Below are 56,241 nucleotides of genomic sequence, written 5' to 3'. Positions count from 1 at the left end.
GGCCAACTCCTGGATTCGCGGCACGGAATCGGTGCTCAACGAGTTCGTGGGGCTGCCGCTGGGCGGGCTGCTGATCGCGATCGGCCCGGTGTGGGCGGTGAGCGGCACCGGCGGGCTCTATCTGGCCGCCGCGGGGGCGCTGTTGGTGCTGCGGGGGCGGTTCCGGCCGGTGGCCGAGGAGGCCGTACGGGAGGATGGCGGCGCCGTACGCGACAAGGAGCGGCATCCGCTCACCGGCGGGCTGCGCCTCCTGTGGCGCAACCGGCCGCTGCGCACCCTGACGCTCATGAGCACGGTGATGGCGGGCTGTTGGAGCGCCTGGCTCGCCGTACTGGTCGTCTACACCGTCCAGGGTCCGGTCGGTCTGACCCCGACCGGCTACGGACTGCTGCTGACGACGCTGGGGGCCGGTGCCGTCGTCGGCGCCGCGCTGGCGCCGCGCCTGGTACGTGCCGTCGGCATCCGGTGGATCCTGGCCGCGGACGTGGTGGCCGGGGTGATCATGCTCGGCACGCCCGCCGCCAGTGCCCATGTCGCGGCGATCGCCTGCGCCACCTTCATCGGCGGGCTGGGCAGCGGGCTGTGGAACGTGGTGGTCATCTCGCTGCGCCAGCGCCTGGTCCCCGGCGAACGGCTCGGCCGTATCAGCGGCGCCATCCGCTTCGTGGGCTGGGGCGGTATGCCGCTGGGCGCAGCGCTGGCCGCCGTACTGGTCGAACTGGCCGGGCCGCGCCCGGTGTTCGCCCTGGCCGCGCTGCTCACCGCGCTGACCGCCGTCCCGCTGCTGCGGGTCCTGCGCTCCCCGGAGCTGAACGCGCCGGCGGCCGCGAAGCCGTGAAGTCCCGCTGCCCCGGCCCTACTTCGCGAAGCCGACTCCCTTGACCGCGCGGGTCAGCTGATCGGCGTCGAGCGGAGTCCCGGGCGGCGTCCTGCGCTCGCCGGTACGGAAGGCGTCCAGCAGGATGGAAAGGTGGCGGCGCCAGGTCCCCGGGGCCACGGCCTCGGAGGCGGGCACCGTCCTGCTCAGTGTCGCCATGATGAACATGAAGTCCTCGGCGGCGACATCGGCCCGCAGACGGCCCTGGGCCTTGGCGCGGCGCACCAGGACGCGGATCATTTCGCGGTTGCGGTCCCTTATGGCTTCCAGGGAGGGCGAGGCCGGTACGCCGATCACCATCAGGTCGTTGATTCCGCGGTCGGTGGCGACCAGGTCGCACAGCTGCTCCACGTACGTCACCAGCGCGCCCCAGGCGTCCTCGGCGGTCAGCGACTCCTCGACGAAGTGGCTGATCTCCGCGGCGGTCTGTGCCACCGCCGCCTCCGCCAGCGCCTCCCGGGTGGGGAAGTGCCGGTAGAGGGTGACATTGCCGACGCCGGCCCGGCGCGCGATCTCGTTGAGCGAGGCGCCCAGCCCCTGCTCGGCGAAGACGGCCCGGGCGGCCTCCACCAGTTTCTCCCGGTTGCGCCGGGCGTCGCGGCGCAGTGTGGGCTGCTGGTCCTGTGGCGCGTTCATGCCCCCACCGTACCCATCTCCGAAAAAAACGAGGAGGCTTCCTCGCTTCGTGCTACCGTCGAAAGGTAAGCGAGGAGCCCTCCTCGTTTTCTTGGTTCGGCCCGTTCTCCCGCTCTCGACAGAGGTGTGTGATGACGCAACTCCAGCCGGAAACCCTCACCTTCCCCATCCCCAGGTCCGCGGCCTGCCCCTTCACCCCGCCGCCCGAGTACGAGGGGCTGCGGGACCACACGCCGGTCACCCGCGCCCAGTTGTGGGACGGCAGCCACGTATGGCTGATCACCGGGTACGACGACGTGCGCGCGGTGCTGCGCGACCCGCGGGTCAGCTCCGACGGCATGCACCCGAACTTCCCCACCGTCACCCCGGCGGCCCGCGCGCTGCGCAAATCGGTCGTCGAGCAGCGGGGGACGTCCGGCCCGGGCCAGGGCTTCATCCGTACCGACGCCCCCGTGCACACCGCGCTGCGGCGCACGGTGACCCGGGAGTTCATGGTCAAGAAGATGGAGGCGCTGCGGCCCGCCATCCAGCACCTGGTGGACGAGCACATCGACCGCATCCTCGCCGGGCCCCGGCCCGTGGACCTGGTCAAGGCGCTGGCGCTGCCGGTCCCCTCCACGGTGATCTGCTGGCTGCTCGGCGTACCGGAGGAGGACCAGCGCTCCTTCAACGGCTGGACCCGCACCCTGATCTCGCTGGATGCGTCGGGCGAGGAGAAGAGCGCCGCGCTGAACGCACTGGACGGCTACCTCGACCGGCTCGTCACCGTGAAGGAGCGCACCCCCGGCGACGACATCATCAGCCACCTGGTCGAGCAGCAGCGCGCCGGACGGCTCGACCGCGACCAACTCCTGGCCACCACCCGCCTGTTGCTGATCGCCGGGCACGAGACCACCGCCAACATGATCTCGCTGGGCACCCTCGCCCTGCTGCAGCATCCCGAACAGGCCGCCGCCCTGCGGGAGAACCCCGACCTGGCCCCCGGCGCCGTCGAGGAACTGCTGCGCTATCTGTCCATCGCCGAGTACGTCACGGTCCGGGTGGCCGCCGAGGATCTGGAGATCGGCGGGCAGCTCATCCGCGCAGGCGAGGCCCTCGTCGCGCTGACCGCCTCGGCCAACCACGACCCCGACGTCTTCCCCGACCCCGCAGAGCTGCAGATCCGGCGCGACGCGGGCCACCACGTCACCTTCGGGTTCGGGCCGCACCAGTGTCTGGGCCAGCCGCTGGCCCGTATCGAGCTGCAGGTCGTCTACGCCACCCTGCTGCGGCGGATCCCCGGACTGCGGCCCGCGGTGCCGCTGGAGGAGATCCCCTTCAAGAACGGAGAGCCCCTGTACGGGCTGCTGTCCCTGCCCGTGACCTGGTCCTGACCCGCCCCTTCGGGAGGAGTTGATCGATATGCGTATCGCAGCCGACGACGAGATCTGTGTGGCCTCGGGCCAGTGCGTGATGCACGCGCCCGAGTTCTTCGACCAGCGCGAGGAGGACGGCATGGTCGTCCTGCTGCGCGAGAGCGCCTTGGAACAGGGGGAGCAGGAGTCCGTACGCCGGGCCGCCCGCGTCTGCCCGGCTCTGGCCATCACCCTCACCGAACAGTGACCCGGCCCGAACGCGTCGTGGTCGTGGGGGCGTCGGCCGCCGGGCTCACGGCGGCCGAGACCCTCCGCCAGGAGGGGTACGCGGGCGCGCTCACCCTCATCGGCGCCGAGGCCCTGCTCCCGTACGACAGGCCACCGCTGTCCAAACAGGTCCTGTCCGGCGGATGGTTACCGGACCGCCCCACCCTGCGCCCGGCCGAGCACTACGCGGGCCTGGACATCGACCTGCGCCTGGGCCGCGCGGCCACCGGGCTCGACCTCGCCCGCCGCGCTGTCGAACTCGGCCCGGACCGCGTCGGCTTCGACGCCCTGATCCTGGCCACCGGGCTGACCCCGCGCCGCCTGCCCTTCGGACACGACCTGGCCGGCGTCCACGTCCTGCACACCCTCGACGACGCCCTCGCACTGCGGGAGCGGCTGCGGGACGGGCCGCGCACCGTAGTGGTCGGCGCAGGGGTCCTGGGATCGGAAATAGCCGCCACCGCACGGGAGTCGGGCGCCGATGTCACGCTCGTCGGGCCGTCCGGCGGGCCGATGGAACACCGGCTCGGCGCGGCGGTCGGCGCTCGCCTGGCGGCGCTGCACCGCAGCCGCGGGGTGAAGCTGCGAACGGGCGTCGGCGTCACCTGCCTGACCGGGAGCGACGGGCGGGTCACCGCCGTCGGGCTGGAGGACGGTACGGCGCTGGACGCCGACGTGGTCGTGGTCGCCATCGGGTCCCGCCCGGCCACCGACTGGCTGGCCGGCTCCGGGCTCCCGCTCGGCGACGGCATCCACTGCGACGACCGCTGCCGCGCCGCGCCCGGCGTCTTCGCCGCAGGCGACGCGGCGAGCTGGCCCCACCCGCGCTACGGCACACGCCTGCGCCTGGAGCACCGTACGAACGCCGCCCAGCAGGCCGTCACCGCGGCCCGCAACCTGCTCGGCGCCGACGAGGCGTACGCACCCCTGCCGTACTACTGGACCGACCAGTTCGGCGCCCGGATCCAGGTCCACGGCTTGATCCCGCCCGGCGCCGAGGCTCAGGTGGCCGAGGGCGCGATCGAGGACGAGCGCTTCGCCGTCCTCTACCGCCACCGGGGCCGGGTGACCGGACTCCTCACGTGGAACAGCCCTGCCGCGCTGCGGCGCTACCGCGAGCTGCTCGTGGAGCGGGTGGTGAGCGTCTGATGCTGGGCCGGGGTGCGGTCTCTGCACTGCGGTGCGTCGACCGCAGTGCGTCGTGGCCGGTCGCGCAGTTCCCCGCGCCCCTCAGGGGCACGAAGTGCTGCCCCTGAGGGGCGCGGGCCTGCCCCGGAGGCCCCCAAGTCGCAGGACGACGCGCGAAGATCGTCCGCTAGGGTCTGGTCTGGACCACATGTCCGGGCCGGGCGCCCGGACCGCACGTTCACCACGACCGGGGGGTCTCCTATGTCCAGGATCATCACCGCCGCCGTGCCCGCGCACGGGCACACCGCGCCACTGCTCGCCATCACCGCCGACCTGGTCGCCCGCGGCCACGAGGTGGCCTTCCTCGGCGGCTCCCGGTTCGCCGGGGAAGCCGAGGCCGTCGGCGCGCGCTTCGTACCGCTGCCGGACGAGGCCGACTTCGACGACCGCAAGCTGGACGAGCACTTCCCCGAGCGCGCACTGGTCCCGGCCGGTCCGGCGCGGCTCGCCTTCGACGTCCGGCACATCTTCACCGACCCCGTGCCCGCGCAGTACGCCGCCCTGGACGCGCTGCTGGCCGAGTTCCCCGCCACCGCCGTCTTCAGCGACAGCTTCTTCCAGGGCGCGCTGGCGCTCGCGCTGGCCCGGCCGCGCGCCGAGCGCCCGGCCGTGATCGGCGTCGGCGTGACCCTGCCGCTGTTCCACAGCGTGGACACCGCGCCGTTCGGGCTCACGCTGCCGCCGCGCAGCGACGAGGAGGGCCGGGCCCGCAACCGGGCGCTGAACGCCGAGGCCGTACAGCGCGCCGAGCCGCTGCGGCGCCATGCCGCCGAGGTCTTCGCGCGCATCGGCATCACCCTGCCCCCGGGACACGGCGGCGACCTGGCGGTCACCCTGCCCGACCACTACCTCCAGCTGACCGTGCCCGGCTTCGAGTACCCGCGCAGCGACGCCCCCGCCTCGTTCCGCTACATCGGCGCGCTGCCGAACCCGGTCGGCGCGCGCGACGAACTGCCCGCCTGGTGGCCCGAGTTGAAGGACGGCCGCCCGGTCGTGGTGGTCACCCAGGGCACCGTCGCCAACGACGACCTCTCCGAGCTGGTGGTCCCCACCGTACGAGCGCTGGCCGACCGCGACGTCCTGGTGGTGGCCGCCACCGCCCGCCGCGACGGCCCGCAGGCCCTGACCGCGCTGATCGGCGAACTGCCCGCGAACGTCAGGGCCGCGGGGTACGTTCCCTTCGACCGGCTGCTGCCGCACGCGGACGTGCTGGTCAGCAACGGCGGCTACGGCGGGGTGCACACCGCGCTGCGCCACGGCGTACCGCTGGTCGTCGGCGGCGCCAGTGAGGACAAGCCCGAGGTCGCGGCGCGGGTGCAGTGGAGCGGCGCCGGCGTCGATCTGCGCACCGCGTGCCCCACCGAGGACGAGGTCGGCGCGGCGGTCGGCCGGGTGCTCGACGAGCCCGCGTACCGTGCCCGTGCCCGCGCCCTGAGCGACGAACTCGCCGCGTACCGGCCGTTCGACGCGATAGCCGAACTGGTGGCCGCTCTGGACTGACCGGGGGGCGGCCCTCGTCGTGGGGCCGCCCCACCCGCTGCGCCGTCAGGCGGTGGCGCTGCCGGCCCCCGCGGCGGGCGCCGGCGGGCCCGGCGGCCAGGGGACCTCCGCGAGGACGGGCAGCAGCCACTCCTCCTCGTAGTCCAGATGCGCCGTCAGCTCCTGCGACATCCGCTCCAGCTCGGCCCGGAAGCGCTCGGGTTCGGCGTCGCCGACGTCCGCCAGCAGCGCGATCAGCCCCTCCTTGATGCCCGCGACCTTGTGGTGCTCGGTGCGCAACCGCGCGAAGACGTCCGCCAGTTGGGGGTGGTAGCGCGCGATCCCCGGGAACAGGTGGTCGTCCTCGCTGGTGTGATGGAACGTCAGGGTGTCGCAGAAGGCCAGGCAGTGCTGCCGGATCTGCAGGCCCAGGCCCGGCGCCGGCGGCAGCCCCGGACCCTGGTGGGCCGCCCGCGCGGCGAAGTGGGCCTCCGTCTCCTCGCGTACGTGCCGCAGCTGACCGCGCAGCCAGATGTGGATCGACAGCAGCTTGTCCGCCAGGCTGCTGATCTCGGCCGGCGCCTCGGCCTCGTGCGCGGGCCGTTCCAGCACCACCACCGGCAGCACCCGTTCGGTCCGCGCCTGGTAGTCGCCGTAGCCCGGCACCGCCTGCACCATCTGCGCGAACAGCCGCTCGCGCCGCTCGCCCTCGGCGGGCACCGCGATCGCCTCGAACGTCTCGGTTCCGATCTCCACGTGCACGATGGGGCGGGCGAGCAGGTTGTGGTACCAGTCCGGATGGCGGGGTCCGCCCATGTTGGACCCGACGACCAGCAGCCGCTCGCCGTCGCGCACGTATCCGAGCGGAGTGGTGCTCTGCTTGCCGGACTTCGCGCCGGTGGTGGTCAACAGCAGAAGGTCGCCGCCCTCGAAGGGGCCACCGACTTTCCCGCCGTTGGCCCGGAATTCATCAATGACCGATTGATTGAAGGACCTGGCGGACCTGGCGGTACTGGCGGACCTGGCGGGATTGGCGGGATTGGCGGTACTGGCGGAATTAACGGATGGGGGCATGCGGAGTCGTCTCTCCAGGAACGTGTGGGCCCGCGACCGGGCCGCGGTGATGTGGTGATGGAGGACAGCACTCGACGCGGCGCCGCACGGGGCGCTCTGCGCAGGGCTGTTGCGTACGAGGCGTGGACGTACTCAAGGACGCGCGAAAGGCGTCAAGTACGTAGCGCGAAGTGTGAGTTCAAGGCCTGATCCCTTGAATGAGGTGCTGGCCCGACTGCCGGCCGGCCCACTGCTCTTTGGCCGACGTCACGCCGCACACCCTCATTAGAACCAGCCACCCGCCCCACTGTCAACGCACAAGATCATCCACCCCGAACCCGGCGCCCGGGCACGCCCCAAAGGCCCCGCCGCCCACCCGCCGCCCCACTCCCTCAGCGCCCGAACCGGCCCTGGGCGACGGCGTTGCGGAACGCTGCCCAGGCGCCCGGTCCGAGCCGGAGTATCGGTCCGTCGGGGTCTTTGGAGTCGCGTACGGCGACGGTGTCGGGGGTGTTGGTGGCCACCTCGACGCACTCGTCGTTGGGGCCGCTGTAGCTGGACTTGTGATAGATGAACGTCTGGGGCATTCAGAGTTCCTTGGCGATGGCGGCAATGAACGACTGGGAATCCGCCTCGTCCAGTGCTTGCTCGGCCAGATCTTCGTAGAGTCGCACGTACTGCTTCGCTGCTTCGCCTCCCTCGGTCCAGCGCGAAGCGAAGGGGATTTCCACGTAGACCACGTCCAGTGCGCCGGGCTCGGCGAAGGAGATCACGTTGCAGGCGGCGGCAAGGCCGGAGGTTACACCCGCGCTGAAAGGATAGACCTGGATCTTGACGTTCGGTTCGCGGCCGATGCGGCGGAGATGGTCCAACTGCCCACGCATGATGTCCTCATCGCCGAGGTTGTGACGCAGGGCGGCTTCATGGATCACTGCGGACAGGCGCAGTGGGGAGGGGCCGCGTAGGAGCCGCTGTCGTTCCAGCCGCCCTGATACGAATTTCTCGTCCTCGTCATGACGTTCACCACGGTTGGCAGTCTTGCGGATGGCGCGGACGTAATCCGCGGTCTGCAGAAGCCCCGGTACGTACATGATCTGCCACGTCTTGACGGCGGTGGCGGCCTGTTCCAGGGGGACGTATTCCTTCATGGTGCCGTGGAACGGGTAGCTGTGCCACCAGCCTTTGGCCTTACGCCGTTCGCGATCCAGCCGGGCCAGTTCCAGAAGAGGGCCCACCACTTCCGGCGCCGTCGCTTCGTAGAGATCGCACAGTGCGCGGATGTCAGGGTCGCGGATGGGGACCGAGCCGCTCTCCATCTTGGCCACCTTGCCGGTGGAGGCGCTGAGAGCTTTCGCCGCATGGCCCTGCGTCAGGCCAACTGCCGTGCGTAGCCGGTGGAGTTCCCCTCCGAGCCTTCGTCCCAACACGGTCGAGGCCGTGCTGCCCGGTGCTGACTGGTTCCGTTCCATGCCGCCCATCCTCCTCGGGAGGCGCTCAGTCTGCGGTTGGTCACGGTGCGTACGCAACTCGCTAGAGTGAAAGTTTCCTGAGTCGAATTGAATCGAGTGCGGTTCGGTGTCTACTGTCCGTGATGAACTACTCGCGCAGCGGCGCCAGTTGGTGCAGTGGTGTGCGCTGTCCTGACCCGGAGGTGGCCGATGATGATCGCCCCACATGACCCGGCGGAAGTCGTCCTTCACGAGGACGTGCTCGACTACACCCCGCACTTGAAGAGCGTCGGTCTGGCCCGGCGTCGGGCCGCGCGGCTCGTCGGGGAGTGGGGGTGCGAGCAACTGATCAGTGAGGCACGGCTGTTGCTGTCGGAGTTGATGACGAACGCGATTCTGCACGGGGGTGTGCGTGGCCGCCTCGTGCGCGTACGGATCACGCTCACCGAGTCGGTGCTGCGGATCGCCGTGACCGACGCGCGCGGCGAGCGGTTGCCGTGTCCGCGTGAGGCGGGGCCGGAGGACGCGTACGGCCGCGGGCTGTTTCTGGTGCGGGAGTTCTCGGTGCGGTGGGGCGTGTGTGAGCGGAGCGTCGGCAAGACGGTGTGGTGTGAGGTGGAGCGCCGGTCGGGGTCAGGGGGGTGATGGCCAGTCGAGGACGGTGAGTTCGGGCCACTGCTGTTTCCAGCGGGCGGTTTTCGTCTCGTAGACGTGCCGGGGGCGAGGACCGGGTTGGGACGTATGACGAGGTTGAAGATGTCGGAGAGGCCGTGCGGCGCATAGACGCGCCACTGGCCGTCGGGTTTGAGGCGGATGCCCAGGCAGCAGGTTGTTGCGGCGAAGCGGTCGATGGCCGACTCCGTGGAGGTGTGCGGGGTGCAGGGGGCTCCGAATTTCTGCTCGTACCAGAGGTGGACCCGGGCTTCGTTGCGGATTTCGACCTGGGCGGGGAGGCCGCGGAAGATTTCGCTTCCTGTGGTGATGACCGCGTCCTCGGCTTTCCAGGACAGATCGGTGTCGTCGAAGGAGAAGACGTCGTAGTCCTTGATGCCGTGGGTCGGCGGGCGGTGTGTGACGACGTTCCGGATCGTCTGGAAGAGGCACCCGGACGTGACGTACCAGCCGGGGAGTTGCATCGTCGCTGTCCGGCTCAGGACCTCCAGGAGTACGTCGTTGCGGGAGAGCGCTGTGCGCAGGGCGGCGAGTTGGTCGTCGAGGGGAGGTGGCCGGTCACCTTTCATGGGTGTCAGGCGCCTCTGGCAGGGGCTGGGGGCCCGTTCGCTCGGGGGTGGGGCGGGCTAGGGTGATGACGTGATCATGAAGAGAGTGTGGGGGGCTGCGGCGGTTGCCGTCGCGGTGCTGTGTGTTGCCGGGTGTGATGGTTCCTCTTCGGCGGAGGGGAAGGCCGGCCCGAAGGGGGAGGGGGCGGGGCGGGCTTCAGCTCCGGCCTCGGCTTCCGCTTCGGCCTCGGCTTCCGCCTCGGGATCGGCTGAGGCATCGGCTTCCGCTTCGCCGGAGGTGGGGCCGCCCAGTGGTGGGCCGACCGTGGAGACGCCGCCTCCGCCGCCGGGGCCCGTCGGGGCGGCGCAGGAGTTCGCGCGGGCGATGGCCGAGCGGAACGCGGCGAAGGCGTGCATGCTGGCGGCGCCGGAGATGCGGGTGAACCCCTGGCGTGTGCCGTGCGCCGAGATTTTCGCTGATTTCGCCAAGGACGAGAATTACGTCTTCGTGGATCGGGCGTGTGTGAATGACGCGAAGAATTATGAGGCGGTGCGGGAGGGGAAGAGCGAGGCGAAGGTGTATATCCGATGCAAGGGGAGCAAGGCGGGGCGGACCTGGCTTCAGGTGAAGGACTTCGCCGGGGCCTGGGCTGTGATCAATATCAACACTCCGTGAGCGGGGTGCGGGAGCAGGGCGGCCCGGCCCGGGGGAGAATGGTGGCGTGGGAATTCAACTGCGCGGAACGTACGTCGAGTTGAGGGCGGCCGGGCAGGCCGACGTGCCAAGGCTCGACGGGATCGTCAGGGAGCCCGAGGTGGCCGCTTGGTGGGCGCCGCCGGAGGACTACGAGGACATGCTGGCCATTGAGTTCGAGGGGGAGGTGATCGGGGCGATCCAGTTCGACGAGGAGGAGGACCCCGATTACCGGCACGCGAGCATCGATGTGTTCGTGTCGGCCGCGTACCACGGGCGGGGGCTGGGGACCGACGCCGTACGGACCCTGGCGCGCTGGCTGATCCAGGAGCGCGGCCACCACCGGCTGACCATCGACCCCGCCGCGGCCAACGCGGCGGCGATCCGCTCGTACGAGAAGGTGGGGTTCAAGCCGGTGGGCGTCATGCGCGCGTACGGGCGCGACCACCGGACCGGCCGGTGGGCGGACGGGCTGATGATGGATCTGCTGGCGGATGAGCTGATCTAGCCGTTGCGGACGGACTGGCCGCGGCGCAGTGGCTTGATCTGGGGTGCGATGGCCGGGGCGTACGTACCGTACGTGTGTCCTGAACTCGGTGGGGGCGGCGGCCCGCACCCGCCCGTCACCCTGGGAGCCGGTCCATGCGCATCGACGTACACGCCCACCTGTGGACCCCGAAGTACCTGGACCTGCTGGAGTCCTTCGGGCGGGGGGACACCTCCGCGCACCGGGGCATGGGCGCGGGGGCCGCGGAGGGGGAGCTGCGGGCGCGGCTGGATCTGATGGACTCGGCGGGCATCGGCCGGCAGGTGCTGTCGGCCACGCCGCAGGTGCCGCACTTCGCCGATGAGAAGCACGCGGTGCACGCCGCGCGCCACATCAACGACCTGTACGCCGAGCTGGCGCGGGCGCGGCAGCCCCCCGACCGGTTCGCCGCCTTCGTGGCGCTGCCGCTGCCGCACATCGACGCCTCGCTGGCGGAACTGGCGCGCGGGATGGACGAGTTGGGCATGGTGGGGGCGGCCGTCACCACCGATGTGCTGGGCGGTTCGCTCGCGGACGAGGCGTTCGCTCCGGTCTTCGCGGAGCTGGAGCGGCGGGGGAGCGTTCTGTACCTCCACCCGTCCGGCTGCGCGGCGGGCACGCCGATGATCGCCGAGCACCGGATGCGGTGGATGGTCGGTGCGCCGGTCGAGGACACCATCGCGGCCGTGCAGCTCATCCTGGCCGGGATTCCCGGCCGCTACCCCCGCCTGAGGATCATCAACTCGCACCTGGGCGGCGCGCTGCCGATGCTGCTGGGACGCCTGGACCGCCAGTACGGGCACGAGGCACCCGGCACCCCTGAGCGGCCCGCCCTGGCGGCGCGCCGCATGTGGTACGACACCGTCGCGCACGGCCACCTGCCCGCGCTGCGCGCCGCCGCCGACTCCTTCGGCGCCGACCGGCTGCTGCTCGGCACGGACTTCCCGTACCAGAGCGGCGAGGCCTTCCGCGAGGCCGTGTCCTACGTGCAGGACGCGCTGCCGGGCGAGGACGCCCGGTCCGTACTGGACCTCAACGCGCCTGCGCTGCTGGGGATGTGAGAGGGCCGGGCGGCCGGGGGCGGGGCGGCTCACTCGCCGGCTGGGCGCGTTCCTCGGCGGACGGCTCGCTGGGTGAGGCCGGGAGCAGCTGCGCGAGGCTCGGTGGAGCCGGGTGTGGCCGGGCGCGGCCGGGTGGGGATGTGCGAGGCCGGACGGGGCGTAGAAGTGGCCGATGGGGTGTGCGTGTTCGTGGCGTCCGGGGTGGGTGGGTGCGTCATGGTGATCCCGGCCACCGAAGCGTCGGCGTCGTACAGCCGACCGGATTGTTCACTACCGTGCTGCTGGTGAGCGCGGTCAGGATGTGGCACCGACACCGACAGCGGAGCGGACTCCATGGCAAAGCCGAGTTGTAGTAGCGCGGACGAGAGACGGCGGGACGGCGAAGGGGGGCCGGGTGCCGAGCCCGGTAGCGCTCCCGCCACCGGCCCCGATCCCGATCCCGATCCCGGCCCCGGCCCCGATCCCGCCCCCGGGATCGGCCGGCGGCGGATTCTCACCTTTCTGGTCGCCGCCCCGACGCTGGCCCTCGCCGCCAGGGTCGGGGCCGATGAACTCGGCCCCGCCACCGAGGCGGTGGCGGCCCCGGCAGCGGACGGGGCCGAGCTGCTGTCGCTGCCCGACCTCGGTGACGTACTGATCGTCGCGGGCCTGCCGACCGCGCACATGCTGGTGCTTCAGGTCGCCGAGGACGGCACGGTGCGCTTCCGGCTGCCCAGGGCGGAGGTCGGCCAGGGCCTGACCACCGCGGTCGCCATGCTGATCGCCGAGGAGCTGGACACGCCCCTGGCCAACGTGCGCGTCGAGCTGGAGGGCGCCCGGCCCGAGCTGCTGTTCAACCAGTTCACCGGCAGCTCGAACGCGGTGCGCTCGCTGTACGACCCCGTACGCGCGGTCGCCGCCGCGGCCCGCACCCGGCTGATCGCGGCCGCTGTACGGGAGTGGAAGGTGGGCGCCGAGGGGGTGTCCACCCGCGACGGAGCGGTGATCGGGCCGGACGGCCGCAGCGCCTCGTACGGGTCCCTGGCGGCGGCAGCGGCCGCGCCCGGTACGCGCGGCCTGAAGGCAGCGGGAGAAGCAGGGGTCAGGTCCCCCCAGCACGCCAAGCCGGACGCCAAGGACGTGCAGGACGCCACCCGCCGGGCCGACGCCCTCGCCAAGCCCGAGGCCGAGCACCGTCTCGTGGGCAGGCCCACCGGCCGGATCGACGCCCGCGCGATGGTCACCGGCCAGCAGCAGTACACCCTCGACCTGGACGTGCCGGGGGCGAAACCGGCCATGATCCGGCGGCCGCCCACCGTCAACGGCACCGTGCGCAAGGTCAAGAACGAGGCCGCGGTACGCGCCCTGCCCGGCGTCCTGGACCTGGCGGTCGTCCCCAGCGGCGTCGCCGTCGTCGCCGAGACCTTCGGGCAGGCGCTCGCCGGGAAGAACGCCCTTCAGGTGGAGTGGGGCAAGGGGACCATCGACGACCTGTCCGACGACGGCATCCGCAAGCGGCTGCGGGCGGCGACCGGCTCCTTCCTCCCGGCCCTGCTGCGTCCGCACCTGGACGCCGAGTTCGACTTCGCGCCCGTCAGCCACGCCCCGCTGGAGACCAACAGCGCGGTCGCCGACGTACGGGCCGACCGCGCCACGATCTGGACCGCCGCGCAGTCGCCGATCATCGCGCGCGACGAGGTCGCCAAGGCGATCGGACTGCCCGCGCACAAGGTCGACTTCCATGTCGTCCAGGCGGGCGGCTCCTTCGGGCGGCGGCTGTTCTTCGACGCGGCCGTCGAGGCGGCCCTCGTCTCCAAGGCGGTCGGGCGGCCGGTGCGGCTGATGTGGTCCCGTATCGACGACATGCGCCACGGCCGGATGCGCCCGCCCAGCCACCACAAGCTGCGCGCGGTGTTCGCCGCGGGCGCGGTGTTCAGCTACGAGCACCGGATGGCCTGTGTCGAGACCGACTTCGGGCACGGGATCGGCGACGCGATCAGCGCCGGGATCACCCAGCTGCCCGGCGGCAACATGGCGTTCGGGCAGGTGATGTTCGGGCTGACGGTGCGCTCCCCGTACTCCTTCGGCCTCGCCCACCAGTCCCTGCACGAGGTCCCGCTGCGGATGCACACCGGCTCCTGGCGCTCGGTCTACTCGGCCGCGGCCCGGGGCGCGGAGGAGATGTTCGCCGACGAACTGGCCGCGCGGCTGCGGATGGACCCGGTGCACTTCCGGCGGGTCTTCCTCAAGGACGAGGGGCAGCGGGCGGTGCTCGACCACGTCGCCAAGGCGGGGCAGTGGGGGCGCGAGATGCCCAAGGGATACGCGCAGGGCGTCGGGTTCCACGCGGAGTACAAGTCCTGTACGGCCTGCCTGGTCGAGATCGACGCCCGTGACCCCAAGGCGCCGCGGGTGACCAAGGCGGTGATCGCGGTCGACGTCGGCCGGGCGATCAACCCGCGCGGCATCGAGGCACAGATGCTCGGCGGGCTGACGGACGCGATCTCCACCACGCTGAGCGCCGGGCTGCACTTCGACAAGGGCCTTCCCCTGGAGGGCAGTTACTCCCAGTTCCACTACGCGCGCCAGAAGAACGCGCCGCGCGAGGTACGCATCGACGTGCTGCCCTCCAGCGGGCGGCCCGGTGGGGTGGGGGAGCTGGGGGTGCCCGCGGCGGTGGGCGCGATCGGGAACGCGTACGCGCGGGCGACCGGCACCCGGCCGCGCAGCTTCCCCGTCAACTTCGAGGTCGACTTCGAACCGTTCCCGCGCTGAGTGCGCCCCTTACCCCTGCCGCCTGCCCGAGGAGCCCGAGGAGTTCCGTTGCCCCAACACACCTTTACCGTGAACGGGAAGCCCGTCACGGTCGACGCCCCGGCGGACCTGCCCCTGCTGTGGGTGCTGCGCGACCTGCTGGGCATCCGCGGCCCGAAGTACGGCTGCGGCATCGACGTCTGCAAGGCGTGCACCAGCCACCTGGACGGCGAGGCCGTCAACCCGTGCGTGGTCCCCGTCGCCGACGCCGTCGGCAAGGAGGTCACCACCATCGAGGGCCTGGCCGACGGCGAGAAGCTGCACCCGGTCCAGGAGGCCTGGCTGGAGCAGGACGTCGCCCAGTGCGGTTACTGCCAGCCCGGCCAGATCATGGCCGCGGTCGCCCTGCTCAAGCGGACCAAGAACCCCACCGACGCCGAGATCGACGCGATCGAGAACGTCTGCCGCTGCGGTACGTACTTCCGTATCCGCGAGGCCATCAAGGCGGCGGCCGCGCGGATGTGAGGCGGGGCGGGGTGGGGCGGGTGCGCCGGGCGGCCGGGCGCTCGGGTGCCCGGCGCACCCACCGGCGGCCCTCACCCGCCCGGGCCCGTCTCACTCGAAGGCCAGGAACACCGTCTCGCCGCTGCCCTGGAGCCGTACGTCGAACCGGTACACGCCCGCCGCCGCGCCGTCCTCCCGCCGTGCCACGAGCGTTGTGCGGCGCTCCTCGGGCAGCCCGGCGAGCAGGGCGTCCCGGCCGCCGCCCGGGAAGTACACGCGGGTGAAGAGGTGGCGGGTCAGCCCGCGCGCGAAGACGCAGACGCCGAGGTAGGGGACGGTGGGCGCGCCCGGTGGCAGGGTGCGCAGGGTGTAGTGGCCGTCGGCGTCGGTGGCGACGCGGGCGAATCCGGTGAAGTCCACGCCGTTTCGGCCGGCCGCCGAGCCGTCGGCCGCGTTGCGCCGCATGGAGCCGGGCGCACCGGCGAGCGAGCCGTCCGGAGCGGCCTGCCAGAACTCCAACAGGGCGTCGGGTACGGGCTCTTGGGCGCCGTCCAGGACCTGGCCGTGCAAGGTGATCGTGTCCGGGTGGCCGGGCGGGGCCACCTCGCCGCCGCCGGGGAAGGGCAGCGCGAGCCCGAAGAAGGGGCCGACGGTCTGGGAGGGCGTGGGGCCCGGGTGCGTGGCCGTCACCGGGCGCCCCCCTTGAACTCCTCGAAGTCCTCGAACGCCGCGGACGCTTCGCGCCAGGTGGCGGACGGGCCGTCCACGACGATGTCCCAGCGGTAGCCGGAGGTGGAGTCCTCGGGCCGGGAGAGCGCGGGGTCGTACGCGGCCACCAGGCGCTGCCGTGCGGCGGGGTCCGCGACGGCGTGCGGGACCGAGTCGTGGGCGAGCAGCGGGTCGCCCTGGAAGTACATCTGGGTCACCAGGCGCTGGGTGAAGGCGGTGCCGAAGACGGAGAAGTGGATGTGCGCGGCCCGCCAGCCGTCGCCGGGACCGCCGAGCGGGTACGGACCCGGCTTGACGGTGATCAGGCGGTAGCGGCCCGCGGCGTCGGTCAGCAGCCGCCCGTAGCCGGTGAAGTGCGGGTCGAGCGGGGCCGGGTGCCGGTCGCCCTGATGGGCGTAGCGCCCGGACGCGTTGGCCTGCCACACCTCGATGAGCTGTCCGGCCACCGGCCGTCCCCGGCTGTCCAGCAGCCTTCCGGACACGGATATCCGCTCACCGGACGCCTCGCCCGTGTGCTGCCGGGTCAGGTCGTGGTCCAGCGGGGCGACGTCGGCGGGCCCGAAGACCGGCCCTGTCGCCTCCACGGCCTCCGGGTCGCGTAAGACGCCGACCGCGACCAGGGGGTGGGCGGGCCGGCGCAAGGGGTGCTCGCGGTACGGGGTGGCGCCCGCCCGCTGTTCGTCGGAAGCGCCCTGGAGGTCCGCCAGTTCGCGGTCGAGGTCGTACGGGTTCGGTGATGTGGGCATGGGGTGAGTCTGTGTCCGGGCCGGGGCGGGGACAAGAGCGCCATCGGAGGGGGGAGGCGCGTGCCATCCCCGGTCGCCCGGTCGCCCGGCCCCGGACCGTCCTGCCGCTCAGCCGGCTTCGAGCAGCGTCTTCAGCGCGCCCAGCCGTTCCTTCCACAGCGCCTTGCATGCGACCACCGCCTCGGCGTCGGGCAGCTTGGTGTGGGAGAGCGAGATCTGTGTCTTGTCCGGGGACTTCACCGTGAGGTAGACCGACACCCGGCCGGTGCCGCCCGCCGCGTCCGTGAAGTCCGCGGTGAGCGACTTGCCGGGGCGGTGGGTGCGTACGGAGAGCGTCCCGAACTGCCGCGCAGGCAGCCAGCGTTGGCGTACGGACGGGTCGACGAAGGCGTCGACGACCCGCGCCGCCGAGGCGTTCACGGTCTTGTTGCCGCTCGCCTGGTAGTCGCCGTCGCAGGTCTGCCCGACCTCGCGCAGGCCGCGCTCCTGCTCGTACCCGACGGTGATGGACTGGGCGTACCAGCCGCCGACGCCGTGCTCGTCCACGAGCAGCCTGGCGGTGGCGGTGTGGCCGAGCCCGGTGGCCCCGGCGGCGTCCAGCACCGCGAACCACCCGCTCCAGTCGCGGCCGGTGTTCGCCCGCAGCGACTCGTCCGAGAGCCGGTCCGCGATACGGCGGCCGGCCGCCGCGCTCTTCTCGCTGGTCACGCCCCGACGCTAGGCGGGGCCGCGGGGCGCGGCAACCCGGGGCACTCCCCGGGGCCCCGGGGACGGGCCCGCCTGCCGCTTCACCGTCGCAACAGCGGCAGGCGGGTGCGCTGGGCCCCGTACGGGTCACCCCGTCACGCGCCGCCCGGCCGCGCGGCCTCCCGGGCCGACAGGCGGAAGCGCAGGCGGCAGATCACCGCGTCGGTGTCGCGGCGTACCGCGTGGGCGACGACCGCGCCGCGCTGGTTCTGCAGCAGGCGCTGCCACAGGTGGGCGGGTTCGACCTCGGGTATCAGGACGGTGACGCGGGTGTGCGGCCGGTGGCCCGCGAGATCGCGGACGTACGCGGCGACCGGGCGGCCCACCGTCCGTGTGGAGGAGGGGAGTTCCAGCAGTTCCACGCCCGGGTTCCACAGCTCCCAGTCGCGCCGCAGGGACTCCGCTGCCTGCCGGTCCTCGGGGGAGGCGCAGTGGGTGACGGTGACCGCCACCACCTCGTCGCCCAGGGAGACGGCCGCGTTCAGCGCCTCGCAGGTCAGCCGGGACAGGTGCGAGACGGGCACCACGACCAGGGAGTCGTCGCGGTGCGGGGCTTCGGGGACCCGGCCCAGGCCGAGGCGCTCGCCGATGCGCCCGTACGCCCGGTGCACCGCCTCGAAGGCCAGCACGAGCAGCGGCAGCGCGATGACGATCAGCCAGGCGCCCTCGGTGAACTTCGTGGCCGTCACCACGACCGCCGAGACGCCGGTGAGCAGGGCGCCGAAGCCGTTGAGGGCGGCCTTGCCGCGCCAGCCCGCCGAGCGCTCGCGGCGCCAGTGGCGGACCATGCCCACCTGGCAGATGGTGAAGCCGACGAAGACGCCGATCGCGAAGAGCGGGACCAGGGTGTTGACGTCGCCGCCGGAGAAGACGAGCAGCGCGGCGGCGACGGCGGCCAGCGCCAGGACGCCGTGCCGGTGGACCTGGCGGTCGGCCTTCAGGCTGAAGACGTGCGGCAGGTAGTTGTCCCGGGCCAGCAGGCTCATCAGGACCGGGAGGCCGCCGAAGGAGGTGTTCGCGGCGAGCCCGAGCAGGATCATGGTCGCGAACTGGACGACGTAGAAAGCCCAGTTGTGGCCGAGCGAGGCGTCCGCGAGCTGGGAGAGGACGGTGACGCCCTCGGCGGGCTGCAGGCCGAAGCGCCCGATGAGCACCGACAGGCCGATCAGCATGACGCCGAGCAGAGCGCCCAGCGCCACCTCGGTGCGGCGGGCGCGCTTGACGCCGGGGGCACGGAAGGAGGGCACGGCGTTGGCCACCGCCTCCACGCCGGTCAGCGCCGAGCAGCCGGCGGCGAAGGCCTTCAGCAGGAGCAGCGCGCCGACGGTGGTGCCGTTCTCGGCCAGTACGGAGGCGTGGCCGGCGGCGGCCTCGGTGGAGGCCGGGGCGTCCCGCAGGAGGCCCACCACGATCATCGCGAGGATCGAGCCGACGAAGACGGCGGTGGGCACGATGAACGCCTTCGCCGAGTCGACGATGCCGCGCAGATTGATGCCGGTGACCAGCACCAGCACCGCCAGGCACAGCCACATCCGGTCCTCGTAGAGCGAGGGGAAGGCGGAGGTGAGGGCCGCGACGCCGGCCGTGACGGAGACGGCGACGTTCAGGACGTAGTCGAGGATGAGGGAGGCCGCGGCGACCAGTGCGGTGCGCCGGCCCAGGTGCGTCTTGGCCACGGCGTAGGAGCCGCCGCCGTTGGGGAAGGCCGCGATCACCTGGCGGTAGGAGGCCACCAGGACCGCGAGCAGGGCGGCGATGGCGAGGGTGACGGGGAGGGTGAAGCCCAGCCCGTACGCGCCCGCCGCGGCGAGCACCAGCACGATCGACTCGGGGCCGTAGGCGACCGAGGCCATGGCGTCCAGGGACAGCGCGGCCAGGCCCTGCAGGGCGGTCAGCTTGTGCCGCTCCTCGGCGGCGGCCTCGGGCGTGGGGGCGGGGGCGGACGCGCGGGCGGAATCGGTTCCGGGGGCGGTCGCGATGCCGGTATCAGGCGGCTCTTCGGCCCTGGACTCGGTCTTGGACACCATCGACATCTTTCGTCGTACCTCCGTGACGGGAGCCCGGGGGACCGGGCGCGCCCTGAACTGCTGTGCGTGCCCCGCGAGCAGGGCGAGCCCAGCGTGCGGGCCGGTGCGCCCGCCTGCGCCTGCTCTTGGCGGTGCTTTGGCGCACAACCCGGGCATCTTCACGCGTTCTTGACGCGGGTGTCCGAGGGCCGGGGCCGACGGCGGCCGGTGGCCGGGCAGGAGGGGGCGCACGGCGGGCGCGCGAGGGGCGTACCGCGGGCGCACAACCGGTACGGGCCGGCGGCGGCCGTCAGCGTCGCATCAAGGTTCGGCGCGGCCCCGTCAGCGGGGCATCAACGCCCGCGTCAGCGCGGCGGCGCGGTTCTAGCGTCCCGGCCATGGCGCGGCGACGAGACCCGGGACCCGACTCCCCCCAGCCCAGACCCCCCGATCCTGACGATCACCCTCCCCACCCTCTTTATCCTCATCACCCTCACCACCCGCATCTTCCCGGCGAGCCCACGAAGGGGGGCCACGATGTGCGACATGGGGCACGACCCGGCACACGGCCGTACCGAGCACACCGCACACCGCCGTCGGACCACCTGGGCTCCGCTCCCCAGGTGTGCGGCGGCGCGACGGCCCACGACCGGCGCTGGGCGGCCGAACTGCGTGCCGCGGCCTGCTGCACGTCCGGCCTGCTCGCCGTCATGCTGCTGGTCGACTTCGGCAACGGCACCCTCGCCGCGCCCCGCGCCGCCTGCTGGAGCGCCGTCGCGCTGGTGCTCTTCGCGATCCTCTGCCCGTCACGGGTGAGCGCGGGCGAGAACTGGCTCGCCGTCCGCGGCCTGCTGCGCACCCGCCGCGTCCGCACCGACCTGCTCACCCTGATCCGCCGCAGCGACGGCATGGCCCCCCGCCTCGTCCTCATCGACGCGCTCGGCGCCCGCGCCGAATTCGACCCCAAGGTCCTCACCGCCAACCCCGTCCTGTGGCACCTGCTGGAGCGAGCCGCGCACCGCTCCCTCCACCACGGCCATCTCCGCTCCGGCAGCGCGGTCCTGAACACCCTCGCCCACCACATCGACCACGACGGCGCCCGCGACATCTTCGACCGCTCGGGCATGCCCTGACCGGCCCCCGGCCCGGGCTCACTCCACCAACGTCACCACATTCCGCCCGGACCCACCGGAGACCCGCACCCCACTGGACCAACTGCCCTTCCCCTTGGGCACATTGGCATCCAACTGCACCGCCCGCACCACCTCCCCACCCTTGCTGAACACCCACAACGACGGCCCCGAATACGACGTCGCCGCCACCTTCCACTCGACCGCGTCCCCCACCGCCGCGGAAATCTCCCCATCGCCGGTGCCGTACGCAAACACCTGCACCCGATCCCACTCGAACCCCGTCACCTCCGCCAACACCACCGGCCCCCCAGCCACCGCCGCATCCACCCCCCGCTGCACCCCCGCATCCGTACGACTCCCCACCGGCACCTCCCGCATCACATACCACCCCACCCCCACCACAACCAGCACCCCCAACAACACCGCCACCCAACGCTTTTGCGCGTTCTGCATCGCCGCGGCCTACCGGGAGCGCAGGGCTCGCGCGGCCAAGGCGAGGGCCGGGGCGAGCGCGCCGATGAGGGCGGTCCAGACGCGCCAGAGGCCGTTGTCGGGCAGGAGCAGCAGGGCGGTCATGGCGGCCAGCGCCACCAGGAGGCCGACGAGGAGCGACCTCGGTGCTGTGGAGGGCCAGTGCGCACCGGGGTCGAGGAGGCGGGCCGTGCGAGCGGGATCGGGGTGGGGGCGGGTGGCCGCGAGGTGGCCGGCGGCCTGCAGGGGGAGGGTGCCGGGGAGTTGCCAGCCGTTGTCGGCGACCAGGCAGGCCTGGAGGTCCCGGCCGCGCCGGTGGTCCGGGTGCCACAGGAGCCAGCCGCGGGAGCCGGCGAGGGCGGGGGCCGCCGCCTCGTGGGAGAGGCGGGCGCGGAAGGGGAGGGGCTGGGCAGTAGTGGAGCTCGCCGCGCCTTCGGCGTCGAGGAGGAGGCAGGAGAAGCGGCGGGTGTTCTCGCGGCGCTTCTTCTCCGCGGCGGGGCCGGTGCCTTCGACGGGCGGGGCGTCGGTGTGGGTACCCAGGCCGCTGACGGTGACCCGGAGCGCCGACCAGGTCTGGTCGACGGTGCGGGGGCGGCGGCGGTTGCCGTCCTGCAGCCACCAGCCGACGAGGAGGGCGAGGGTGACCAGGATCCAGAGGCCGCCGATCAGCCATGCCGTGCCGCTCTCGACGGTGCGGCCCGCCAACTGCCGCTCGACCTCCGCCTTTTGGTCGTCCCCGAGCGCGCCGAGGTCGGGGCGGCCGGGGGCGTGGGCCACGTAGAGCTCGCTGCCGATCTCCTGTTTGCGCAGGGTGTCCGCGGTGAACGTGGCCGGGACGGGTGCGCCGCCGCGCTCGGCCGCGGGAAGCATGACGGTGTAGTCGGCCGTGGCGCGGGCCCGCGAACTGCTGCCCGCCGAGGACTCGTTCTCGATCCTGGCGATGGGGAGTGCGGTGACCGCCGCGTCGGCGTCCGCGAGCGCGGCCGTCCTGGCGGAGCGGTGCGGTTCGGCGGCGCCCAGCGCGGCCCACAGGGCGAGCAGGGTGGGGACGGTGACGAGCAGCGCCGCGGTGCGGGCCGTGGACCCGCGCGTACCAGCCAAGCGCCCGGGAACGCGGCGCTCGGCTCCGCCGCGATCGGACGGGACGGCGGCGACGGCGCGTGCGTACGACTGGCTCCGTGAGCGGCCACCGGCGCGCAGTGCGGTGGCGGCCACGGCGAGCACGGAGACGGCGAGCAGGGCCACGCCGAGCCAGATGGTGATCTCGCGGGCCCGCGTGGCGCCGAGGAAGAGCCAGGCGGCGGTGAGGACCGTGAGCGCGAGGGGCGTGAGCAGGGCCGCGATCCGTCCCCCGCGCGCCCAGGAGGCGCCACCCGAAAAGGCGGAGCCTCGGCCCCTGCCCGTTTCCTCTTCCCCGCACACATCCACTCCAGCGGACCGGTCGTCCTTCACACGCACCGCCATTCACCCAAGACTCGTAGGGTCTGCCGCCCGGGTTGGACCAGTTCGATACCGGATTCGTAGACCTTCTCCGCGGCGCCCTCTTTGCTCATTTGGTGCCCCCGCCGAACGTGTTCCTGAGGGCGTCGTCCGCCGCGTCCGAGTTCTTCGCATTCGCCGTGAGTGAGGTGCCGACCTCGTAGAAATGGCGCGCCAGGGGCAACGCGCCCCCTCGCCTTGGTGTGGCATCGCTTTGCGTGTGCTTTACCGTGGCACGGGGTGGTGCGGTGCGTCAAACTCCTTCTGGTGTAAGGGAATTGGGATGTACCGCGCGTTGTGGTGACTTGCGGCCGGAGGGCGGATGGGGTGCGTTCAGGCGGCCTTTGGGGGGAAATCGTAGGTCACGCCCGTGAGTTGTTCCGAGGCTGTCCACAGGGCGGTGGAGGTGGTGTTGTTGGTGGTCCAGGGGGCGCGGAAGGAGGGGGCGGGGGTGCCGCGGAGGGCGTTGCGGGGGCCGATGAAGGCGTCGGGTTTCATGTGGGGGGCGGTGGCGGCGCAGAGGGTGGGGAGGGCGCCGGTTTCGGCGGGCTGGGCGATGAGGCGGTTGGCCAGGTCGACCGCGCGCTCCGCGGTTTTGCGGCCCTCCATTTTCACGCCGGTGGCCTGGAGGTTGGTGGCGGCGTAGCCGGGGTGGGCGGAGGCCGCGAGGAGGGGGGAGCCGGCGGCGGTCAGGCGGCGGGAGAGTTCGTGGATGAAGAGGAGGTTGGCGCTCTTGGAGCGGCCGTAGGCGATCCAGCGGCGGTAGTGGCGCTCGCTGTTGAGGTCGTCGAGGTTGACGTTGGCCAGGGCGTGGAAACCGCTGGAGACGCTGACGACGCGGGCGCCGGGGGTCTTGAGGAGCCTCGGCAGCAGCAGGCCGGTCAGGGCGAAGTGGCCGAGGTGGTTCGTACCGAACTGCATCTCGAAGCCGTCGGCGGTCAGGCGGTACGGCAGCGCCATGACGCCGGCGTTGTTGATGAGCAGGTCCAGGCGGTCGCCGTCGAAGTCGGCGAGGTCGTCGGCGAATTGGCGTACGGAGGAGAGGTCGGCCAGGTCCAGCGGCCGGAACTCGGCCTCGGCGGCCGGGATTTCGGAGCGCAGCCGGCGCAGGGCGGCGCTGCCGCGCTCCTCGCTGCGGCAGGCCAGCACGACCCGCGCGCCGCGCCGGGCGAGCTCCCGCGCGGTGATGTAGCCGATGCCGCTGTTGGCTCCGGTGACGACGGCCGAGCGGCCTGTCTGGTCGGGGATGTGGCTCGTGTTCCAGCGGGTCACGCCTGCTGCGCTCCTTCGTGGGGGAGGGGCTGTACGGACCTTGCCGATCAGTTGTCGATCAGTTGTCGATCAGAGCTCCAGCGTACGCCGTGCCGGTGGAGGTACTCCGATGGTGTGGATGGGGCCAAGTGCCCCGCGGGAGGCACGAGGCCTGGCTAACGTGGCGGAATCGCGGGGGAATCACCGTTGATCGGGCAAAGAGCCATATGGGGGGATGCAGCCATGGTGGAAGCGGAAAAGGTGGAAGCGGAAACGGCGGGAGCAGGGGGCGGCCGGAAGCGGGCGGGCAGGCGGCTGGTGGCCGCGTCGGCCGCGGTGGCGCTGCTGCTGGGGGCGTCGGTGGCGGCCCAGGCGGGCGGTGCGCAGGCGGCAGGGGATACGCGGGTCGCAGGGAGTGCGCAGGCGGCAGGGGGCGCGCAGGCCCTCGCGAAGAAGGCGGCCGCTCCGGCGGTGGGGATGGAACTGGACGAGTTCCGGGCGGTGGTGCCCAATCCGTACCGGCCCGACCCGGCGGCGTACTTCGGGCCGCACAAGTGCAATCTCTACATCAAGGACTACTGGCCGACGCCCGGCTGCGGCGGCTTCTCCTTCTCCGCGAAACTGACGAACGTGCGGCAGCGGCCCGCGTTCCAGCAGGGCGTGCAGGAGAGCGGCTGGTTCTCGGCGAAGGCCGACGTCAGCCGTACCTTCGGCTGTACGGACAAGGACGGGGTCTTCGACAAGAGCACCGCCTTCGAGGTGAAGGAGGCGGGGCGGCGGTTCTCGCCCGTCTACTGGAACGCCGACTGGAGCGTGCTGCAGCGGTTCTACCGCGAGAGCGCGCAGGGGGACTTCGGGCCGCAGTTCTTCACCAACTTCGCGCCGGTGGAGGTCACGTGCGCCGCGGGGACGACGCCCTCGCAGCACGATCTGACCCTCACCGATGTCGAGGTCTCCTTCGACCACGACTCCGCGATCCTGGGCGGCCACCGGACGTGGACGTTCGGGAAGCTGGGAGTGGGCAGCGGCAACAGCTGACGGGTCACAGGCCGCCACGGAGCCGGTAGACGGGCACCGACACCGTGGCGTCGTCCAGGCAGGCGCCCGTCGCCAGATCGAAGCGCTGCTTGAGGAGCGGTGAGGCGACGAAGGGGCGCCCGTCGCAGGTGCCGGTCAGGCCGCGGGAGAGGACGTACGCGCCGGTGAACGGGTCCCGGTTGCCGATCGCGTACGTCCGCCCCGACCGGTCGCGGAAGAGCGCCACCTGCTCGCCGTCGGGGAGCAGGGCGGCCACCCCCCGCCCCGCGGTCAGCTCGGCGGGGTCGCACACCGGCAACCAGCCCTGGGGGGAGAGGAGTTCGACGGTCATCGCGCTGCGCTTCCTTCCAGGAGGCGGACGGGGAGGGTGGGGCCGGTCAGCAGCTCGGGGGCCGCGGGCTTGATCTGGTCGCGCTCGGGGACGAAGCGTACGGAGGGGTCGGGGGCGTCCGGCGCGTTGACGAACGAGACGAAGCGGGCCAGGCGTTCGGGGTCGGCGAGGGTGGCGGCCCACTCGTCGCGGTAGTGGGTGACGTGCGCGGCCATGAGCGCCTCCAGCTCGTCGCACAGGCCCAGGGAGTCGTGGACGACGACATCGCGTACGTGCTCCAGGCCGCCCTCGATCCGCTCCAGCCAGGCGGAGGTGCGCTCCAGGCGGTCGGCGGTGCGGATGTAGAACATCAGGAAGCGGTCGATCAGGCGGACCAGCTCGGCGTCGGACAGGTCCTGGGCGAGCAGGTCGGCGTGGCGCGGCTCGGCGCCGCCGTTGCCGCCGACGTACAGATTCCAGCCGCCCGCGGTGGCGATCACCCCGAAGTCCTTGCCGCGGGCCTCGGCGCACTCGCGCGCGCAGCCGGAGACCGCCGACTTGAGCTTGTGCGGCGACCTCAGCCCCCGGTAGCGCAGCTCCAGGAGAATGGCCATACGGACCGAGTCCTGGACGCCGTAGCGGCACCAGGTCTGCCCCACACAGGACTTCACGGTGCGCAGCGCCTTGCCGTACGCGTGGCCGGACTCGAAGCCCGCGTCGACCAGGCGGGCCCAGATCAGGGGGAGCTGGTCGACCCTGGCGCCGAAGAGGTCGATGCGCTGACCGCCGGTGATCTTCGTGTAGAGGCCGAAGTCGCGGGCCACCTCGCCGATGACGATCAGCTTCTCGGGTGTGATCTCGCCGCCGGGGATGCGCGGCACGACCGAATAGGAGCCATTGCGCTGGAGGTTGGCCAGGAAGTGGTCGTTGGTGTCCTGCAGGGCGGACTGCTCGCCGTCCAGGACGTAGCCGCTGGCGCCGACGGCGGGCGCGAGGGAGGCGATGATGGAGGCGACGGCCGGCTTGCAGATCTCGCATCCCTCACCGTCCCGCGCCTCGGGGCGGCCGTGGGAGTCCAGCAGTGCGGCATAGGAGGTCAGACGCAGCGTGCGGACGATCTCGTACAGCTCGGCGCGGGTGTGCGGGAAGCAGCCGCACAGGCCCGCCTCCTGCCGCTGCGGCAGGAGCTGGCCGATGAGCTTGACGCAACTGCCGCAGCCCGTACCGGCCTTGGTGCACTTCTTCACCTCGGGGAGGGTGGCGCACGCCTGGATCTGTGCCTTGGTGACGTTGTGGCAGTTGCAGATCACCGCCGTGTCGGGGAGCGCGGCCGGGCCCAGCGCGGCGGGCGCCCCCGCCCCCGCGGGCAGGACGAGCTGTTCGGGGGCGAGCGGCGGGACGGTGCCGGTGAGCGGGCGCAGCGTGGCGTAGGCGTCCGCCTCGCCGACCAGGACGCCGCCGAGCAGGGTGCCGTCCGCGCCGACGACCAGCTTCTTGTAGACGCCGGAACGGGAGTCGGCGTACACGACGTCCAGCGCGCCCGGGGTGGCGCCGTGCGCGTCGCCGAAGGAGGCCACGTCCACGCCCAGGAGCTTGAGCTTGGTGGAGGTGTCGGCGCCCGTGAAGGAGCCGTCCGCGCCGGCGATCGCGGCCGCGGCGGTCTGCGCCATCTCGTACCCGGGCGCGACCAGTCCGTATACCCTGCCGTCCGCGGCCAGCGCGCACTCGCCGATCGCGTAGACGGCCGGATCGCTGGTGCGGCAGCGCTCGTCGACGGCGATGCCGCCGCGCTCGCCGACCGACAGACCGCTCTCGCGGGCGAGCCGGTCGCGCGGCCGCACGCCCGCCGAGAAGATCACCAGGTCGGTCTCGATACGGGACCCGTCCGACAGCTCCATGGCGGCCACCGCGCCGCCCTCGTCCGTGACGATCTCCTTGCCGCCGACGCCGGTGTGGACCATCAGGCCCATCTCCTCCACCGTGCGGCGCAGCGCGCTGCCGCCGCCCTCGTCCACCTGGAGGGCCATCAGCCGCGGATTGAACTCCACGATGTGGGTCACCAGCCCCAGCCCCTTCAGGGCGCCCGCCGCCTCCAGGCCGAGCAGGCCGCCGCCGACGACCGTGCCGGTGCGGGCGTTCTTGGCGTACGCCTCGATGGCGAGCAGGTCCTCGACGGTGCGGTAGACGAAGCAGCCCTCGCTGTCCTTGCCGGGGACCGGCGGTACGAAGGGGTAGGAGCCGGTGGCGAGCACGAGCGTGTCGTAGGTGAGCGTCAGGCCGGAGCGGGCGGTGACGGTGCGGGCCGCGCGGTCGATGGCGACGGCGGGGTCCGCCAGGTGGGCCTCGATGCCGTGCCGGGCCATGAAGTCTGCCGGTGCCAGGGTGAGTTCGTCCGGCGTACGGCCCGAGAAGTACGAGGTCAGCTGCACCCGGTCGTAGGCGGCGCGGGGCTCTTCGCACAGCACGACCACCCGGGCCCGCTCGGTGACGCCCCGCTCGGCGAGCTCTTCCAGGAAGCGCTGGCCGACCATGCCGTGGCCGATGAGGACGATGGTGGGGGTGGCGGGCGGGTCGGGGGCTTTGAGGGCTTCGGGGGCTTCGGGGGCTTCGGGGGCTTTGGGGGTTTTGGGGGTGGCTTCGGGCGTGTGCGGGGCCGTGGGCCGGTGCGGGGTCGTGGGCATGTCAGCAGCCTCCGTCGTGGGTGAGCAGGTGGAGCGGCGGTGCGGAGGGCAGCGGCTCGTCGCCCTCCCACGCGCGGGCGAGCGCGCCGACGGCGCCGAGATCGCCCAGGAGGATTCCGCCGACGAGCCGGTCGCCGCGCAGGACGACCTTGCGGTAGGCGCGCCGGGTGGCGTCGCTGAGGCGGATCACATCGTCCCCGGGGGCGGGGTCCGTCTCGCCGAACGCGGCCAGATCCAGGGGGCCGGAGCCGTTGAGGGTCAGCCGGGTCAGGGCGCGGGTGCCGCGGTAGCGGGCGGTCCGGCCGAGCAGGTGCTCCGCGAGCGCGTCGGCCTGTTCCAGGGCCGCGCCGGCCAGTCCGTACACCACGCCGTCGTGCTCGGCGCAGTCACCGATGGCGTGGACGGCGGGGTCGGAGGTGCGCAGGGTGTCATCGACGACGATGCCGGTGCGTACGGTGAGGCCGCAGTCCGCGGCGAGGCCGGTGCGGGGGCGGACGCCGCAGGCCAGGACGACGAGGTCGGCGGTGAGTTCGTAGCCGTCGGCGAGGACGACGGCGCGTACGGGGCGCGGGGCGGGCGTCCCGTCCTCGGCGCGGGCGTCGCGTGGGCTGCTCTCGGGCCCGCGGTCGTCGGTGCGCAGGCCGCGCACCCGGCACTCGGTGTGCACCTCCACGCCCAGGGCGGTCAGGTGCTCGCGCAGCAACTGGCCTGCCTGTGCGTCGAGTTGGCGTTCCATCATGTGCTCGCCCTGATGGGCCAGGACCACCTGGGCGCCGCGTTCGGCCAGCGCGCGAGCGGCCGAGACGCCGAGCAGGCCGCCGCCGATCACCACGGCCCGTGTGCCGGGGTGCGCGGCGGCGGCCAGGGCCCGGCAGTCGGCCAGGGTGCGGAAGGGGTGCACGCCGTCGGGGAGGCCGCCGGGACCCAGGCCGCGCAGCGCGGGCAGCACCGGGTTCGAGCCGGTGGCCAGCACGAGGGTGTCGTACGCGACCGGGTCCCCGTCCGCGCAGTGCACCTGCCGGGCCGCGCGGTCGATACGGATCGCCCGTACCCCGCGGCGGACGGCGGCCGGGGGCTCGGGCTCGGGCAGCGCGATGACATCGGGTGCGTACCGCCCGGCCAGGACCTCCGCCAGCAGCACCCGGTTGTACGGGGCGCAGGGCTCCTCGCCGATGAGGGTGAGGTCCAGCCGCGCGGCGGCGCCGAGCCGCTGCGCGAGCCGGGCGGCGGCCATTCCGCCGCCGATCACCACCACGCGCCGTTTCGAGGTCATGTCCGGCAGCCTGCGAGACGGCTGTTACCTGCCCGCATCCCGGCTGTTTCGCCGGGGGAACGCTGCCCTCAGCGGGTGGGAGGGTGGGGTGTGAGGGCGGTGGCGGGCTCAGCTGTCGTGGCCGGGGCCGGGGCCGGGGCCGGGGCCGGGGATGGGGAAGGGGCCAGGGCCGGGGGTGGGGCCGGGGCCGGGGGTGGGGTAAACCGAACCTTCGATTGCCGTGCTGGCACCATCGTGCCGCTGAGGGCGCTCCGGGAGTCTTGAGTCATCACGTTCCGCCCGTTCCTCCCGTACTCAGCAAGGTTCCCGTCATGAGCACCGCACCGCAGTCGATCGCCCTCACTCACCGCACCCCTCTGGACCTGGGGAAGGACATCCTGCGCACCCCGTTCCGGCCGGAGACCTGGCGCCGGGTGGCCTACCTGCTGCTGGCGCCGCTCGTGGGCCTGCTGTGCCTGGCGCTGGCGCTGGTCGGCGGCCCGGCGGGGCGGATCCAGCGCTCCCTGGCGCGGACGCTGCTGGGCGTGGAGGTCGGTGAGCCGGAGCGCACCGGGCCGCTCGCGCTCGCGCACGCCGTGATCAGCCTCCCGCTCAACTTCATAGCCGCTGTGGTGACGGTCTACGGCTGGTCGATCGTCCCGCTGAACCTCGGCTGGCCGCTGCGCCCCCTGATAGGCATGAGCGCCGACCCCACCAACGCCTGGGGCGGTCCGACCCTCGCCGGCGCCTGGGCACTGCACGCCGTCGGCGGCGGCATCGGCTTCCTGCTTCTCATGCCGTGGATCGGCCGCGGCCTGACCGCCCTCCAGGGCAAGCTCGTCGTCGGCCTGCTGGGCGGGCGCCGCACCGGGCGCGGCCGGATCGCCGCCCTCACGCTGCTGGTCGCCGCGGTGGGCGCCGCTCTGGCCGTACCTGTCATCCATCAGCTCTAGTACGAACCACCGGCACTAGTACGAGCCACCGGCTCCAGTACGAACCGCTGGCTCGGGGCCGAGCCACCGGCGCCAGAAACGGACCACCGGCTCCGGACGGGCCATCGGCGCCAGAAACGGACCACCGGCTCCGGACACGGACCATCGGTGCCTGGCGCGGGACCACCGGCGCCAGGTACGGACCACCAGTTCTAGGTTGAGACCATGCACGATCTGCACTCCTCGCCTCCCGGGGCCGCCCGTCGGCCGGTCGGCCGAGTCCTCGCCCGGCTGGCCGTCCCGTTCAACCGGCGGAGCCTGGCCACCCTGCTCTACGCCCTGCTCGCGCTGCCGCTCGGCCTGGTGGGGATGGTCCTGGTGCTGGTGGGGCTGGTGGTGGGCGGGGCGCTGTCCTGGACCGCGGCCGGGCCCTGGGTGTTCGCGCTGACCGTACGCGGCGCGCTCGGACTGGGAGAGGTCCAGCGCTCCCTGGCGCGCGGGCTGCTGGGGCTGCGGATCGAGCCACCGGTGCGCCGCAGCGAGCCGGGAGCGTTCGGCTGGCGGCGGTCCGTGCTCGGGGACCGCGCGGGCTGGCGGGCCGTCGGCTGCGCCCTGGCCGCGCCCTTCAGCGCGATCCCGGCTGTTCTCGCGGTGGGCGTCGGCTATGTCTACGGGCTGTTGCTGCTGCTCCATCCCGTCCAGCAGCGCTGGAACTACACCACCGTTCACGACCCCGACGGCACCGTGCGCCGGGTGTCGCTGCCGGTCGGCGACGGAGCCCTCGATTCCTGGCCCGGGTGGCTGCTCCCGGTCTGCGCCGGTGTGCTGCTGCTCCAGCTGGCGCCCTGGCTGCTGCGCGGCGCTCTGGGTCCGCACCGCGCACTGCTGGCGTCGCTGCTCGGCCCCACCGCCGCCGACCGGCGCATCCGTACGCTGGAGGAGACCCGCGCCCAGGCCGTCGACGACGCCGCGGCCACCCTGCGCCGCATCGAGCGCGATCTGCACGACGGCACCCAGGCCCGGCTCGTCGGGCTCGGTATGCACCTCACCATGATCCGGGAAATGATCGTGGCGGGCGCCGACAAGGAAGGCCTGCTGAGCGTCGTGGAGACCGCGCAGGGCAACGCCAAGCAGGCCGTCGCCGATCTGCGCCACCTCGTCAAGGGCATCCATCCGCCCGCCCTGGACCAGGGGTTGGACACCGCGCTGGCCACCCTCGCCGCCGACAGCGCGCTGCCCATCACCCTCACCACCGACATCGGCCGCCGCCCCGCCCCCGCCATCGAGTCCATCGCCTACTTCTGCGCGGCCGAACTCCTGGCCAACGTGGTCAAGCACAGCGGCGCCTCGTCCGCCGAGGTCGAGGTGAGCGTCCGCGACGGCGCGCTGCGGCTGTCGGTGCGCGACGACGGGCGCGGGGGAGCGGCGGTGGGCGCGGGCAGTGGCCTGACGGGTCTGCTGGCCCGTATCCGTACCGTCGACGGGACGCTGACCTGCGACAGCCCGGCCGGAGGGCCTACGGTGGTCCGTGTCGTACTTCCCGACCGATAGGGACTCTCACCGCTCATGCGCGTCGTCATTGCCGAGGACTCCGCGATCCTGCGCGACGGGCTCGCCCAGCTTCTCGCCCTGCGCGGCGTGGAGGTGGCCGCCGCCGTCGGCGACGGCGAGGCCCTGCTCGCCGCCGTCGCCGAACACGCTCCGGACGCCGCCGTGGTGGACATCCGGCTGCCGCCCACCCAGACCGACGAGGGCCTGCGCGCGGCCCTGGAGATCCGCCGCACCGCGCCCGGCGTGGGCGTGCTGATCTTCTCGCAGTACGTGGAGACGAAGTACGCCGCGCAGCTGCTGGGCGACGGCGGGGCGGGCGTGGGCTATCTGCTCAAGGAGCGGGTGGTGGACATCGGCGAGTTCGTCGGCGCGCTGGAGCGGGTGGCGGCCGGCGGCACGGCGCTGGACCCCGAGGTGGTCGCCCAGCTCTTCGGCGCCGCCCGCCGCACCTCCGCACTGGAGGACCTCACCCCGCGCGAGCGCGAGGTGCTCTCCCTGATGGCCGAGGGGCGCACCAACCACTCCATCGCCGCCTCCTTCGTCGTCTCGGAGCGGGCGGTCGAGAAGCACATCGCGAACATCTTCGCCAAGCTCGACCTCCCGCCCTCCGAGACCGGCCACCGCCGGGTCCTGGCGGTGCTGCGCTACCTGGACAGCGTCTGACCGCTCAGCCCTGGCCGCCCGGTGCCGAGAGTTTCGCCGGGCACAGCCGCCGCGGCGCGTCGTCGCCCTTCAGCTTCGCCTCGACGCAGCCGCCCGGCAGGCCCTGGTACGCGGCGGAGCCGAAGTTGGCCGTGACGGTCAGCGTGCCGTCCCCGAAGACCGTGCGCTGGACGCTGCGGTCCTCGGTCAGGTGCCGGAAGGACGTCAGCCGCTCCGCCCCCGCGGCCTTGTGGAGCGGCGCGAAGTAGCGCTGGAGCGCGGCGAGTTCGGTGCCGTGCGCCTTCAGGGACGGGCCGTCCAGGACGTAGTTGAGCGGAATGTTGTAGAGCATCGCCAGCAGCGCGCGCTGCTGCTTGACCTGCGGCAGCTTCTCGTACGACAGCTCCCAGCGCTCGGTGTTGACCAGCGAGCCGTGCAGCGCGGTCTCGTACAGCGGCACCCGGTACTTGGGGTCGTACATGGCGGTGATCAGGTCGGCCGGCAGCTGAACCGGCTTGAAGAAGATCTTGGGGGCGTTCTGCGGGAAATAGCCGCCGAACGTCTCCCGGTCGCGCTCCAGCTTCCACAGCCCGTCGGCGGTCGGCGTCGCGGCGCCGTGGTCGAACGCGAGCACCTCGTTGGCCCAGGGCTGCGCGGTCTCCGAGCCCAGCACCAGGCCGCCGTCGGCGATCCGGCGCATCCGGGCCAGGCGGTTGGCCCGGTCCTGCGCCTTGGTCATGGGGTGCGCCGCGCTGTGGTCCCGGAAGAGCTCGCCGGTCGCGTCCACGTCCAGGAAGTAGCTGTCGGAGCCGTTGGCGACCATGGAGCGGGTGCGGTCGGCCAGCAAGTGCCGGGATTTCTCGGCCTGTTCGAAGGCCTGCGAGCTGAGGTAGCAGCCGCGGTTGCCGAAGCCGGTCTCGGGCGTGCCGTCGGCCTTGCGCACGCAGAAGTCCGGGTAGACGGTGCCGGGCCAGACGGAGGTGGGGCTGTCGGCGGACTTGGGGTCCTGCCCGTTGGCGAAGGTGTCGTACGGGCCCACCAGATACCCGGCCTTCTTGGCGGCGCCGACCGCCGCCGCGCCCATCGGGTCGTTCCCGGCGTCGTAACCGAGCCACATCCGGTCCACGCCCAGCCCGCGCAGCCGCCCGATGCCCGCGGCCGTGCGCGCGTCGCCCCACACGTACGCGTGGAAGGCGCCGAGCAGCTTGCCGGTGGCCGGATTGGCCTTGATCTTCTCGCGCAGGCTGCCGAGTCGGCCGCGTTCGGAGAGGTAGGAGCGGTAGTCGGCGGCCGGGGCCACCGGGTTGCCGTCGGTCAGCGCGAAGGTGACGGTGTAGTCGCGGGTGCCCGCGCCGCCGTCGAAGGCGTGGGTGGTGGTGGCGCGCAGCCGCCCCTGCTCGGAGCGGACGGCGAGGGAGGTGCCCAGGTCGGTGGGGGCGAGGTAGCTGACGCCGTGCCGGGCGCCGGAGCCGCCCAGGGTGTAGCCCCACAGCGGCAGGGTGAGGTCGGCGCCCATGTCGATGGTGCTGCCCGCGAGCCCGGCCCGGTCGGAGTTCCAGAAGGAGTCGCGTACGGGGATGTCCAGGCCCTGGCCGCGCGCCAGTTGGACGGCCGAGGCGCTGCGGTCGCTGCCGGTGACCGGCCAGCTCACCGAGCCGTCGCGGCGGGCCCGCAGCGTCACGCTCAGCCGCCCGTGGTCGGTGCGGGCCGTGGCGTCCAGCCCCTTGGCCGGGTAGCTCCAGCGCGCCCCGTCGGCGGTCCGCCGTACCGGGCCGGGCGTGCCGAGGTCGGTGGCGGAGGCGGCGGACAGCTCCATCTCGTGGCCGTCGCCGGTACGGGCACGCACCGCGAGCGAGGCGGTGTCCAGGTACGCCGTGCCGCCGCGCACGGGGAGTTCGAGCCGGGTGCCGTGCACGGTCCCGGCGGCGGCCGGGGTGCCGCAGCCGGTGGCGGTCACGGCGGTCAGGAGGGCGAGCGAGAGGGAGAGCAGGCCGGCGGCGCGGCGGCTGCGGGGGCCGCGGGCGGCCGGACTGGGGGGATGCGTATCCATGATCACGTGGATAGTGAGCGAGGATAAGAAGGTTCTAAGAACCGCTCACATCCGGCCGTGCGCGACCCGGTTGTGGCGCGTCCGGCCGCGCGTGACCCGGCTGTGGTGCGTCCGGCCGTGCGCGACCCGGCTGTGGTGCGTCCGGCCGTGCCGCCTCCAGGCGGGCCAGGTCCTGCGCGTCGAGGGCGATGCCCGCGGCGTCCAGGTTCTCCTCCAGGTGTGCGAGGGAGGACGTGCCCGGGGTGGGCAGTAGTACGGGGGAGCGGTGCAGCAGCCAGGCCAGGGCGATCTGGCCGGTGCCTGCCCGGTGCCGGCGGGCGACCTCCCGCAGGGTGGTGGCAGCCGGTGCGGCCAGCGTCCCGTTGCCCAGCGGGAACCAGGGCAGAAAGGCCACGTTCCGCCGCTCGCACAGCTCCAGCAGGTCCTCCGAGGACCGGTCGAGCACGTTGTAGCGGTTCTGTACGGACGCGATCGGGACGATCTCCAGGGCCCGTTCGAGGTCCGCGGCGCCGATGGTGTCCAGCCCGATGTGCCGGATCTTGCCCTCGTCCCGCAACTGCGCCAGCGCGCCCAGCTGTTCGGCCATCGGGACGGCCGGGTCCAGCCGGTGCAGCTGGTAGAGATCGATGGTCTCCGTCCGCAGCCGGCGCAGCGAGGCCTCGCACATGGCCCGCAGCTGCTCCGGCCGTCCCGCGATGTGCCAGGCGTCGGGGCTCGTACGGACCACCCCGCCCTTCGTGGCGACGACCAGGTCCCGTGGGTAGGGGTGCAGGGCCCGCGAGGTCAGCTCCTCGGCCACCTCCGGGCCGTAGTTGTCCGCGGTGTCGATGAGGGTGACTCCGCGTTCCACGGCGCGGCGCAGCAGCGCCACGGCGTCGCGGGGATCCGCGTGCCGCGGGCCCCAGTAGCCGGGGCCGGTGAGCTGCGCGGTGCCGTAGCCGAGGCGGCGCACTCTCAGGTTTCCGCCCAGCGGAAAGTCGATGTCAGGCATGGCGGCAGGCTAACCGGCGCCCGCCGGGCCCGGTGGCGCGCCCGCCGCGAGCCCCAGGGGCGGGCCGCCCGGGCGCTGAAGTGTCCGGCCGGGGGCGCGGTCTGGGGGTGTTGTTGGAGCGCCGTGCGCGTGGTTAGCTTAGGCTTGCCTAAGTTGAACGCGGCGGTGGTGCATGTTCTCCGCCGTGGCGGCCGTGCCGTGCTGCGTCCTGCTGTGCCGTGTCTGTGTCGTCTGCGTCATTCGTGCCGTCCGTGCCGTCCGTGCCGTCCGTGTTCATGTCGTCCGTGCCCGCGCCAACGCGCCGGGCGGGAAAGCAGGTTGTCGATGGGAGTCCCGATCGCCGGTCCGCCGCGTACGCCCCGTCCGGCGCCACCGGAGACGGCGGACAGCCCGCGGATCGTCGCGCTGGCCGCGTCCGTGGCGGGCGGACGGGCCGCGGCCGTACGGGAGTTCTGGGACGAGGTGGAGGCGCAGGGCGCCCCGCTGGTCGAGCCGCTGCCCTGGGACCCGGAGCACCGCGCCGTCACCTTCCTGTGGCGCGGCACGCCCGCCACCCGGCGGGTGCTCGTCCTGGTCAACCGCCTGATGGACCGCGGCCATCTCGCCCGCAGCCTGATGCGCAGGCTGCCCGGCACCGACGTCTGGCACCTCACCTACCGCCTTCCCTCCGACCACCGCGGCACCTACACCATCGCGCCCGACACTGATTCCACGGGCGGGCTGGAGGTGGTGCCGGAGCCCGGCGACCTCCAGCGCAGCCTGCTCGCGCTGGTCGATGAGGCCGTGCCCGACCCGTTCAACACCCGCACGATTCCCTCCCGTTGGCGCGCCGAGCGCAGCTCCGTCTTCGAGCTGCCCGACGCGCCGCCGCAGCCCTGGCGCCCCTGGGTGCACTCGCGCACCGGCGGCGCGCACGGCCGGGTGGAGCGGCACCGGATCTCCAGCGCCGCACTGGCCGCCGAGCGCGCGGTGTGGACGTACACGCCGCCGGGGCGGCTGCCGGACGAGGGGGCTGACATGCTGGTCCTGCTCGACGGCGACATGTGGTTCGGCGGCCTCGGGGCCGAGGAGCTGCTGGACCGGCTGATCGCCGAACGCGCCATCCCGCCGCTGGTGGTGCTCGCCCCCGACGCGGTCGACAGCGCCACCCGCGCCCGGGAGTTCGGCGGCCGGCAGGCGTACACCAACTTCCTGGCCGCCGAGCTGCTGCCGTGGGCGGCGGGCCGGATGCCGGTGACGTACGACCCGACGCGCACCGTCGTGGCGGGCGAGAGCCTGGGTGCGCTCACCGCCCTGTACGCGGGCCTGGCGGCGCCGGGGCACTTCGGGAAGGTGCTGGCGCAGTCGCCCTCGCTGTGGTGGCGGCCCGAAGGGCCCGAAGAGCCTGGCGCGCCCGAGGCTTTCTCGGAAGCTGTTGCCGGGCCCGGCGAGCGACTCCCGTGGCTCACCCGCCGCTTCGCGCAGAGCCCGCCGCGCGATCTGCGGCTGCATCTGCGGGTCGGCCGGCACGAAGGGGGCACGCTCGAACGGACCAGGGAGCTGTACGGCACCCTGCGGGCCGCCGGAGCCTTTGTCACCTGCCAGGAGTTCAGCGGCGGCCATGACTACGCCTGCTGGTCGGGCGGGCTCGCCGAGGGTCTCGTACGGCTCTTGGGGCCCGGCGAGCGCTGAAGGCCGCGAAAGGCCCCCACTTGGGGCGGGCCGACGGCCGCACAGACCGTCCTCACCGACGTACAAAAGGCCCTCGTCGCGTGACGGACGTGGCGCCCCGCCCCACTGTGCCGGGGCGGGGCGCCTTCTTCTTCGCGCCTGCTTCTTTGCGCTTCTTCGCACCTGCTTCTTCGCGTCTTCTTCTGCGTCACGGGGCGCTTGCGGCGGTACGGGGGCGCGACTTCGGCGCCATGTCGGGGCGCTCGCGATGTCACAGTGGGGCGCTCGCGGTGTCACGGTGGGGTGGCCGCAGGGCCCTCGTCGGCCCGTCCATAGGATCGCCGGGTGGCCCATGACATATCGCTGACGACGCTGCTGTTGCTGTGCCTGGCCGCCCTCGTGGCGGGCTGGATCGACGCCGTCGTGGGAGGCGGCGGTCTGCTGCTCCTCCCCGCGCTCCTGGTCGGACTGCCGCACACCCCCGCCGCGTTCGTCCTGGGCACCAACAAGGCCACCGCCATCGTCGGCACCAGCGCCGCCGCCGTCACCTACGTCCGCAAAGCGCCCATAGACGTGAGGACCGCGCTGCGCATCGGCCTGGCCGCGCTCGGCGGGTCCGTCGCCGGGGCCTTCTTCGCGGCGGGCATCAACAGCGCCGTGCTGCGCCCGTTGATCATGGCCGTGCTGCTGGCCGTCCTGGCGTTCGTGGTGCTGCGCCCGGCCTTCGGGATGGCGCCCGCGCCTTCCGGGCCCGTCTCCCGGGGGCGGATCGCGGCCGCCATCGCGGTCGCGGGCCTGGGCATCGGCTTCTACGACGGCCTGATAGGCCCGGGGACCGGCGCGTTCCTCATCGTCGCCCTGTCCGCCCTCCTGCACATGGACCTGGTCACCTCCTCGGCCACCGCCAAGGTCGTCAACGTCTGCACCAACATCGGCGCGCTGACCATGTTCGCGCTCCAGGGCACGGTGCTGTGGCAACTGGGCGCCCTGCTGGCGCTGTTCAACCTCATCGGCGGCATGGCGGGGGCCCGCATGGCACTCAAGCGGGGCGCCGGTTTCGTACGGGGCGTGCTGGTCGTGGTCGTCGTCTCGCTGCTGTGCAAGCTGGCGTACGACCAGTGGCTGGCGTAGGACCGGCCAACCGGGACGGGGGACTCAACCCCTGGTACGACGGCTACTTCCCCCGAACGGGTGAGCGACGTCGACCCTCGGTGCGATGTGCCGGGCCCTGGGCGGAGGGCACTGTGGAGATCGGCCGGGAACCCCTCCCGGCCCGTTGAGAACCACCCTCACCAGGAGGAAGCCATGTCCGCTGTCCGCCGTCCCCTTGTCGTAGCCACGGCGCTCGTCCTCTGCGCCACGGCCCCGCTGGCGCTCGGCGCCACCGCCTTCGCCGCGCCGGCGCCGGTGGTGGAGCAGGCCCCGGCGGCGGCCGCCCACGCGGCCGCCCCGGCCCCGCAGCGCGACCACAGAGCCACCGACGAGCCCTCGCTCACCGGCACCGCCAAGCTCCAGCGCAAGCCGGGCGAGGACATCCACTTCACCTTCGACGCCCATGGCTTCGCCGACAAGGCCAAGGGGACCTTCAGCTTCTCCCACTACAACCAGACGCCCGAAGGCCGTTGGGGCGGCTACGCCAAGGGCCGCATCGACTGCCTGCTGACCGGCGGCCCGGTCGCCGTCGTCACGGGCGTGGTCACCGAGTCCGAATTCACCTTCCCGCCGGACTTCCCGGGCCCGAAGAACATCAACGACAAGCGCTTCGGCTTCACCGTCCTGGACGGCGGCAAGGGCGGCAAGCGCGACCGCCTCGGCTACAGCTGGGCCATGGACGGCATGGCGCTCAACAGCGTTCCCAAGTGCGTGAGTTCCGCCCCCTACGAAACCCTGGAGAAGGGCAACTTCACCGTCCACCACTGGATGCCGCCGCAGACCGCGGCCAAGGAGGACACCGCGGCCAAGGAAGAGGCCGCGGTCACGGCAGGGGCCGTGGCCAGGGAGAAGACCGCCGACCGAAAATGAGTCCGGTCCCGGATCGGCCCCGGACTATCCTGACGAGGTGATCAAGGACGTGGCGCCTGTGGAGCGCAATGTCCAACGGCAATAACGGGTTTGGACCACAACATGGGTCATGTGGAAGTCGCGCATGTGGAGTACTACATGCCGGACGGGCGGCCATTATTCAGCGATGCCTCCTTCCGGGTGGGCGAAGGCGCCGTCACCGCGCTCGTCGGGGCGAACGGTTCGGGCAAGACGACGCTGCTGCGGCTGATCGGCGGTGAGTTGAAGCCGCACGGCGGGTCGGTGACGGTCAGCGGAGGGCTCGGCGTGATGCCGCAGTTCGTCGGTTCCGTACGGGACGAACGGACGGTGCGCGACCTGCTGGTGTCGGTCGCCCCGGCGCGTATCGGGCGGGCCGCGCGGCAGGTCGACGAGGCCGAGACGGCGATCATGGAGCGGGACGACGAGGCCGCGCAGATGAGTTACGCGCAGGCGCTCAGCGACTGGGCGGAGGCGCGCGGGTACGAGGCCGAGACGCTCTGGGACATGTGCACCATGTCCGCGCTGGGCATCCCGTACGAGAAGGCGCAGTGGCGCGGGGTGCGGACGCTGTCCGGCGGTGAGCAGAAGCGGCTCGTCCTGGAGGCTCTGCTGCGCGGACCGGCCGGTGTGCTGCTGCTGGACGAACCGGACAACTACCTGGACGTACCCGGCAAGCAGTGGCTCGAACAGCAGTTGCGCGAGACCCGTAAGACCGTGCTGTTCGTCTCCCACGACCGGGAGTTGCTCGCGCGGACGGCGCAGCGGATCGTGAGCGTGGAGCCGGGCCCCGTGGGCAGTGATGTGTGGGTCCACGGCAGCGGCTTCGCCACGTACCCCGAGGCGCGCGTGGAGCGTTTCGAGCGCTTCGAGGAACTGCGGCGGCGGTGGGACGAGAAGCACGCCCAGTTGAAGAAACTCGTCGCCGACATGCGGCAGTACGCCTCGCGCAGCGACGAGATGGCCTCGCGGTACCACGCGGCCCAGACGCGGCTGCAGAAGTTCGAGGAGATCGGGCCGCCGCCCGAGCCGCCGCGTCGGCAGAAGATCACGATGCGTCTGCAAGGGGGCCGGACCGGAGTACGGGCCGTGACGTGCGAGCAGCTGGAGCTGACCGGCCTGATGAAACCTTTCGATCTGGAGATCTTTTACGGGGAGCGGGTGGCGGTCCTCGGCTCGAACGGCTCGGGGAAGTCCCATTTCCTGCGGCTCCTGGCGGGGGAGGAGGTCGCGCACCAAGGACGGTGGAAACTCGGAGCCCGTGTCGTGCCGGGGCACTTCGCGCAGACGCATGCGCGTCCGGAGCTGATGGGGCGTACCCTCCTGGACATTCTGTGGACCGAGCACGCGCACAGCCGGGGGCCCGCGATGAGCGCCCTGCGGCGGTACGAGCTGGACCGCCATGGCGAGAAGCCCTTCGAGAAGCTGTCGGGCGGACAGCAGGCCCGTTTCCAGATCCTCCAGTTGGAGATCGAGGGGGCGACCGCGCTGCTGTTGGACGAGCCGACGGACAACCTGGACCTGGACTCCGCCGAGGCTCTGCAGCGCGGCCTGGAGTCGTACGAGGGGACGGCGCTGGTGGTGACACACGACCGCTGGTTCGCCAAGTCCTTCGACCGCTACCTGGTCTTCGGGCAGGACGGCAGGGTCCGGGAGACGCCGGAGCCGGTCTGGGACGAGCGCCGGGTGGAGCGCAGCCGGTAGCCGAGGGCGGCGCGGTCCGGGTCAGCTTCTGCGGCGGGCGTGGTGGATGAGCCGGTGGGCAGAGGCGCCCGCGCCGTAGCCGCGGTCGACGTGCGTGAGATCGAACCCCGCCTCATCCAGCGCGGACTCCAGGTCGAGCGCGCCGAGATGGACCCAGTGCTCCCGCACATCGGCGAGGACCCGCTCGCCGACGCGGAAGGACTTCTCGATCAGCACGTGGTCGGACCTGGGGATGTGGCGCTCCCACTCCTCCACGGTCGCGCCGACCTCCTCGCACGGCTGAGCCAGTGTGCGGTGCCAGTCGACCGCTGTGCGCGTATCGAAGTTCGCGCTCACGTCGATATGGAGAGCGGCGCCCGGTGCCAGGACGCGGGCGGCCTCGGCGAGAGCGCGCTGCCGGTCCTGCGGGGACCGCAGCAGCTGCCACGTCGAGTACGGCACCACAGCGGCGTCGAACCCCGGGCGCAAGGGGAGACGGCGCATATCGCCGCACACGGGCAGCAGGCCGGGCAGCCGCGGCATCCTTGCGAGCCGGGCCGGGCTGGCGTCGAGGGCGGTGACGCCATGGCGCCCGTCCCGGGCGAGCGGGGCTGCGACCCGGCCGGTGCCGGCCCCCAGCACGAGCAGCCGCTTGGCCTGCCCGGTCACGTCCAGCCAGTACCTGACGTCGCTCTGCTGGCGGCGGAGCCGGTGGCTGTTGTGCCAGTCGTAAAGGAGCGCTTCCCACTCCTCGGCGGAAAGGACACCGGCCTCGGGCCGACGGAGGGATGTCATTGCTCTCCAAGTCCGTTGGTGGTCGCCAGACTTATGACGAGAATCCGCGCCGGAGGTCGTGGCGCCTTGTCCGCGGCGGCGGGCGTGCAGTCAAGCATTTCGCGGATCGACCGGTCAACAAAGGGCAGCGCCCGGCATTGGCGCGCGTGAATTCTTTTTGGCGTATCCCTGATGGCGGCTGGCCGATTGCTGTCGCCGCGCGTCCGGTCCCTTGCGTCGGGATCGAGTCACGGGCGGGGGAGGTGGCGTGAAGTGACCACGGTACTCCGGAGAGTTGGGTGCGGCCCGCAGGTCGGCTGCCGGAGCGGCGCCCGGCGTGCGGCGACTGAACGGAACCGCTCGTCAGAGCCCTTGCGGGCGTCATTCGCGGCAGGGTTGTGACGCGTCGAGCGAGGGCGCTACGGCAGCTGATCCACTCTGTCAAGAAGGGCGGATTCCGCTTCCGTGACACGCTGTTGACCTTGCTCGGCATGGAGTGATTGACTCCGATCCCGCCAAGGTCATCGCGGAACCGCAGTGCCGAGCCCCCGGGGCGTCGACGGGCTGCGGCCAATTACTCCCATGCCAACTGCCGTATCAGCCTGGGGATTTGTTCCTGGGCGGACGCCGTATTCTCCGACAAGGTCGAGATCTGTTCGGGATTGAGGCTCAGGAAAGAATGACGAGTGTGTCGGTCGGCTCCCGTTCCAGGGCCGAGATCTGGAGAAGCTTCTCCCACGGGGAGCGGCGTGAGGTCACTGCTGTCGTCGTGGCGACGCTCCAGAGCCAGAGTGCGTCCACGCTGCTGCTCCTGCTGCTCTCCCTGCTCGCCCTCGATCTCAGCGGATCGGCGGCGAGCTCCCCGCTCGTCGTGGCGGCCGGGGCGCTGCCGCCGCTGCTGTTCGTCCGCGGCATCCGCGCCGTCACCCGCCGACTGGACGAGCGCTGGGTGATGCTGCTGTCCGACCTCGGGGCGTTCATGGTCTCACTGGCCCTGTGGGGGCTCGTCCACACCGGCAACGCACAGCTGTGGCACGTCTACCTCGGCATGTTCCTGTTCTCGACCTTCGGAGCGTTCTACCTGCCGGCCATGCGCGAGTGGGCCACCGGCCGGACGGCCGACGTGGAGCAACTGACCTGGCTGAACGCGATGCTGGCGGTGGCGACACAGGGCTCGGTCGTCGTCGGCTGGGCGGTGGGCGGCGTACTGGCCGCCTCGGTCGGCCTCGCGCCGTCCCTGGCGATCTGTGCTCTCTCCTACGCCGTGGGCATCGCGCTGCAGTTCGTGGTGTTCGTCGTGCTCAACCGCGCGCCCCTGTGGAAGGGGCGGCCGGGAGCCGCGGACGCCACCGACGTGGCGCGGCCGGCGGCGGCCGGGGCGTGGCGGGATGTGTGCGACCCCCGCCGGCTCGGGCTGTACACGGGCTCGCTCCTCCTGCTCGGGCTGACGCACACGCTCGCGTTCAGCATGTTCGTACCGCTGCTGACCGGCAGCGACGCGGGCAAGTCGTGGATCGCGGGCATCGCCAACGCCTCCTTCGCCCTGGCGGCGATCGTCAGCGGGGTGGTGATCTCCGGCGGGGTGTGCGGGCGTTACGCCCGTGCCCTGGCACCCCACATCGTCATCGTCGGATTCGGCGTCCAGATCCTGTTCGGGCTGACCGCCCCGCACCCGGTCTGGTCCATCTGCCTCTACACCGCCGTCGGCCTGCTCAACGGAGGTGCCAGCGCCCTGCAGAGCGAGGTCCAGGACCGCTGGCGGCCGGTGGGCTCGGCCCAGGCGTATGCCGTCTTCGGCGCGCTCCAGGGGCCGTCGCAGCTGGCCGGATCGCTGGTACTCGCCCTCTTCCTCACCTGGTTGCCGGTGCGGCCGCTCTACATCGCCACGATCGTGCTGCTGGGCATGGGCGCGGCGGTCCTGCTGCTCCTGGCGAGGCTGCGTACGCCCGCGCTGACGGCCGAAGGAAGTCTCTGACCGGAGCGGGATTCGATGACGAAGCCCACGAGGCCCACAAAGCTCATGAGACCCACGAAGCCCACGAAGCCCACGAACAACGAGAAGACCACAAAGACCACAAAGACCAAGAAGACCGAGACAACGAGGCAAGGGGAGCGACCGTGTCACGTATCGCCGTTTACGGGCTGGGAGAGATGGGGGCGGACATCGCCCGCTGCATCACCGGGCGAGGGCTCGGCATATCCGTCTACGACCCGGTGGTCGACCTGTCCGGCGAGTCCGAGCACCTCCACCAGTGCTCCTCCGTCGGCGAGGCCGCGAGCCGGGCGCAGACCCACCTGGTCGTGGTCAAGGGCTTGCCGGACCTCGAAGCGCTGCTGTTCGACGACGGCGGCCTGTGCCGGTCCGCCCCCGCGGGCTCGCTCGTCGTCGTCCACACCACGGTGACGCCGCAGGCCGTGCGGGAACTGCACCAGCGGGCGCGCGACACCTATGGGCACACCCTGATCGACGCGGCGCTCAGCCGCCGCGGCGGCCGCGTCAGCGAGGGCTCGCTCTCGCTCTTCCTGGGCGGCGCCGACGCGGATATCGCGGCCGCGAAGGACACGCTGCAGGCGTACGCCGACAACATCGTGCACGCCGGTCCCACCGGCGCCGGAATGACCGTCAAGCTCTGCAACAACTGGCTGCTCTACAGCAACCGCCACGCCGCACTGCAGGCGCTCAGGGCCGGACAGGAGCTGGGCGTCGACATCGACACCCTGCGCGAGGCACTGGCGGCGTCGACCGGTTCGAGCTGGGCGCTGGCGCACTACTCCGAGCTCGACGAGGCGATCGTCGCGGGCCGCGGCGCGCCGGCCGTCGCCCGCGACCGTACGGCATCCGAACTCGGCATGGCGCGGGAGATGACCACGGCCGTCGGTGCGGTGCCCTCGAGCCTGAAGGAGGCACTCGCCCTGGTCGACGTCATGTAGAGCGCGCTCCCAGCGCTCGACGTCGTGTGCGGACGCGAGCCGTCCGCGAACCGCTCCTGGGAAGAAGGCACGCGATGGCGATCGCGTGCCGTGCAGAAAGGCGAACATGCGCAGCACAGCCGTCAGCGGCGACGAGTTGCACTTTCTGACCCGCGCCCTCCCCGTCCAGCTGTGGAACTCGGCACCGGCGGCGGAGGTCTACGGGCGCACCCTGAACGTGGTGTGCCTCGACCGCCGGGAGAGGCCGACCGGCGTGTGGGTCTGCCCCCTGGACGACGGCGACGAGGCCCCGGCCGCCCGCCGTCCGTTCCGTCTGCTGCCCTACGCCTCGCCGTGGGTGGACCCGTCCCTGCACGCCGTGGACCGGCACCGGGTGGTCGCCTCGATGACGGCGGAGCTGATGGGGCAGGTGGAGGCCGTCGAGCTCCCGATGGGCCCGGAGTTCGGCGAGGCCGCGGCCCTCATCGAGTCGGGTGCGTCCGTGGTGTGCCGGCACACCCGCATGCTGGACGTCGCGGCGGACGACGACCTCCGGGCCGCCTACCTGCCGACCGTGCGCAGCCACATCCGGGCAGCTGAGCGCCGACACCGCATCGAGCGGGTGGCACCGGAGGCGTTCGACTTCACGCGCGCGATCGTCGGGCAGGACGAGGCCGCGATCGCGGCGCGGCGGCGCTCGGGGCTCGCGATCAGCCGGACGCACGCGACGCTGTGCCTCGCGGCGGTCGACGGCGACGACGTCTGCCGGGGCCAGGTCTTCGTACTGCAGTCCGACCGCTCCGCGATCCTGATGCACTCCTGGTTCGACCGCGCCGGGACCCGCGGGGTGCCGACGCTGCTGGTGGACCGGGCCATCGAGGTGACGGTCGGCGAGTGGAAGGTCAGCACCTTCGACTTCGAGGGCAGCGTGATCCCCAGCATCGACCGGTTCATGGCCGGTTTCGGCGCCTTCGCCAGCGCCTATCCGCAGGTGCAGTGGCAGCGCTCGGGCGAGCGGTCACGCCCCTGCGCGGAGCTCGGCTGATGGCATCCGCGGTGGCCGTCACGGATCTGCGCACCCTGTCCGCCGGGCAGCTGGGGCACTGGCGGGAGCTGTACGCGCGCTGCGGCACCAGGGTCCAGCAGTCGCCCGCGTACGCACAGGCCATGAGCGGAGCGGGCCACTCGCCGCTGGTCGCCCTGGGCCCCGACGCGGTCGCCGTCTTCACCTGCGACACGGTGATGTGCACGGCGCTCTGCGGCGATCTGCCGTTCCTGAGTGCACGGCCGCCGGGCTCCGGACAACTGCTCGCCATGGTGTCGCAGGTGCGGCGCGCGACGGGACTGCCGGTGTACGTACCGCTGGTGGCACACGAGTACGCCGAGGTGGACGGCCAGGGCGAGGCCCGGTCCTGGCCGCGACTGCCGAACTCCCTGATCGACTGGTCCCGCGACGGCGCGGATCTGTGGGAGCGCGTCCTGAGCCGCGGCACCTCCCAACTGCCCCGCAAAAGAAGGCTCGTCGAGCGCGACGGCCTGACGCTGCACACCGGGCGGACGGGCGAAGCGGCCGTGCGCGACATGCTGGCGGTCGACGACGCGTCGTGGAAGGCCGCCCGCGGGCAGAGCATGCGGCAGCGCCCGGCGCAGCTGGCGCTCTACAGCGAGCTGGTCCGGGGCGGGACGCTGACGGCGACCTTCCTGCGGGACGGCGGCCGCCCGGTCGCCTTCCGGCTCGACGGCCGCATCAAGGACCGGGTGATGTGCCTGAAGTGGTCCTACGACGAGTCCTACCGGCGCTATTCCCCGGGGCTCTACCTGCTCACCGAAGGACTGACCCGGCAGTGGAGCGGGCAGGGCATCCGCACCGTCGACCTCTACGGCAGCCCGGACTCGCTGAAGGATCTGGTGTTCAGCGAGCGGCGGGAGCGTGTGGACGTGTGGTGCGGGAGCCCACGGCTGGGGGGCGAACTCGCCGCCGAACGCCGGGAATTGGATGCGCGGGTGACCCGGGTCCAAGCAGCGGGGAAGGGGCTCCGGCATGCCTTCGGATGACGAGAAGTCCCGGACGGCGGTGGACGAACTGCTGCGCCGGTTCGCCCGCCCCGCCGCCGAATTCACCGCCTGTGGCACCGCGGCGCTCGAAGTCGCCCTGGAAGTCCTCGGGATCGGCCGCGGCGACGAGGTGGTCGTCCCCGACATCGGGTGCCATTCGGTGGCCGCGGCCGTGGTCCGCAGCGGCGCGATACCCGTCTTCGTCGGCGTCTCGGACGCGCTGACCCTGAGCCCCGGCGAGGTCGCCGAGGCCTGGTCGCACCGGACCCGCGCCGTGGTCGCCGTGCACCAGTACGGGCTGCCGTGCGATGTGCGCGGCATCGTGGACGCGGTGCCGCCGGACGTGGCGGTGATCGAGGACGTGGCGCAGACCTGGGGCTCGTACGTGGGCGAAGCGGTCGCGGGCTCCACGGGCACGCTCGCGGTCGTCTCGTTCGGGCCGTCGAAGCCCGTGGCGCTGGGCGGCGGCGGTGCCGTCCTGGGACCGGCCCGGGCCCTGGCCGGAGCGGTCGGGCACGGTGACATCGGCGACCGCGGCCTCGGCCGCCCGCCGTCCTCGGCCCGCTTCCCGATGCCGTTGCTGCAAGGGCTCGCCGACGCCCTCGGGCGCGCGGACGCACAGCTCGCGGCGCGGCGGTCCGCGGTCGCGCGCTTCCTGGACAGCGAGCTGTCCGCGCACTTCCGGCTGCCGCCGCTCGCGCCGGACAGCGGAGCCGGCTGGACGCGCCTGCCGCTCTACCCGATCCGTCCGCCGGAGCACACGTCCTGCGCACAGAACGCTCAACTGCTGGACGCCCTAAGGGCTTTCGGGGACGTCCAGCAGATGCACGACCTTCCGCCCTCCGGGCTTCCCATGTTCCGGGGATGCGACAAGCGCGTGGTCCCCGGAAGCAAGCGCCAACAGGATCCGTTCCTCGTCAAGTTAGGATGACCGCACCGTTATGGCATTGGTGAACCCCCATCAGTTCTTCGACCTCTCGCACGAATCAGCGGACTCCTTACCGCACTTCCAGTCGGTGCTGCGCGACGGACAGCTCTTCCGTTACGTGGAAAGCGAGCGGGAATCCGCGAACACCCTCATCGAGCGGCATTTCGCCGACCACTTCGGCAAAGAGGCGGCGGTGGCGGTGGCCAATGGCACCGTCGGCCTGCGGCTCGCGCTGCGGGCGGCCGGCGTCAAGGCCGGCGACCGCGTCCTGGTCAGCGCGTACTCCTTCATCGCCTGCGCCATGTCGATCGCCGCGCTCGGCGCGGTGCCGGTGCCCATGGACATGGACTCGGCGCTGACCGTGGACACCACGGCCCTGGAGTCGCCCGAGGGCCCGATCGCGGCCGTGATGATCGTGCATGTCCAGGGCCACGCCATCCCGGTCGGACGGGTCCGCGAGCTGTGCGACACCCTGGGCGTCCCGCTCATCGAGGACGTCTGCCAGGGGCTCGGCGCCGAGTCCCCCGACGGCCGGGCGGGGCAGCTGGCGGACATCGCCGTCACCAGCTTCCAGCAGTCCAAGCAGGTGGCGTCGGGCGAGGGCGGCCTGGTCGCCGGAAGCGCGGAACTTGTCGAGCGGGTGTACCGGCTGACGGACCTGGGCGCCGTGCGCCACGACGGCGGGCTGCCGGACTGGGACGACGAGCGGGCGGTGGTGGCGGACAACCTGCGGATGACCGAGCTGCAGGCGGCACTCGTCATGGACCAGGCCGGCTTCCTCGACGACACGCTCGCACGCCAGCGGGCGCACCGCACCCGCCTGCGGGAGGCGCTCGGCCGCGACGTCCGCGTCCTCGACAGCGCGAACCCGGCAGGGGACGCGGCATCGCACACCCTGTTCCTGGCGCGCACCGCGTCCGACGCCCAGGAATTCTGCGCGGCCCTGCGGGCCGAGGGCGTACTGTCCCGCGTGGTGTGGAAGAAGACCTACCTCGAATACGGGCTGTTCCAGCGCTCGGCGCTGACCGGCGAAGTGCCCTCGCGGCTGTGGCCGAAGGAGGCCATGGCCGTGGCACCGAGAATTCTCAGCGTGCCCACCTCGAAATACATCACGGAATCCGATGTGGCACGCGTCGCACAGGCCGTAACGGCCCACCGCCGCCACCTCGTACAGGAGAATTGAGCTCCCCGATGAAAGACATCGCACTGCTTCTGCGCGGGCTGCCGGGCGTGGGCAAGACCACCACGGCCACCCTTGTGCGCAACACCCTCGTGCCGTCCGTCCGCGTCTCCAACGACTCGGTCCGCTACATGGCGCGGCCCAGGGACTTCAGCGACCTCACCATCACGGCGTCCGAACTCGCCTGTATGGACCTCGCGTTGTCCTACCTCGGCAGCGGCTTCACCCCGGTTGTCGACGGCGTCTTCGAGGACCCGGACTTCCTCGCCGTCCAGCAGCTCAGGTTCCGGCGGCGGGGTCTGAAACTCGTGACGGTCACGCTCCGGGCGAGCGTGGAGGACCTCCTGGCGCGAAACGCCGCCAGGGACGAGCTCGCGCGCATGGACGAGGACCGCATCCGGGAACTGCACGCAGCCTTCCGGCCCGTCGGCCATGTGCTGGACATCGAGGACAAGCAGCCCGAGGAGGTCGCGGACGACGTCCTGGACCTGCTGGCGCTGACGCCGCAGGACGACCCCTGCGCACCCGCGCCCGCGTCCGCCCCCGCCACGCGCGTCGGCACCCAGGTGCTGTTCCTGCGGCACGGAGCGCCCGCATACCCGGCGGACGTCTACCCCGATCACTTCGAGATGGGGCTGTCACGCCAGGGGCGCGCCGAGGCCATGGCGGCCCGTACCGCCGTGGCACGCTTCGCGCCGGACGCGGTGTACAGCTCCGACTTCCGGCGCGCCCATGAGACGGCACAGCTGGCGGCGGGCTCCCTCGGCCTGGAGATCCAGCGCAGCCCCGCCCTGCGGGAGCGCGTGTTCCACACCTTCTCCGGCATGCCGCTGGAGCGCGTACGGGAGATCCTCGGGGACGAGGCCGACCGCGTCCTCACCGGCAACAGCGACCTGTGGGAACACCCCGACGAAGAGCCCTACGAGACGGCGCACCAGCGGGTGCTGGACTTCTTCGACGGCCTGGCCGCCGAGCACAAGGGCCGGCGGATTCTGGTGGTGGGCCACGGCGGCCCCCACGCGTGGCTGCTCGACAAGGCGCTGTGCGCGGACATGAAGGGCCTGCGGCGGCTGCGCTGGGACACCGGCCACTTCTCCCGCTTCCATCTCGGGCCGGACGGCGTCCGGGTGGACTTCGTCAACCGCTCGCCCGAGGGCGTCGCCCCCGGCCCGGTACGCGGGGAGGTGGAGTGATGCGCCCCCTGTTAGCGGACCGGCCGTCAGGGGACCGGCGGTCGGAGGACCGGCCCGCCCGGGTCGCCGTGCTGGCGACCCCGTTCGGCTTCGGCCCCGCCTCCAAGGCCCACACCATCGCCCAGGTACTGACCCGCGAGTACGGCATCGAGGTGCACTACTACGGGTCGGACTCCGCACAGGACTTCTTCGACGCGCAGGACGGCGTGCGCGCCCGCCGGATCGGCACGGCGGAACTCCAGCGCGATCCGGACCTGCTCGGCTCCTACGGCGCGATCGTCAACGTACTGGCCCCCGAACTGATCACCTCGCACCAGACGGCCGCGGTGACGCACTACGTCGACAGCCTCGGCTTCATGTGGCAGCCGGCCGATCTGGCGGCCGACAGCCCCCTCAAGCGGGTGCGCGCCTACTTCGCGCAGGACCTGTTCGGCAGCGTCGACAACCTCACCGGCCTCGGTGTGCCCGGCGTCGTCGGTGTCTCCGGCATCGTCTCCCCGCCCGCGCTCGCGACCGGCGGCGCGGGCACCGGGCCGGCCCGCGCCCTGGTCAATCTCGGCGGCCTGAGCAACCCCGCGGGAAACGGCTCGGCGCACGCGTATCTCCCTTTGGCGGAGCGCCTGTTGGGCGTGCTGCGCGGCGGGGCGTTCGAGCTGTCGGTGGCCATGAACCGTGTGAACGGCTTCTCCCGGTTCGCCAGCGGCTCGGCACGGCAGCTGTCCGGTACGGACTTCCAGGACGCGCTGGCCGGCTGCGACCTGGTCTTCAGCTCGCCGGGGATGACGACGCTGATCGAGACCTCGCAGGCGGGCAGGCCCTATGTGCCGCTGCCGCCCCAGAACTGGAGCCAGGTCGTCATCTGCCGGCACATGAGCCGGATGTCGGGGCAGGAGATCTGGCCGTTCCTGGCCGAGCGGTACGCCCGGATCGACGCCGGAGCGCAGGAGGCGTTCAAGGCCGACGCTGTGCGGCAGATCAACCGGGATCTCGCCGCCGACGCGGGCTTCGCGCTGGAGTACGGCTGCCTGGCGCAGCGAGCGGCCGGGTCGGGTGAAGTGCCCACGGTGGGCGCCCCGTTCACCGGTGCGCAGGAAGTGGCCGCGGCCGTGGCCGAGGACCTGGGAGTGCGCCGCGGTGCCGGCGCCCCGTCGACGAAGGTGGGAGCACGATGAAGGCACGGACTCTGGACGGTCTGGGAACGTCGCTGCGGTCGATCGCGGCGGAGGTGGACCGGGCGCACGAGTGGAGCCAGGTCTCCCGCTCCATGGGGCCGGAGCGGGTGGTCACGGTGTTCGGCTCGGCCCGTACCCGCCGCGGCCAGCCGTCCTACGAGATGGCGCAGCAGCTCGGGGCCGCGGTGGCCGGGCGCGGATGGGCCGCGGTGACCGGCGGCGGACCGGGCATCATGCAGGCGGTACGCGACGGGAGCGGCGAACTGCTGTCGCGGGCCGTGCGGATCGAGATCCCGGGCGAGGAGCCCGAGACGGAGCTGGACGCCACCCGGTCGATCACCGTCGGCACCTTCGCCCTGCGCAAGCTGCTGCTGACGCACGACATCGACGCGCTGTTCGTCTTCCCCGGCGGCGTGGGCACCTTCGACGAGCTGTACGAGGTCCTGGTGCATCAGGACACCGGCCGGCTCGGCCGGTTCCCGGTGATCCTGATGCAGCCCGAAGGGGGACGGCTGTGGGACGCCTGGCTGGAGTTCATGCGGGAGCACCTCGTACAGAGCGGACTGGCCAGCGCCTCCGTCCTGGATGTGCTGACCGTCGCCGAGTCCGTGGAGGAGGCCCTGGCCGCGGTGGCCCCCGCCGCGCAGGAGCCCGGCGTACGGGAGTACGCCGTGGCGCGGGCCGGCGGCGAAGGGGCCCTGGAGTGAGCGCGCCGGCCGCCGTCCCGGCAGCGGCACCTACACCGGAGAGGAGCACACCGTGCGGGTGAGCGTCATCATCCCCGCGTACAACGCGCGGGACGCGCTGGAACTGTGCCTGCTGTCACTGGCCCACCAGACCATCGGCGCACAGCACGCGTACGAAGTGATCGTCGTGGACGACGGCTCCACGGACGGTACGGACAAGATGGTCGCCGAGCTTCCGGCCCGCCTCGACCTCCGTTACGTCCACGAGCCCCGGACCCCGCGATCCGGGCGCGCGCGGGCCCGCAACATCGGCCTCGCACGGGCCGGCGGCGACCTCGTGGTCCTGCTCGACGCGGACCAGGTGGCGGCGCCGGACTTTCTCGCCCGGCACATCGCGGCACACGCCGGGCAGGACGATCTCGTGGTCGTCGGCCGGCGCTTCCAGCTCGGCGAGGGGCAGGCCGACCGGGAGCGGCTGCGCCAGGAGTTCAGCTTCGACGCGCTCCCGCCCGTGGTGCGCGGCGACGAGCGGGAGCCCGTGCTCGACGCGTTCGGCTGCGGCCTGGAGGGCCTGGACACCGCCTGGCACTATCTGTGGTCCTGCAACGTCTCGGTCCTGCGCGGCCATCTGACGGCGGTCGACGGCTTCGACGAGGGCTTCCTCGGCTGGGGGCTGGAGGACGCGGAGCTGGGCTACCGGCTGCGCCGCCGTGGTCTGCGGTTCCGGTACAGCACGGAGGCGGCCGTCCACCACGAGCACCGCGAGCCCGTCACCGCGGCCATGCACGCCGAATGGCGCCACAACCTCGCGTACTTCATCCGCCGGCACGACGATCTCGCCGTCGTGCTGCAACGGGTCTTCGACCCGGCCATCGATCCGCACGGCGCCGCGGGCCCGAGCTGGCACGAGTGCTGTCTGCGGTTCGAGCGTGCCGCGCGTGCGCTGAACGGACACGACCGTCCGGATTCCGGGAACTGAAGCCCCGCGTCCCACCCCTGCGGCAGCCGCGCGCCCCGCCACCGCCCGGCTGCCGTACGCGAACCACCACCCCAGCTGCGAGAGGTACTGACGCTCCGTCATGCACACGTCCGTCCCCCCAGGGCACAGCGGTTCCCCGGGCGCCCCCGTCACCCGGCTCGTCTACCTGCCCACCAACCGGCCCTTCGAGGCCGCCTTCCGCTCCGTGGCCGCCGAGGTTGAGGCCGTCCGGTCCACCTCCCACGACGACATACGGCTGCTGGTCGTCGACGACGGCTCCCCGGAAATCTCCCGGCGCAACCGGGAGCTGGCCGGGCGGGTCGGGCGCGAGCAGGGCCGCGCCGTCCACGTGCTCGGCCCGGAGCGCTGGCACCACCTCGTGGACGAGATCGTCACCGCGGCCGCCCTGCCGCCCGCGGACGCGGACACGGCGCGCTCGGCGCTGATCAAGCCGACCGGCTCCTACGGCGCGGGCCCCAACAAGGCAGCCCTGTTCGCGGCGTTCGTCGGCGCCCGGACCCTGCACCGGCGGGACAGCGACCAGATCACACAGGTGGACCCCGGCTCGGGCCGCTGCCCGCTGCACCTTGAGATCGAACTGCTCGACAGCGCGGCGGGAGAGGCCGGCGCGTACTGCGCCGGCTCCTCGCTGACGGGGGAGCCGACGCGGGACCGACGGGACCTGCAACACGATTCCCCCGACTTCGCGCGCCGGATCGACGCCCTCAGCAAGCTCTCGCCGGAGACGGTCCGCGCGCCGCAGACCGAAGGTGCCCCGGCGCCCCGGCGGGCCGTCGCCGGGGGCGGCGTGCCGGTGGAGCGCGACCTCACCGGCGCGGTGGAAATGGGAATCGCCGCCCTGCGTACGGTGCACGCCTGGATTCCCGAGATGCCCGCCGTGGGAATCCTCGGCAGCGACTACTTCCAGAAGGGCCTGCTGTACCAGCTGGAACTGCCGGTCTATTACCACCGGTTGCGGGCCCGCCATGTCTACGAGGAGTGGCGGGCGGCGCAGCACGACCCGCGGCATCTGGGCCGGTACGCCCTCGCCGAGCTGCGCTACACGATTCTGCGGTTCCACTGGAACGCCTTCAACGAGGCGCTGAAGGCCGAGCGCGGGAATCTGCTCCTCGCCGATGGCGGCTTCGACTCCGCCGCGTACGGCGAACTCTTCGTCCAGGCCCTGGCGCGAGGAGAACGGCGCGCCGCGCGCCTCCCGCACGAATTCACCGCCATTTACAAAGAAGCGGCCGCCACGGCCTCGGGAGAGGTCAGGAAGCGTCTGGAGATCCGCGTGGCGGCGCTGGAGGAAGCGGTGGACGCGGCCCCCGGATATGTCGCCGAGGCGATCCGCGAGTTCGCCCGCCTCACGCGGCTGTGGCCCACGCTCATGTCGGCCGCCGCCCGCCTCGGCCGACGGCACGGGCACGACCCCCGGACGTGATCGCACCACCGCGCGGATCCTGACCAGCGAAAAGAGGCAAGACTTATGTGTGGCATCGGCGGAATCCTCATGAAGGCGCGCGGCGGCGCGCGCGATACGGACATGGCGCGGCGGCTGGGCGCCTCGCTGTCCCACCGGGGGAGGTCAGGAGAGGGCGCGTTCACGGACGCGTGCATGTCCCTGCACTCCGCCCGGCACGCCGTCATCGCCATCGACGAGGCGCGCCAGCCCCTGCGCGACTGCCAGGGCGAGTACGTCATGGTGGGAAACGGCGAGGTGCTCAACTACCGCGAGCTGGCCGGGCAGTTGCCGCCCGACAGAAGGCGGCGGCTGCCCGCGGGCGATCTCCAGGTGGCGCTCGAACTCTTCGCGACGCGCGGCGCCCAGGGGTTCGAGCCCCTGCGGGGGCCCTTCGCCCTGGCCGTCTGGGACCCTTCGGGCCGCGAGCTCACCCTCGTCCGCGACCGCCTGGGCGAGCGCCCGCTCTACTACTACGAGACCCCCGACCTGTTCCTGTTCGCCTCCGAGGTCAAGTGCCTGGAGGCGGCGCTCGCAGGCGGCCTGCACCTCGACGAGACGAGCGTCGTCTCCTTCATCGGGCTGGGCCGCACCTTGGGCGACCGGACGTTCCACCGGGAGATCAAGTCCGTTCTCCCGGGCGAGATCCTGCAGATCAAGGACGGCCGCACGGCCCGTCGGCAGCTGGCCCCCGTACCGCAGCTCTTCGACGCGGCCGCGGGCGCGAGCAGCGAGAGCGAGGTGCACCGCCTCATCGACCAGGCCAACCACCGCATGCTCGTGGCGGACTGCCCGGTGGCCGTCGGCTTCTCCGGCGGCATCGACTCCTCGGCCGTCCTCAAGGCGGCGCTGGACGGCGCCGACGTGGCGGCGGCCATCACCGTCTTCTCCGACGCCGGGCCGGGCATCGACGAGAACCTGCGCCGCGCCCGCGCCGTGGCCAAGATCTTCAACGTGGACCTCGTCGAGGTGCCCTTCACCATCCCCTCCCTCGACGACACGGTGGCGCTCCTGGACGAGACGCTCGACGGACCCGCCGCCGAGCCGCTCGTCCTGCACAACAACGCCCTGCACGTGGCCGCACGCGGCTTCGCCCCCGTCCTGCTCGGCGGCCACGGGGCGGACGAGGTCTTCGCCGGTTACGCCCGCTACGGCGCCCTCGCGGCGGACGCGGACCGTTCCACCACCCTTGAGTGGATGGGCGGTTCACTGTGGGAGAGGTGGCGCCGCGCGGCCGGCTGGAAGCGCTTCGTCGACACCTTCGTCGCCGACGAATTCGCGGCACACGCCGATTTCGCCACTGACCCGCTCGGCCGCCCGTTCCCCTACGAATACGCCGAGGACGGTGACCCGGTGCTCTTCGGCCAGGCGCTCGATCTCTTCCGGCTGATGTCCTACGACAACTTCCGCGCGACGGACGAGAACGGGATCGCGCAGGGCGTGGAGGTGCGCTCCCCCTTCTTCGACATCGACCTCATAGCGGGGGTATTCGCCCTCCCCGCCCAGCGCCGTATGCGCCCGGACACCCCCAAACACCTTCTGCAACAGGTATTCCGGGGCTCGCCCCTGGCCGAACGCTTCGCCGAAACCAAGGTCGGCTTCGACGACGCGTTCTCCTACTCGGACTGGATGTTCGCCAACTGGCCGCAATTCTCCGCCACCATCACCGAAGGCCCGCTCGCCGAAATGGGCGTCCTGCGCGCATCGGCACTACGGCGCCTGGCCGACCTGGACTGGCGCCTCCAGTGGCGGCTCTTCGCCATGACCACCTGGCTGACACGCCCCGTCAGGAGCGCGGGGCCGTGCCGATAGGCGGCCGCGCCGCGTGGGCGCGACCGGCCCTCCCCGCCGGCCCGCGGATCGATGACCGCAGGTCCGGCGGAGCGCTCAGTGCCGGACCAGCTTGTTCACCGCCGTCTTGGCCGTCGCCTTGAACGCGGCGACCGGCGCGTGGCTCAGGTCGCCCATCTGCGCCCAGCGGACCACGGTGACCGTCGAGCCGGAGCGGCCGACCGCGTAGAGGTTCACGCCCGGCTCCGAGTCGGGGACGGAGGTGTGCACGCCGTAGAGGTGCGCGCCGTCCCCGGCCGCGACCGTGCCGTAGTCGTCCCAGGAGGCCGTGCCGCCGGGGTTCTCGCGCAGCCAGGACGCCGCGCAGTTCGCCAGCCGCCGCTCCACCGTGGCCGCGAGGCGGCGCGCGTTCTCGGGGTCGGAGGAGGTGTGAGTGACCTGCGTGGCGTGGGTGTCGTACTCGGTGCCGAAGGAGCGGTGGTAGGTGTCGGGGCTCTCCGGCACGACCTTGCCCTCCAGGCAGAACGGCTCCGGGTCCGGCAGCCCCCGGGTGACCGGCCCGGCGGACCAGGCCGAGGAGGGGTGCGGCGGCAGATCGGCGGGCGCCAGGAACCCCGGCACGGCCGCCCGGCGGGCGCCGGAGTCGGCGGCGGTACCGGCGGCGGTGGCGGTGCCCGCTCCCGCGAGC

At 72.5% G+C, this 56,241-nt stretch carries 50 protein-coding genes and 1 pseudogene (1 of these 51 only partly in view); 32 read left to right on the top strand and 19 right to left on the bottom strand.

Features of this window, described 5'->3' with window-relative positions; all coding sequences use genetic code 11:
• Positions 1 to 838: the 3' portion of an MFS transporter gene (locus tag AC4IJH_RS19500; protein WP_490853042.1), read on the top strand. The gene continues 455 nt to the left of window position 1, outside the view; 838 of the gene's 1,293 nt are visible here — the last part of the coding sequence; its start codon lies off the left edge, out of view; it ends in the stop codon at positions 836 to 838.
• A gap of 18 nt (positions 839 to 856) precedes the next feature.
• On the opposite strand, the gene AC4IJH_RS19495 is transcribed toward AC4IJH_RS19500, so the two are convergent.
• Positions 857 to 1,513, bottom strand: coding sequence for a TetR/AcrR family transcriptional regulator (locus AC4IJH_RS19495; protein WP_490853041.1), 657 nt, complete (start codon positions 1,511 to 1,513; stop codon positions 857 to 859).
• Between the two features lie 131 nt (positions 1,514 to 1,644).
• Between AC4IJH_RS19495 and AC4IJH_RS19490 the strand changes: the two genes are divergently transcribed.
• From AC4IJH_RS19490 to AC4IJH_RS19475, 4 genes are all read left to right on the top strand, one after another.
• Positions 1,645 to 2,886 (top strand): cytochrome P450, encoded by a 1,242-nt coding sequence (locus AC4IJH_RS19490; RefSeq protein ID WP_490853040.1) that lies wholly within the window; start codon positions 1,645 to 1,647, stop codon positions 2,884 to 2,886.
• A 28-nt stretch (positions 2,887 to 2,914) separates the two neighbouring features.
• Entirely contained in the window at positions 2,915 to 3,115 is a 201-nt protein-coding gene (locus AC4IJH_RS19485; protein ID WP_490853039.1) for a ferredoxin, read from the top strand.
• Positions 3,112 to 4,284, top strand: a complete 1,173-nt coding sequence (locus AC4IJH_RS19480; RefSeq protein WP_490853038.1) for an NAD(P)/FAD-dependent oxidoreductase — start codon at positions 3,112 to 3,114, stop codon at positions 4,282 to 4,284. The genes AC4IJH_RS19485 and AC4IJH_RS19480 overlap by 4 nt, the downstream gene beginning before the upstream one ends.
• Before the next feature lie 240 nt (positions 4,285 to 4,524).
• Complete coding sequence (locus AC4IJH_RS19475) at positions 4,525 to 5,823, top strand: nucleotide disphospho-sugar-binding domain-containing protein (protein ID WP_490853037.1); 1,299 nt, start codon at positions 4,525 to 4,527, stop codon at positions 5,821 to 5,823.
• Between the two features lie 45 nt (positions 5,824 to 5,868).
• Here AC4IJH_RS19475 and AC4IJH_RS19470 read toward each other — a convergent pair whose 3' ends face one another.
• The 3 genes from AC4IJH_RS19470 to AC4IJH_RS19460 form a co-directional block, all read right to left on the bottom strand.
• A complete protein-coding gene (locus AC4IJH_RS19470; RefSeq protein WP_490853070.1) occupies positions 5,869 to 6,777 on the bottom strand; it encodes a nitroreductase/quinone reductase family protein in 909 nt (302 codons plus the stop codon).
• Between the two features lie 470 nt (positions 6,778 to 7,247).
• On the bottom strand, positions 7,248 to 7,442 hold the full coding sequence (locus AC4IJH_RS19465) for a DUF397 domain-containing protein (protein WP_490853036.1): 195 nt from the start codon (positions 7,440 to 7,442) through the stop codon (positions 7,248 to 7,250).
• Positions 7,443 to 8,324 carry a helix-turn-helix domain-containing protein gene (locus tag AC4IJH_RS19460; protein ID WP_490853035.1) on the bottom strand — a complete coding sequence of 294 codons (882 nt, stop codon included), beginning with the start codon at positions 8,322 to 8,324 and terminating at the stop codon, positions 7,443 to 7,445. It lies immediately after the preceding gene.
• Between the two features lie 189 nt (positions 8,325 to 8,513).
• Between AC4IJH_RS19460 and AC4IJH_RS19455 the strand changes: the two genes are divergently transcribed.
• Positions 8,514 to 8,948, top strand: a complete 435-nt coding sequence (locus tag AC4IJH_RS19455) for an ATP-binding protein (protein WP_490853034.1) — start codon at positions 8,514 to 8,516, stop codon at positions 8,946 to 8,948.
• Here the strand turns inward: AC4IJH_RS19455 and AC4IJH_RS19450 are convergent.
• Positions 8,937 to 9,544 (bottom strand): annotated as a pseudogene (locus tag AC4IJH_RS19450) (nucleotidyltransferase family protein). The gene AC4IJH_RS19455 and the pseudogene AC4IJH_RS19450 sit on opposite strands and share 12 nt — an antisense overlap.
• 304 nt (positions 9,545 to 9,848) lie before the next feature.
• On the opposite strand from AC4IJH_RS19450, the gene AC4IJH_RS19445 reads away from it, so the two are divergent.
• From AC4IJH_RS19445 to AC4IJH_RS19425, 5 genes are all read left to right on the top strand, one after another.
• Positions 9,849 to 10,199 (top strand): hypothetical protein, encoded by a 351-nt coding sequence (locus AC4IJH_RS19445; protein ID WP_490853033.1) that lies wholly within the window; start codon positions 9,849 to 9,851, stop codon positions 10,197 to 10,199.
• A 52-nt stretch (positions 10,200 to 10,251) separates the two neighbouring features.
• Positions 10,252 to 10,725, top strand: a complete 474-nt coding sequence (aac(6'), locus tag AC4IJH_RS19440; protein ID WP_490853069.1) for an aminoglycoside 6'-N-acetyltransferase — start codon at positions 10,252 to 10,254, stop codon at positions 10,723 to 10,725.
• Between the two features lie 134 nt (positions 10,726 to 10,859).
• Positions 10,860 to 11,804 (top strand): amidohydrolase family protein, encoded by a 945-nt coding sequence (locus tag AC4IJH_RS19435; RefSeq protein WP_490853032.1) that lies wholly within the window; start codon positions 10,860 to 10,862, stop codon positions 11,802 to 11,804.
• Positions 11,805 to 12,137: 333 nt separating this feature from the next.
• Entirely contained in the window at positions 12,138 to 14,558 is a 2,421-nt protein-coding gene (locus tag AC4IJH_RS19430) for a xanthine dehydrogenase family protein molybdopterin-binding subunit (RefSeq protein WP_490853031.1), read from the top strand.
• 48 nt (positions 14,559 to 14,606) lie between these two features.
• Complete coding sequence (locus AC4IJH_RS19425; RefSeq protein WP_490853030.1) at positions 14,607 to 15,062, top strand: (2Fe-2S)-binding protein; 456 nt, start codon at positions 14,607 to 14,609, stop codon at positions 15,060 to 15,062.
• Positions 15,063 to 15,152: 90 nt separating this feature from the next.
• Here AC4IJH_RS19425 and pcaG read toward each other — a convergent pair whose 3' ends face one another.
• From pcaG to AC4IJH_RS19405, 4 genes are all read right to left on the bottom strand, one after another.
• The gene (pcaG, locus tag AC4IJH_RS19420; protein WP_490853029.1) at positions 15,153 to 15,731 is read right to left on the bottom strand and encodes a protocatechuate 3,4-dioxygenase subunit alpha; all 579 of its coding nucleotides are present in this window, start codon (positions 15,729 to 15,731) and stop codon (positions 15,153 to 15,155) included.
• Positions 15,728 to 16,516: a dioxygenase family protein gene (locus AC4IJH_RS19415; RefSeq protein ID WP_490853028.1), complete on the bottom strand. Its 789-nt coding sequence runs from the start codon at positions 16,514 to 16,516 to the stop codon at positions 15,728 to 15,730. Before AC4IJH_RS19415 ends, pcaG begins: the two co-directional genes overlap by 4 nt.
• Before the next feature lie 108 nt (positions 16,517 to 16,624).
• Positions 16,625 to 17,224, bottom strand: coding sequence for a DUF4287 domain-containing protein (locus AC4IJH_RS19410; protein WP_490853027.1), 600 nt, complete (start codon positions 17,222 to 17,224; stop codon positions 16,625 to 16,627).
• A 134-nt stretch (positions 17,225 to 17,358) separates the two neighbouring features.
• A complete protein-coding gene (locus AC4IJH_RS19405) occupies positions 17,359 to 19,296 on the bottom strand; it encodes an APC family permease (protein ID WP_490853026.1) in 1,938 nt (645 codons plus the stop codon).
• 596 nt (positions 19,297 to 19,892) lie between these two features.
• Between AC4IJH_RS19405 and AC4IJH_RS19400 the strand changes: the two genes are divergently transcribed.
• A complete protein-coding gene (locus tag AC4IJH_RS19400; protein ID WP_490853025.1) occupies positions 19,893 to 20,402 on the top strand; it encodes a hypothetical protein in 510 nt (169 codons plus the stop codon).
• A gap of 18 nt (positions 20,403 to 20,420) precedes the next feature.
• Here AC4IJH_RS19400 and AC4IJH_RS19395 read toward each other — a convergent pair whose 3' ends face one another.
• From AC4IJH_RS19395 to AC4IJH_RS19385, 3 genes are all read right to left on the bottom strand, one after another.
• The gene (locus tag AC4IJH_RS19395) at positions 20,421 to 20,855 is read right to left on the bottom strand and encodes a hypothetical protein (protein WP_490853024.1); all 435 of its coding nucleotides are present in this window, start codon (positions 20,853 to 20,855) and stop codon (positions 20,421 to 20,423) included.
• 9 nt (positions 20,856 to 20,864) lie between these two features.
• Entirely contained in the window at positions 20,865 to 22,337 is a 1,473-nt protein-coding gene (locus AC4IJH_RS19390; RefSeq protein WP_490853023.1) for a hypothetical protein, read from the bottom strand.
• 348 nt (positions 22,338 to 22,685) lie between these two features.
• Positions 22,686 to 23,624: an oxidoreductase gene (locus tag AC4IJH_RS19385; protein ID WP_490853022.1), complete on the bottom strand. Its 939-nt coding sequence runs from the start codon at positions 23,622 to 23,624 to the stop codon at positions 22,686 to 22,688.
• A 222-nt stretch (positions 23,625 to 23,846) separates the two neighbouring features.
• Between AC4IJH_RS19385 and AC4IJH_RS19380 the strand changes: the two genes are divergently transcribed.
• Positions 23,847 to 24,641, top strand: coding sequence for a hypothetical protein (locus tag AC4IJH_RS19380; RefSeq protein WP_490853021.1), 795 nt, complete (start codon positions 23,847 to 23,849; stop codon positions 24,639 to 24,641).
• Positions 24,642 to 24,645: 4 nt separating this feature from the next.
• Here the strand turns inward: AC4IJH_RS19380 and nirD are convergent, their stop codons facing one another.
• The 3 genes from nirD to AC4IJH_RS19365 all read right to left on the bottom strand — a co-directional run bounded on the left by nirD (position 24,646) and on the right by AC4IJH_RS19365 (position 28,905).
• A complete protein-coding gene (gene nirD, locus AC4IJH_RS19375; RefSeq protein WP_490853020.1) occupies positions 24,646 to 24,972 on the bottom strand; it encodes a nitrite reductase small subunit NirD in 327 nt (108 codons plus the stop codon).
• Positions 24,969 to 27,482 (bottom strand): nitrite reductase large subunit NirB, encoded by a 2,514-nt coding sequence (gene nirB / locus AC4IJH_RS19370; RefSeq protein ID WP_490853068.1) that lies wholly within the window; start codon positions 27,480 to 27,482, stop codon positions 24,969 to 24,971. Before nirB ends, nirD begins: the two co-directional genes overlap by 4 nt.
• Before the next feature lie 151 nt (positions 27,483 to 27,633).
• Positions 27,634 to 28,905 (bottom strand): NAD(P)/FAD-dependent oxidoreductase, encoded by a 1,272-nt coding sequence (locus tag AC4IJH_RS19365; protein ID WP_490853019.1) that lies wholly within the window; start codon positions 28,903 to 28,905, stop codon positions 27,634 to 27,636.
• Between the two features lie 311 nt (positions 28,906 to 29,216).
• On the opposite strand from AC4IJH_RS19365, the gene AC4IJH_RS19360 reads away from it, so the two are divergent.
• The 3 genes from AC4IJH_RS19360 to AC4IJH_RS19350 all read left to right on the top strand — a co-directional run bounded on the left by AC4IJH_RS19360 (position 29,217) and on the right by AC4IJH_RS19350 (position 32,030).
• Positions 29,217 to 29,837, top strand: a complete 621-nt coding sequence (locus AC4IJH_RS19360) for a sensor domain-containing protein (protein WP_490853018.1) — start codon at positions 29,217 to 29,219, stop codon at positions 29,835 to 29,837.
• A gap of 204 nt (positions 29,838 to 30,041) precedes the next feature.
• The gene (locus AC4IJH_RS19355) at positions 30,042 to 31,367 is read left to right on the top strand and encodes a sensor histidine kinase (protein ID WP_490853017.1); all 1,326 of its coding nucleotides are present in this window, start codon (positions 30,042 to 30,044) and stop codon (positions 31,365 to 31,367) included.
• 15 nt (positions 31,368 to 31,382) lie between these two features.
• Complete coding sequence (locus tag AC4IJH_RS19350) at positions 31,383 to 32,030, top strand: response regulator (RefSeq protein WP_490853016.1); 648 nt, start codon at positions 31,383 to 31,385, stop codon at positions 32,028 to 32,030.
• Positions 32,031 to 32,034: 4 nt separating this feature from the next.
• Here the strand turns inward: AC4IJH_RS19350 and AC4IJH_RS19345 are convergent, their stop codons facing one another.
• The gene (locus AC4IJH_RS19345) at positions 32,035 to 34,059 is read right to left on the bottom strand and encodes a glycoside hydrolase (protein WP_490853015.1); all 2,025 of its coding nucleotides are present in this window, start codon (positions 34,057 to 34,059) and stop codon (positions 32,035 to 32,037) included.
• A 34-nt stretch (positions 34,060 to 34,093) separates the two neighbouring features.
• Positions 34,094 to 35,050 carry an aldo/keto reductase gene (locus AC4IJH_RS19340; RefSeq protein WP_490853014.1) on the bottom strand — a complete coding sequence of 319 codons (957 nt, stop codon included), beginning with the start codon at positions 35,048 to 35,050 and terminating at the stop codon, positions 34,094 to 34,096.
• A gap of 324 nt (positions 35,051 to 35,374) precedes the next feature.
• Here AC4IJH_RS19340 and fes point away from each other — a divergent pair, with 324 nt between their 5' ends.
• The 4 genes from fes to AC4IJH_RS19320 all read left to right on the top strand — a co-directional run bounded on the left by fes (position 35,375) and on the right by AC4IJH_RS19320 (position 40,444).
• Entirely contained in the window at positions 35,375 to 36,721 is a 1,347-nt protein-coding gene (gene fes, locus AC4IJH_RS19335) for an enterochelin esterase (RefSeq protein WP_490853013.1), read from the top strand.
• A gap of 324 nt (positions 36,722 to 37,045) precedes the next feature.
• Complete coding sequence (locus tag AC4IJH_RS19330; RefSeq protein WP_490853012.1) at positions 37,046 to 37,831, top strand: sulfite exporter TauE/SafE family protein; 786 nt, start codon at positions 37,046 to 37,048, stop codon at positions 37,829 to 37,831.
• Positions 37,832 to 38,005: 174 nt separating this feature from the next.
• Complete coding sequence (locus AC4IJH_RS19325; protein WP_490853011.1) at positions 38,006 to 38,722, top strand: hypothetical protein; 717 nt, start codon at positions 38,006 to 38,008, stop codon at positions 38,720 to 38,722.
• A 102-nt stretch (positions 38,723 to 38,824) separates the two neighbouring features.
• Positions 38,825 to 40,444, top strand: a complete 1,620-nt coding sequence (locus AC4IJH_RS19320) for an ABC-F family ATP-binding cassette domain-containing protein (RefSeq protein WP_490853010.1) — start codon at positions 38,825 to 38,827, stop codon at positions 40,442 to 40,444.
• A 21-nt stretch (positions 40,445 to 40,465) separates the two neighbouring features.
• Here AC4IJH_RS19320 and AC4IJH_RS19315 read toward each other — a convergent pair whose 3' ends face one another.
• On the bottom strand, positions 40,466 to 41,218 hold the full coding sequence (locus AC4IJH_RS19315; RefSeq protein ID WP_490853009.1) for a class I SAM-dependent methyltransferase: 753 nt from the start codon (positions 41,216 to 41,218) through the stop codon (positions 40,466 to 40,468).
• 658 nt (positions 41,219 to 41,876) lie between these two features.
• Between AC4IJH_RS19315 and AC4IJH_RS19310 the strand changes: the two genes are divergently transcribed.
• The 12 genes from AC4IJH_RS19310 (at position 41,877) to AC4IJH_RS19255 (ending at position 55,574) form a co-directional block, all read left to right on the top strand.
• Entirely contained in the window at positions 41,877 to 43,172 is a 1,296-nt protein-coding gene (locus tag AC4IJH_RS19310; RefSeq protein ID WP_490853008.1) for an MFS transporter, read from the top strand.
• A gap of 143 nt (positions 43,173 to 43,315) precedes the next feature.
• Positions 43,316 to 44,128 (top strand): NAD(P)-dependent oxidoreductase, encoded by an 813-nt coding sequence (locus tag AC4IJH_RS19305; RefSeq protein ID WP_490853007.1) that lies wholly within the window; start codon positions 43,316 to 43,318, stop codon positions 44,126 to 44,128.
• 106 nt (positions 44,129 to 44,234) lie between these two features.
• Complete coding sequence (locus AC4IJH_RS19300) at positions 44,235 to 45,152, top strand: hypothetical protein (RefSeq protein ID WP_490853006.1); 918 nt, start codon at positions 44,235 to 44,237, stop codon at positions 45,150 to 45,152.
• Complete coding sequence (locus AC4IJH_RS19295) at positions 45,152 to 46,162, top strand: GNAT family N-acetyltransferase (RefSeq protein WP_490853005.1); 1,011 nt, start codon at positions 45,152 to 45,154, stop codon at positions 46,160 to 46,162. The genes AC4IJH_RS19300 and AC4IJH_RS19295 overlap by 1 nt, the downstream gene beginning before the upstream one ends.
• Entirely contained in the window at positions 46,149 to 47,093 is a 945-nt protein-coding gene (locus AC4IJH_RS19290; protein ID WP_490853004.1) for a DegT/DnrJ/EryC1/StrS family aminotransferase, read from the top strand. The genes AC4IJH_RS19295 and AC4IJH_RS19290 overlap by 14 nt, the downstream gene beginning before the upstream one ends.
• A 19-nt stretch (positions 47,094 to 47,112) precedes the next feature.
• Positions 47,113 to 48,273 (top strand): aminotransferase class I/II-fold pyridoxal phosphate-dependent enzyme, encoded by a 1,161-nt coding sequence (locus AC4IJH_RS19285; RefSeq protein WP_490853067.1) that lies wholly within the window; start codon positions 47,113 to 47,115, stop codon positions 48,271 to 48,273.
• An 8-nt stretch (positions 48,274 to 48,281) separates the two neighbouring features.
• Positions 48,282 to 49,463 carry a histidine phosphatase family protein gene (locus AC4IJH_RS19280; protein WP_490853003.1) on the top strand — a complete coding sequence of 394 codons (1,182 nt, stop codon included), beginning with the start codon at positions 48,282 to 48,284 and terminating at the stop codon, positions 49,461 to 49,463.
• The gene (locus AC4IJH_RS19275; protein ID WP_490853002.1) at positions 49,463 to 50,635 is read left to right on the top strand and encodes a hypothetical protein; all 1,173 of its coding nucleotides are present in this window, start codon (positions 49,463 to 49,465) and stop codon (positions 50,633 to 50,635) included. The genes AC4IJH_RS19280 and AC4IJH_RS19275 overlap by 1 nt, the downstream gene beginning before the upstream one ends.
• Complete coding sequence (locus tag AC4IJH_RS19270) at positions 50,632 to 51,342, top strand: LOG family protein (protein WP_490853001.1); 711 nt, start codon at positions 50,632 to 50,634, stop codon at positions 51,340 to 51,342. The genes AC4IJH_RS19275 and AC4IJH_RS19270 overlap by 4 nt, the downstream gene beginning before the upstream one ends.
• A 52-nt stretch (positions 51,343 to 51,394) precedes the next feature.
• On the top strand, positions 51,395 to 52,300 hold the full coding sequence (locus tag AC4IJH_RS19265) for a glycosyltransferase (protein ID WP_490853000.1): 906 nt from the start codon (positions 51,395 to 51,397) through the stop codon (positions 52,298 to 52,300).
• A gap of 100 nt (positions 52,301 to 52,400) precedes the next feature.
• On the top strand, positions 52,401 to 53,744 hold the full coding sequence (locus tag AC4IJH_RS19260) for a DUF6271 family protein (protein ID WP_490852999.1): 1,344 nt from the start codon (positions 52,401 to 52,403) through the stop codon (positions 53,742 to 53,744).
• Between the two features lie 45 nt (positions 53,745 to 53,789).
• Positions 53,790 to 55,574, top strand: a complete 1,785-nt coding sequence (locus tag AC4IJH_RS19255; protein ID WP_490852998.1) for an asparagine synthetase B family protein — start codon at positions 53,790 to 53,792, stop codon at positions 55,572 to 55,574.
• 75 nt (positions 55,575 to 55,649) lie between these two features.
• On the opposite strand, the gene AC4IJH_RS19250 is transcribed toward AC4IJH_RS19255, so the two are convergent.
• A partial coding sequence (locus AC4IJH_RS19250) for a hypothetical protein (RefSeq protein ID WP_490852997.1) occupies positions 55,650 to 56,241 on the bottom strand: 592 nt, incomplete at its 5' end.

The sequence above is a fragment of the Streptomyces sp. UF-297 genome (assembly GCF_058245575.1).
Note: the sequence above shows the minus strand (reverse complement) of the source record. Positions and strands in the feature narration are given on the sequence as shown.

Bases quoted from the DNA above. Each gene is read 5' to 3' on its own strand.
- AC4IJH_RS19485 (WP_490853039.1), top strand. From the start codon at position 2,915: ATGCGTATCGCAGCCGACGACGAGATCTGTGTGGCCTCGGGCCAGTGC.
- AC4IJH_RS19340 (WP_490853014.1), bottom strand. From the start codon at position 35,050: ATGCCTGACATCGACTTTCCGCTGGGCGGAAACCTGAGAGTGCGCCGC.
- AC4IJH_RS19475 (WP_490853037.1), top strand. From the start codon at position 4,525: ATGTCCAGGATCATCACCGCCGCCGTGCCCGCGCACGGGCACACCGCG.
- AC4IJH_RS19430 (WP_490853031.1), top strand. From the start codon at position 12,138: ATGGCAAAGCCGAGTTGTAGTAGCGCGGACGAGAGACGGCGGGACGGC.
- AC4IJH_RS19390 (WP_490853023.1), bottom strand. From the start codon at position 22,337: ATGGCGGTGCGTGTGAAGGACGACCGGTCCGCTGGAGTGGATGTGTGC.
- AC4IJH_RS19405 (WP_490853026.1), bottom strand. From the start codon at position 19,296: ATGTCGATGGTGTCCAAGACCGAGTCCAGGGCCGAAGAGCCGCCTGAT.
- AC4IJH_RS19260 (WP_490852999.1), top strand. From the start codon at position 52,401: ATGCACACGTCCGTCCCCCCAGGGCACAGCGGTTCCCCGGGCGCCCCC.
- AC4IJH_RS19360 (WP_490853018.1), top strand. From the start codon at position 29,217: ATGAGCACCGCACCGCAGTCGATCGCCCTCACTCACCGCACCCCTCTG.
- AC4IJH_RS19320 (WP_490853010.1), top strand. From the start codon at position 38,825: ATGGGTCATGTGGAAGTCGCGCATGTGGAGTACTACATGCCGGACGGG.
- AC4IJH_RS19255 (WP_490852998.1), top strand. From the start codon at position 53,790: ATGTGTGGCATCGGCGGAATCCTCATGAAGGCGCGCGGCGGCGCGCGC.
- AC4IJH_RS19345 (WP_490853015.1), bottom strand. From the start codon at position 34,059: ATGGATACGCATCCCCCCAGTCCGGCCGCCCGCGGCCCCCGCAGCCGC.
- nirD (WP_490853020.1), bottom strand. From the start codon at position 24,972: ATGACCGTCGAACTCCTCTCCCCCCAGGGCTGGTTGCCGGTGTGCGAC.
- AC4IJH_RS19455 (WP_490853034.1), top strand. From the start codon at position 8,514: ATGATGATCGCCCCACATGACCCGGCGGAAGTCGTCCTTCACGAGGAC.
- AC4IJH_RS19465 (WP_490853036.1), bottom strand. From the start codon at position 7,442: ATGCCCCAGACGTTCATCTATCACAAGTCCAGCTACAGCGGCCCCAAC.
- AC4IJH_RS19435 (WP_490853032.1), top strand. From the start codon at position 10,860: ATGCGCATCGACGTACACGCCCACCTGTGGACCCCGAAGTACCTGGAC.
- AC4IJH_RS19460 (WP_490853035.1), bottom strand. From the start codon at position 8,324: ATGGAACGGAACCAGTCAGCACCGGGCAGCACGGCCTCGACCGTGTTG.
- AC4IJH_RS19315 (WP_490853009.1), bottom strand. From the start codon at position 41,218: ATGACATCCCTCCGTCGGCCCGAGGCCGGTGTCCTTTCCGCCGAGGAG.
- AC4IJH_RS19490 (WP_490853040.1), top strand. From the start codon at position 1,645: ATGACGCAACTCCAGCCGGAAACCCTCACCTTCCCCATCCCCAGGTCC.
- AC4IJH_RS19365 (WP_490853019.1), bottom strand. From the start codon at position 28,905: ATGACCTCGAAACGGCGCGTGGTGGTGATCGGCGGCGGAATGGCCGCC.
- AC4IJH_RS19300 (WP_490853006.1), top strand. From the start codon at position 44,235: ATGCGCAGCACAGCCGTCAGCGGCGACGAGTTGCACTTTCTGACCCGC.
- AC4IJH_RS19380 (WP_490853021.1), top strand. From the start codon at position 23,847: ATGGTGGAAGCGGAAAAGGTGGAAGCGGAAACGGCGGGAGCAGGGGGC.
- AC4IJH_RS19415 (WP_490853028.1), bottom strand. From the start codon at position 16,516: ATGCCCACATCACCGAACCCGTACGACCTCGACCGCGAACTGGCGGAC.
- AC4IJH_RS19495 (WP_490853041.1), bottom strand. From the start codon at position 1,513: ATGAACGCGCCACAGGACCAGCAGCCCACACTGCGCCGCGACGCCCGG.
- AC4IJH_RS19270 (WP_490853001.1), top strand. From the start codon at position 50,632: ATGAAGGCACGGACTCTGGACGGTCTGGGAACGTCGCTGCGGTCGATC.
- AC4IJH_RS19350 (WP_490853016.1), top strand. From the start codon at position 31,383: ATGCGCGTCGTCATTGCCGAGGACTCCGCGATCCTGCGCGACGGGCTC.
- AC4IJH_RS19310 (WP_490853008.1), top strand. From the start codon at position 41,877: ATGACGAGTGTGTCGGTCGGCTCCCGTTCCAGGGCCGAGATCTGGAGA.
- AC4IJH_RS19295 (WP_490853005.1), top strand. From the start codon at position 45,152: ATGGCATCCGCGGTGGCCGTCACGGATCTGCGCACCCTGTCCGCCGGG.
- AC4IJH_RS19355 (WP_490853017.1), top strand. From the start codon at position 30,042: ATGCACGATCTGCACTCCTCGCCTCCCGGGGCCGCCCGTCGGCCGGTC.
- nirB (WP_490853068.1), bottom strand. From the start codon at position 27,482: ATGGTCGGCCAGCGCTTCCTGGAAGAGCTCGCCGAGCGGGGCGTCACC.
- fes (WP_490853013.1), top strand. From the start codon at position 35,375: ATGGGAGTCCCGATCGCCGGTCCGCCGCGTACGCCCCGTCCGGCGCCA.
- AC4IJH_RS19325 (WP_490853011.1), top strand. From the start codon at position 38,006: ATGTCCGCTGTCCGCCGTCCCCTTGTCGTAGCCACGGCGCTCGTCCTC.
- AC4IJH_RS19280 (WP_490853003.1), top strand. From the start codon at position 48,282: ATGAAAGACATCGCACTGCTTCTGCGCGGGCTGCCGGGCGTGGGCAAG.
- AC4IJH_RS19395 (WP_490853024.1), bottom strand. From the start codon at position 20,855: ATGCAGAACGCGCAAAAGCGTTGGGTGGCGGTGTTGTTGGGGGTGCTG.
- AC4IJH_RS19275 (WP_490853002.1), top strand. From the start codon at position 49,463: ATGCGCCCCCTGTTAGCGGACCGGCCGTCAGGGGACCGGCGGTCGGAG.
- AC4IJH_RS19290 (WP_490853004.1), top strand. From the start codon at position 46,149: ATGCCTTCGGATGACGAGAAGTCCCGGACGGCGGTGGACGAACTGCTG.